The 56,992-nt window shown below is 74.3% G+C and carries 52 protein-coding genes and 1 pseudogene; 12 read left to right on the top strand and 41 right to left on the bottom strand.

Annotated features, from left to right (window positions below; translation table 11 throughout):
- Positions 1–29 precede the first annotated feature (29 nt).
- On the bottom strand, positions 30–1,904 hold the full coding sequence (locus ABT023_RS13355) for an ABC transporter ATP-binding protein (RefSeq protein WP_350884987.1): 1,875 nt from the start codon (positions 1,902–1,904) through the stop codon (positions 30–32).
- 151 nt (positions 1,905–2,055) lie between these two features.
- On the opposite strand from ABT023_RS13355, the gene ABT023_RS13350 reads away from it, so the two are divergent.
- The 3 genes from ABT023_RS13350 to ABT023_RS13340 all read left to right on the top strand — a co-directional run bounded on the left by ABT023_RS13350 (position 2,056) and on the right by ABT023_RS13340 (position 5,709).
- A complete protein-coding gene (locus ABT023_RS13350) occupies positions 2,056–2,685 on the top strand; it encodes a TIGR03085 family metal-binding protein (protein ID WP_350884984.1) in 630 nt (209 codons plus the stop codon).
- Positions 2,686–2,814: 129 nt separating this feature from the next.
- Positions 2,815–3,753, top strand: a complete 939-nt coding sequence (locus tag ABT023_RS13345) for a terpene synthase family protein (protein WP_350884982.1) — start codon at positions 2,815–2,817, stop codon at positions 3,751–3,753.
- Positions 3,754–3,882: 129 nt separating this feature from the next.
- Positions 3,883–5,709, top strand: a complete 1,827-nt coding sequence (locus tag ABT023_RS13340) for an AMP-dependent synthetase/ligase (protein WP_350884979.1) — start codon at positions 3,883–3,885, stop codon at positions 5,707–5,709.
- Between the two features lie 55 nt (positions 5,710–5,764).
- Here the strand turns inward: ABT023_RS13340 and ABT023_RS13335 are convergent, their stop codons facing one another.
- Both ABT023_RS13335 and yczR read right to left on the bottom strand, forming a co-directional pair.
- Positions 5,765–7,066 carry a low temperature requirement protein A gene (locus tag ABT023_RS13335; protein WP_350884976.1) on the bottom strand — a complete coding sequence of 434 codons (1,302 nt, stop codon included), beginning with the start codon at positions 7,064–7,066 and terminating at the stop codon, positions 5,765–5,767.
- A gap of 102 nt (positions 7,067–7,168) precedes the next feature.
- Complete coding sequence (gene yczR, locus ABT023_RS13330; protein ID WP_350884973.1) at positions 7,169–8,626, bottom strand: MocR-like transcription factor YczR; 1,458 nt, start codon at positions 8,624–8,626, stop codon at positions 7,169–7,171.
- Between the two features lie 59 nt (positions 8,627–8,685).
- Between yczR and yczE the strand changes: the two genes are divergently transcribed.
- On the top strand, positions 8,686–9,405 hold the full coding sequence (gene yczE, locus ABT023_RS13325) for a membrane protein YczE (RefSeq protein ID WP_350884970.1): 720 nt from the start codon (positions 8,686–8,688) through the stop codon (positions 9,403–9,405).
- A gap of 68 nt (positions 9,406–9,473) precedes the next feature.
- Positions 9,474–9,935 carry a hypothetical protein gene (locus tag ABT023_RS13320; protein WP_350884967.1) on the top strand — a complete coding sequence of 154 codons (462 nt, stop codon included), beginning with the start codon at positions 9,474–9,476 and terminating at the stop codon, positions 9,933–9,935.
- A gap of 45 nt (positions 9,936–9,980) precedes the next feature.
- Here ABT023_RS13320 and hisF read toward each other — a convergent pair whose 3' ends face one another.
- The 12 genes from hisF to hisD form a co-directional block, all read right to left on the bottom strand.
- Positions 9,981–10,748, bottom strand: a complete 768-nt coding sequence (gene hisF / locus ABT023_RS13315) for an imidazole glycerol phosphate synthase subunit HisF (RefSeq protein WP_350884964.1) — start codon at positions 10,746–10,748, stop codon at positions 9,981–9,983.
- A 91-nt stretch (positions 10,749–10,839) separates the two neighbouring features.
- Positions 10,840–11,838: an NADP-dependent oxidoreductase gene (locus ABT023_RS13310; RefSeq protein ID WP_350884961.1), complete on the bottom strand. Its 999-nt coding sequence runs from the start codon at positions 11,836–11,838 to the stop codon at positions 10,840–10,842.
- 45 nt (positions 11,839–11,883) lie between these two features.
- Positions 11,884–12,315: an organic hydroperoxide resistance protein gene (locus ABT023_RS13305; RefSeq protein WP_350884958.1), complete on the bottom strand. Its 432-nt coding sequence runs from the start codon at positions 12,313–12,315 to the stop codon at positions 11,884–11,886.
- A gap of 1 nt (position 12,316) precedes the next feature.
- Positions 12,317–12,760, bottom strand: coding sequence for a MarR family winged helix-turn-helix transcriptional regulator (locus ABT023_RS13300; protein WP_350884955.1), 444 nt, complete (start codon positions 12,758–12,760; stop codon positions 12,317–12,319).
- Positions 12,761–12,874: 114 nt separating this feature from the next.
- Positions 12,875–13,264: a RidA family protein gene (locus ABT023_RS13295; RefSeq protein WP_350884953.1), complete on the bottom strand. Its 390-nt coding sequence runs from the start codon at positions 13,262–13,264 to the stop codon at positions 12,875–12,877.
- Positions 13,261–13,986, bottom strand: a complete 726-nt coding sequence (priA, locus tag ABT023_RS13290; protein ID WP_350884951.1) for a bifunctional 1-(5-phosphoribosyl)-5-((5-phosphoribosylamino)methylideneamino)imidazole-4-carboxamide isomerase/phosphoribosylanthranilate isomerase PriA — start codon at positions 13,984–13,986, stop codon at positions 13,261–13,263. The genes ABT023_RS13295 and priA overlap by 4 nt, the downstream gene beginning before the upstream one ends.
- A gap of 32 nt (positions 13,987–14,018) precedes the next feature.
- On the bottom strand, positions 14,019–14,342 hold the full coding sequence (locus tag ABT023_RS13285) for a hypothetical protein (protein WP_350884949.1): 324 nt from the start codon (positions 14,340–14,342) through the stop codon (positions 14,019–14,021).
- A 75-nt stretch (positions 14,343–14,417) separates the two neighbouring features.
- Entirely contained in the window at positions 14,418–15,062 is a 645-nt protein-coding gene (gene hisH / locus ABT023_RS13280) for an imidazole glycerol phosphate synthase subunit HisH (RefSeq protein ID WP_350884947.1), read from the bottom strand.
- Positions 15,062–15,232, bottom strand: coding sequence for a CG2302 family histidine operon protein (locus ABT023_RS13275; RefSeq protein ID WP_350884945.1), 171 nt, complete (start codon positions 15,230–15,232; stop codon positions 15,062–15,064). Before ABT023_RS13275 ends, hisH begins: the two co-directional genes overlap by 1 nt.
- A gap of 28 nt (positions 15,233–15,260) precedes the next feature.
- Entirely contained in the window at positions 15,261–15,872 is a 612-nt protein-coding gene (hisB, locus tag ABT023_RS13270) for an imidazoleglycerol-phosphate dehydratase HisB (protein ID WP_350884943.1), read from the bottom strand.
- Positions 15,869–16,942, bottom strand: a complete 1,074-nt coding sequence (locus tag ABT023_RS13265) for a histidinol-phosphate transaminase (protein WP_350885141.1) — start codon at positions 16,940–16,942, stop codon at positions 15,869–15,871. The genes hisB and ABT023_RS13265 overlap by 4 nt, the downstream gene beginning before the upstream one ends.
- 23 nt (positions 16,943–16,965) lie before the next feature.
- Positions 16,966–18,288 carry a histidinol dehydrogenase gene (hisD, locus tag ABT023_RS13260; RefSeq protein WP_350884941.1) on the bottom strand — a complete coding sequence of 441 codons (1,323 nt, stop codon included), beginning with the start codon at positions 18,286–18,288 and terminating at the stop codon, positions 16,966–16,968.
- Positions 18,289–18,394: 106 nt separating this feature from the next.
- Here hisD and ABT023_RS13255 point away from each other — a divergent pair, with 106 nt between their 5' ends.
- Positions 18,395–19,096: an LON peptidase substrate-binding domain-containing protein gene (locus ABT023_RS13255; protein ID WP_350884939.1), complete on the top strand. Its 702-nt coding sequence runs from the start codon at positions 18,395–18,397 to the stop codon at positions 19,094–19,096.
- Here ABT023_RS13255 and ABT023_RS13250 read toward each other — a convergent pair.
- From ABT023_RS13250 to mraZ, 25 genes and pseudogenes are all read right to left on the bottom strand, one after another.
- Positions 19,011–19,961, bottom strand: coding sequence for a DUF2567 domain-containing protein (locus ABT023_RS13250; protein WP_350884937.1), 951 nt, complete (start codon positions 19,959–19,961; stop codon positions 19,011–19,013). The two genes, ABT023_RS13255 and ABT023_RS13250, sit on opposite strands and share 86 nt — an antisense overlap.
- Positions 19,962–20,017: 56 nt before the next feature.
- The gene (locus tag ABT023_RS13245; protein ID WP_502890664.1) at positions 20,018–21,691 is read right to left on the bottom strand and encodes a MinD/ParA family ATP-binding protein; all 1,674 of its coding nucleotides are present in this window, start codon (positions 21,689–21,691) and stop codon (positions 20,018–20,020) included.
- A gap of 97 nt (positions 21,692–21,788) precedes the next feature.
- Positions 21,789–22,757, bottom strand: coding sequence for a hypothetical protein (locus ABT023_RS13240; RefSeq protein ID WP_350884933.1), 969 nt, complete (start codon positions 22,755–22,757; stop codon positions 21,789–21,791).
- A gap of 43 nt (positions 22,758–22,800) precedes the next feature.
- On the bottom strand, positions 22,801–23,745 hold the full coding sequence (locus ABT023_RS13235; protein ID WP_350884930.1) for an RluA family pseudouridine synthase: 945 nt from the start codon (positions 23,743–23,745) through the stop codon (positions 22,801–22,803).
- A complete protein-coding gene (gene lspA / locus ABT023_RS13230) occupies positions 23,742–24,356 on the bottom strand; it encodes a signal peptidase II (RefSeq protein ID WP_350884928.1) in 615 nt (204 codons plus the stop codon). Before lspA ends, ABT023_RS13235 begins: the two co-directional genes overlap by 4 nt.
- 62 nt (positions 24,357–24,418) lie before the next feature.
- The gene (locus tag ABT023_RS13225; RefSeq protein ID WP_088972347.1) at positions 24,419–24,838 is read right to left on the bottom strand and encodes a TraR/DksA family transcriptional regulator; all 420 of its coding nucleotides are present in this window, start codon (positions 24,836–24,838) and stop codon (positions 24,419–24,421) included.
- A gap of 224 nt (positions 24,839–25,062) precedes the next feature.
- Entirely contained in the window at positions 25,063–26,568 is a 1,506-nt protein-coding gene (locus tag ABT023_RS13220) for a potassium/proton antiporter (protein ID WP_350884926.1), read from the bottom strand.
- A gap of 22 nt (positions 26,569–26,590) precedes the next feature.
- The gene (locus ABT023_RS13215; protein ID WP_350884924.1) at positions 26,591–26,890 is read right to left on the bottom strand and encodes a DUF167 domain-containing protein; all 300 of its coding nucleotides are present in this window, start codon (positions 26,888–26,890) and stop codon (positions 26,591–26,593) included.
- A gap of 6 nt (positions 26,891–26,896) precedes the next feature.
- Positions 26,897–27,604 (bottom strand): hypothetical protein, encoded by a 708-nt coding sequence (locus tag ABT023_RS13210; RefSeq protein WP_350884922.1) that lies wholly within the window; start codon positions 27,602–27,604, stop codon positions 26,897–26,899.
- 73 nt (positions 27,605–27,677) lie between these two features.
- On the bottom strand, positions 27,678–28,478 hold the full coding sequence (locus ABT023_RS13205) for a DivIVA domain-containing protein (RefSeq protein ID WP_350884920.1): 801 nt from the start codon (positions 28,476–28,478) through the stop codon (positions 27,678–27,680).
- A 52-nt stretch (positions 28,479–28,530) separates the two neighbouring features.
- The gene (locus ABT023_RS13200) at positions 28,531–28,830 is read right to left on the bottom strand and encodes a YggT family protein (protein ID WP_117668870.1); all 300 of its coding nucleotides are present in this window, start codon (positions 28,828–28,830) and stop codon (positions 28,531–28,533) included.
- A gap of 29 nt (positions 28,831–28,859) precedes the next feature.
- Complete coding sequence (locus tag ABT023_RS13195) at positions 28,860–29,570, bottom strand: cell division protein SepF (RefSeq protein WP_350884917.1); 711 nt, start codon at positions 29,568–29,570, stop codon at positions 28,860–28,862.
- 188 nt (positions 29,571–29,758) lie between these two features.
- Positions 29,759–30,505: a YggS family pyridoxal phosphate-dependent enzyme gene (locus ABT023_RS13190; RefSeq protein ID WP_350884914.1), complete on the bottom strand. Its 747-nt coding sequence runs from the start codon at positions 30,503–30,505 to the stop codon at positions 29,759–29,761.
- A 9-nt stretch (positions 30,506–30,514) separates the two neighbouring features.
- Positions 30,515–31,630 carry a cell division protein FtsZ gene (gene ftsZ / locus ABT023_RS13185; RefSeq protein WP_350884911.1) on the bottom strand — a complete coding sequence of 372 codons (1,116 nt, stop codon included), beginning with the start codon at positions 31,628–31,630 and terminating at the stop codon, positions 30,515–30,517.
- Positions 31,631–31,897: 267 nt separating this feature from the next.
- Entirely contained in the window at positions 31,898–32,680 is a 783-nt protein-coding gene (locus tag ABT023_RS13180; protein WP_350885139.1) for a cell division protein FtsQ/DivIB, read from the bottom strand.
- A 32-nt stretch (positions 32,681–32,712) separates the two neighbouring features.
- Positions 32,713–34,182: a UDP-N-acetylmuramate--L-alanine ligase gene (gene murC, locus ABT023_RS13175; protein WP_350884908.1), complete on the bottom strand. Its 1,470-nt coding sequence runs from the start codon at positions 34,180–34,182 to the stop codon at positions 32,713–32,715.
- 70 nt (positions 34,183–34,252) lie between these two features.
- Positions 34,253–35,359 (bottom strand): undecaprenyldiphospho-muramoylpentapeptide beta-N-acetylglucosaminyltransferase, encoded by a 1,107-nt coding sequence (murG, locus tag ABT023_RS13170; RefSeq protein ID WP_350884905.1) that lies wholly within the window; start codon positions 35,357–35,359, stop codon positions 34,253–34,255.
- Positions 35,359–36,765, bottom strand: coding sequence for an FtsW/RodA/SpoVE family cell cycle protein (locus ABT023_RS13165; protein ID WP_350885137.1), 1,407 nt, complete (start codon positions 36,763–36,765; stop codon positions 35,359–35,361). The genes murG and ABT023_RS13165 overlap by 1 nt, the downstream gene beginning before the upstream one ends.
- Positions 36,766–37,020: 255 nt before the next feature.
- On the bottom strand, positions 37,021–38,157 hold the full coding sequence (gene mraY, locus ABT023_RS13160; protein ID WP_350884902.1) for a phospho-N-acetylmuramoyl-pentapeptide-transferase: 1,137 nt from the start codon (positions 38,155–38,157) through the stop codon (positions 37,021–37,023).
- Entirely contained in the window at positions 38,154–39,554 is a 1,401-nt protein-coding gene (locus ABT023_RS13155) for a UDP-N-acetylmuramoyl-tripeptide--D-alanyl-D-alanine ligase (protein WP_350884899.1), read from the bottom strand. Before ABT023_RS13155 ends, mraY begins: the two co-directional genes overlap by 4 nt.
- Positions 39,551–41,113, bottom strand: coding sequence for a UDP-N-acetylmuramoyl-L-alanyl-D-glutamate--2,6-diaminopimelate ligase (locus ABT023_RS13150; RefSeq protein WP_350884896.1), 1,563 nt, complete (start codon positions 41,111–41,113; stop codon positions 39,551–39,553). Before ABT023_RS13150 ends, ABT023_RS13155 begins: the two co-directional genes overlap by 4 nt.
- A 52-nt stretch (positions 41,114–41,165) precedes the next feature.
- The gene (locus tag ABT023_RS13145; protein WP_350884893.1) at positions 41,166–43,391 is read right to left on the bottom strand and encodes a peptidoglycan D,D-transpeptidase FtsI family protein; all 2,226 of its coding nucleotides are present in this window, start codon (positions 43,389–43,391) and stop codon (positions 41,166–41,168) included.
- Between the two features lie 3 nt (positions 43,392–43,394).
- A complete protein-coding gene (gene ftsL / locus ABT023_RS13140) occupies positions 43,395–43,997 on the bottom strand; it encodes a cell division protein FtsL (RefSeq protein WP_350884890.1) in 603 nt (200 codons plus the stop codon).
- Positions 43,994–45,093, bottom strand: a pseudogene (gene rsmH / locus ABT023_RS13135) (16S rRNA (cytosine(1402)-N(4))-methyltransferase RsmH). The gene ftsL and the pseudogene rsmH overlap by 4 nt, the downstream one beginning before the upstream one ends.
- 205 nt (positions 45,094–45,298) lie before the next feature.
- Complete coding sequence (gene mraZ, locus ABT023_RS13130; RefSeq protein ID WP_350884887.1) at positions 45,299–45,730, bottom strand: division/cell wall cluster transcriptional repressor MraZ; 432 nt, start codon at positions 45,728–45,730, stop codon at positions 45,299–45,301.
- Positions 45,731–46,085: 355 nt separating this feature from the next.
- Here mraZ and ABT023_RS13125 point away from each other — a divergent pair, with 355 nt between their 5' ends.
- Genes ABT023_RS13125 through ABT023_RS13115 form a run of 3 tightly spaced genes read left to right on the top strand, consistent with a single transcriptional unit; the run spans position 46,086 to position 48,725 of the window.
- The gene (locus tag ABT023_RS13125; protein ID WP_350885135.1) at positions 46,086–47,333 is read left to right on the top strand and encodes a MurT ligase domain-containing protein; all 1,248 of its coding nucleotides are present in this window, start codon (positions 46,086–46,088) and stop codon (positions 47,331–47,333) included.
- Entirely contained in the window at positions 47,323–48,042 is a 720-nt protein-coding gene (locus ABT023_RS13120) for a type 1 glutamine amidotransferase (protein ID WP_350884884.1), read from the top strand. The genes ABT023_RS13125 and ABT023_RS13120 overlap by 11 nt, the downstream gene beginning before the upstream one ends.
- The gene (locus ABT023_RS13115; RefSeq protein WP_350884881.1) at positions 48,039–48,725 is read left to right on the top strand and encodes a TVP38/TMEM64 family protein; all 687 of its coding nucleotides are present in this window, start codon (positions 48,039–48,041) and stop codon (positions 48,723–48,725) included. The genes ABT023_RS13120 and ABT023_RS13115 overlap by 4 nt, the downstream gene beginning before the upstream one ends.
- Positions 48,726–48,934: 209 nt before the next feature.
- On the opposite strand, the gene leuS is transcribed toward ABT023_RS13115, so the two are convergent.
- Entirely contained in the window at positions 48,935–51,772 is a 2,838-nt protein-coding gene (gene leuS / locus ABT023_RS13110; RefSeq protein WP_350884878.1) for a leucine--tRNA ligase, read from the bottom strand.
- Between the two features lie 561 nt (positions 51,773–52,333).
- Between leuS and ABT023_RS13105 the strand changes: the two genes are divergently transcribed.
- The 3 genes from ABT023_RS13105 to ABT023_RS13095 all read left to right on the top strand — a co-directional run.
- On the top strand, positions 52,334–53,389 hold the full coding sequence (locus ABT023_RS13105) for an AAA family ATPase (protein WP_350884875.1): 1,056 nt from the start codon (positions 52,334–52,336) through the stop codon (positions 53,387–53,389).
- A 2-nt stretch (positions 53,390–53,391) separates the two neighbouring features.
- Positions 53,392–54,690, top strand: coding sequence for a DUF58 domain-containing protein (locus ABT023_RS13100; protein ID WP_350884872.1), 1,299 nt, complete (start codon positions 53,392–53,394; stop codon positions 54,688–54,690).
- A 118-nt stretch (positions 54,691–54,808) separates the two neighbouring features.
- A partial coding sequence (locus tag ABT023_RS13095) for a transglutaminase TgpA family protein (RefSeq protein WP_350884869.1) occupies positions 54,809–56,992 on the top strand: 2,184 nt, incomplete at its 3' end.

The following is a 56,992-nucleotide window of genomic DNA, read 5'->3' as shown; positions in this document are numbered from 1 at the left end:
TGCGGGGCTCGCAGGCTCACTCCTCGCGCTCACCGGTCCACCTCGATCTCCAGGCCCGAGGCCAACGGCTTGACCTCGTCGGGCGTGCGCTGCTGCTGGGGGTCGGTCTCGGCCTGCTCGTAGGCGGTGACCAGGTCGGCGTAGCCGGCAACGGTGGCGAGCAGCTCGGTGTGGGTGCCCCGGGCGAGCACCCGGCCGTGCTCCAGGTAGATCACCTCGTCGGCGAGCGCGATGGTGGCCCGCCGGTACGCCACCACCATGATCGAGGCGGCCGGCCCCCCGGCGGTCGGGGCGCGCAGCCCGGCCAGGATGGCCGCCTCCACCCGGGGGTCCACCGCGCTGGTGGCGTCGTCGAGGACCAGCAGTCGGGGTCGCCCGGCCAGCGCTCGGGCCAGGGTGAGCCGCTGCCGCTGCCCGCCGGAGAGCGAGGTGCCCCGCTCGCCGACCATCGTGTCCAGCCCGTCGGGCAGCGCGGCGACGAAGCCGTCCGCCTCGGCCAGCCGCAGCGCCGACCAGACGTCCTCGTCGGCGATGTCGGGCCGGTCCAGGGTGATGTTGGCCCGGACCGTGTCGTCGAAGACGAACGGCACCTGGGCCACCAGCGCGGCGGCGCCCGCCAGCGACCCGGCGGTGAGCCGGCGGACGTCCACCCCGTCGAGGAGGACCGCGCCCGTGTGCGGGTCGACCAGCCGCACCGCCAGCGCGGCGATCGTCGACTTCCCGGAGCCGGTCGGCCCGACCAGGGCCACGGTCCTCCCGGCCGGCACGGTGAAGGAGACCCCACCGAGCACCTCGACGCCGGGCAGGTGCGCCTCGGCCGGCTCGTACGCGAAGCCGACGTCGGCGAAGGTCAGGGTGGCCGGGGTGGGGTCGGCCGGGTCGAGCGCGACGTCCCCGTACGGCATCTCGCCGGTGGCGTCGAGCACCCGGCGCACCCGGTCCCAGCCGGCGACGCTGCGCGGCAGCTCGGCCAGGACCCAGCCGATGGCCCGCACCGGGAACGCCAGGACGGTGAACAGGAACGCCACGCTGACCAGCTCGGTGACCGTGATGGCGCCCTGCCGGAGCCGGAACGCGCCGACCACCAGCACGGCGAGGGTGCCGAGACTGGGCAGGGTCTCCAGCAGCGGGTCGAACACGCCGCGCAGCCGGCCGACGGCGATCAGCGCGTCGCGCAGCTCACCGGCCCGGGCGGAGAACCGGGCGGTCTCCTGGGCCTCGCGGCCCATCGTCTTGACCACCAGTGCGCCGTCGAAGCTCTCGTGGGCGATCCCGCTGACCTCCGCGCGCAGCCGCTGGGCGCGGGCCTGGCGGGGGGCCATCCAGCGGGAGTAGACCACGTTGAGGGCGAACAGCGCCGGGAACACGGCCAGCCCGACCAGGGCCAGCGCCCAGTCGGTGACGAAGAGCGAGGCGACCGCGCCGACCAGCATCACCAGCGTGCCGACCGCGAACGGCAGCGGGGCGATCGGGTACCAGGCCGCCTCGACGTCGGAGTTGGCGTTGGACAACAGGGTGCCGGTGGCGTTGCGCTGGTGCCAGGACAGCGGCAGGTCCAGGTAGCGGCGGGTGACCCGGCGACGGTACGCGGCCTGGAGCCGGAACTGCATGTAGCCGGCACCGAGCCGGCGGCCGAAGATGCCGACCACCCGCAGCACGCTGATGCCGAACAGGGCCCCGGCGGCGAGGGCGATGGCCGCCACGCCCACCGACCCGCGCTCGACCGCCGGCACCACCACGTCACCGACCACCGCGCCGACGATGTACGCGCTGGCGATGACCAGCCCGCCGAACAGCACGCTGCCGGCCACCGCGACCGCGAAGATCCGGGGCTGTTCCCGGATCGCCCGGCCGAGCACGGACAGCCCTCTGCCGAGCACATCCCGACTTGTCTTGCTGGTCACGATCTCCCCCGCCGTAAGCCGCAATTGTCCCCCCTTATCCTTACCGGGTTCGGTCCACCTCGCCGTCCCGCACCGGGTATGTCGGTGATCACGTCCCGGCCTCCGACGCCGCCGCCGCGCCGACCGCGCCGGCCCGGCCTACGATCGGGCGATGACGCGGTACGCCCGGTCGGAGCGCGACGCGCTCGCCGACCTCATGCTGAGCCTGGGTCCGGACGCGCCGACGATCAACGAGGGCTGGTCGGTCCGCGACCTCGCCGCCCACCTGATCGTCCGGGAACGCCGGCCGGACGCCGCCGGCGGGATCATGCTGCCGCCCCTGCGCAGGTACGCCGAGGGGGTGCAGGCCCGGATCGCGGCCCGGCCGTTCGCCGAGCTGGTCGGCCAGGTCCGCCGCCCACCGGTGTGGAGTCCGGTGAGCAACCCGCTCACCGACGAACTGGTCAACACCATGGAGTTCTACATCCACCACGAGGACGTCCGCCGGGCCCGGCCCGGGTGGCGGCCGAGGGACCTGCCGGCCGGGCTGCACGCCGTGCTGTGGCGTCGGGCCGCGGTGCTGGGCCGACTGGCGCTGCGCCGCTTCCCGGCCGACCTGCTGGTGCAGGCGCCCGGGCACGGCGAGCTGTCGGCGGGGCGGGGCGGGCAGCGGGCCCGGCTGGTCGGCCCGCCGGCCGAACTGGTGCTGTTCCTGACCGGCCGGCAGCGGGTGGCCCGGGTGCAGGTGGACGGGCCCGCGGAGCTGGCCGAGCGGCTGAGGTCCGCCAAGCTGGGCATCTGACGAACCGCGATTCTCCGATCACACACGGGTGTAAACCATTCGTGACCGAATTATGAATGTCGATCGGTGCTGACGTACCCTCGTCCGGCCGTCGCCCCACCCCGGGGCGGCCACATCCGGAAGTGCGACATGCGAAGTTTCGCGGTCTCGGCCCTGAACGAACCGCCGTTTCCCCCGCGCCGGCACGCCGAGACCGACCTGGCCGCCGAGGCGAGCCTGGTCTGGGCACAGGAACTCGGCCTGATCACCAACGGGCACCGGCTGGCCCGGCTGCGCGGGGCGGCCGCCGCCGAGCTGGCCGGGCGCACCTGTCCGGACGCGGCCGGCGAACGCCTACGCCTGCTCACCGACCTGGTCACCTGGCTGTTCGTGGTCGACGACGCGTGCGACGAGGACGGCCTCGGCGCGGCCCCCGCCCGGCTGGCCCCGGCCGTCGCCGACCTGCTCGACGTGCTCGACCGGCACGGCGCACCGGGACACGCGGGCGACGACCCGCTCGGCAGCGCCCTGGACGACCTGTGCCGACGGACCAGGGCCCAGGGCTCCCCCGGGCTGCTGCTGCGCTTCATCGGCCAGGTGCGCGACTACCTGCTGGCCCTGCTCTGGGAGGCGGCGAACCGGGAGCACCGGCGCACCCCCGGGGTGGCGGAGTACGTCCAGCTACGCCGGCACACCGGCGCCGTGCATCCCGCGTTCACCCTGACCGACCTGGCGTACGACGCCCCGCCCGCGGCGGCACGCCGGGTCGAGCCGGCGCTGGTCGACGTCGAGACCCTCGCCGCGGACCTGGTCTGCTGGTGCAACGACCTCTTCTCGTACGGCAAGGAGAACGAGTCGGGTCCGGACGCGCACAACCTGGTCAGCGCCATCGCGGCCGAGACCGGCCGGGGCGAGCCCGCGGCACTGCGCGCCGCCGCCGACCGGTTCAACCGCACCCTCGCGGTGTACGCCGAGCGGGAGGCGGCCCTGCTCGCCGACGACCCGACGGTGCGCCCGTTCCTGGCCGCCCGGAGCAACTGGGTGCGGGCCACCTACGACTGGTCCACCCGCGCCGCCCGGTACGCCTGAGGCCGCGCCCCGGCGGCGCCGCCGGGGGACGGCCGGGGCTAGCCGATGCGCGGTACAGGCAATACCCTTCGGTAACCGCAGAATGACGTGACCCCCGTCACGCCTCCAGCCCTGAAGGCGGCTACAGCGATGGCTCTCGATGTACCGTACCGTTCCATCCCCGACATGTTCCTCAAGCGCGTCGCGGCGTCCCCCGACCGCCACGCCTTCGCCCACCCCGCGCCCGACGACTCCGGGCCGGTCTGGCTGACCTGGCAGCAGGTCAGCCAGCGGGCCAAGGCGGTCGCGGCCGGGCTGCACGGGCTCGGTGTCGGCCAGGAGAACCCGGTGGCGATCCTGGCGAGCACCCGGCTCGACTGGGTCATCGCCGACTTCGGCATCATGTGCGCCGGCGGCGCCACCACCACCGTCTACCCGACCACCGAGCCCGAGGAGGCGGCGTACATCGTCGCCGACTCCGGCTCCCGGGTGCTGTTCGCCGAGAACCCGGCCCAGGCCGCGAAGCTCGCCGGCGCGGAACTGCCGGCGCTGACCCACGTGGTGCTCTTCGACGGCACGCCCGATCCCGCCGCGGCCGTGCCCCAGCTGACCCTGGCCGAACTGGAGGAGCAGGGCGCCCGGGTGCTCGCCGCCGAGCCGGGGCTGATCGAGCGGCTGGTGGCCGGGATCGGGCCGGAGCACCTGGCCACCCTGATCTACACCTCGGGCACCACGGGCCGGCCCAAGGGCGTCGAGCTGCTGCACGGCGGCTGGTGCTGGGAGGGGGTGGCACAGGACGACGTCGGGCTGCTGCGCGACGACGACCTGCAGTACCTGTGGCTCCCGCTGTCCCACTCGTTCGGCAAGACCCTGCTCTGCGGGTCCACCCACGTCGGCCTGCCGACCTACGTCGACGGCCGGGTGGAGAAGCTGGTCGACCTGCTCGGGGTCATCCGGCCGACGCTGATGTGCGGGGCGCCCCGGGTGTTCGAGAAGATCTACAACAAGGTGGTCACCACCGCCCGGGACGCCGGCGGCGCCAAGGCGAAGATCTTCGCCTGGGGGGTCGGGGTCGGCCAGGCGAAGGTGGCCCTGGAGCAGGACGGCCGTCCGGTGCCGACCGGGCTGAGGCTGAAGTACGCGCTGGCCGAGAAGCTGGTGTTCAGCAAGCTCCAGGCCCGGCTCGGCGGGCGGATCCGGGTGCTGGTCTCCGGCGCCGCGCCGCTGAGCAAGGAGATCGCCGGCTTCTTCGCCGCCGCCAACCTGCCCATCTCGGAGGGGTACGGCCTCACCGAGACCAGCGCCGGCAACTTCGTCAACCCGCCGGACGGGCTGCGGATCGGCACCGTGGGCCGGGCGATGGGCGACCTCGAGTGCCGGATCGACACCGACGGGGAGATCCTGGTCCGGGGCCGCCCGGTGATGCGCGGCTACCACAACCTGCCCGAGGACACCGCCGCCGCGTTCACCGACGACGGGTTCTTCCGCACCGGGGACATCGGCAGCCTCGACGAGGACGGCTACCTGCGCATCACCGACCGGAAGAAGGACCTGGTCAAGACTTCCGGCGGGAAGTACATCGCGCCGTCGCACATCGAGGGGATGTTCAAGGCGCTCTGCCCGTACACCTCGCAGGCGATCGTGATCGGCCAGGCCCGCAACTACTGCACCATGCTGGTCAGCCTCGACCCGGACGCGATCGCCGGCTGGGCGGCCGGCGGCCCGCTGGAGGGCCGCGGGTACGCCGAGATCGTCGCCTCCGACGAGGCCCGGCTCATGGTCGAGGAGTACGTCGCCCAGCTCAACGCCAAGCTGAACCGCTGGGAGACGATCAAGAAGGTCGCCGTCCTCCCCCGGGACCTGACCATCGAGCACGGCGAGATGACCCCGTCCCTGAAGATCAAGCGTCGGGGCGTGGAGAGCAACTTCGCGGCCGAGATCGAGAAGATGTACGCCGGCACGCTCGCCGAGCTCTGACCGCGGTGCCGCCGGCGGCCGTGTCCCCCCGTCCCGGGACACGGCCGCCGCCGTCTCACAGGTGCTCGCCCCGCCACCGGCTCTCCTCGATCTCGGCCGCCCGCTGCTCCTCCAGCGCGAGCTGCCGGACCCGGCGCCGGCGGCGCCGCCCGCCCAGCGTCTCCGCGGCGGTGAGGGTGACGCAGACCAGGGCCAGCAGCACCAGCGCCTGCAGTTCCGGCAACCGGGCGGCCACCGGGGCGAGCAGGGCCAGCAGCGCCACCTCGACCAGCAGCGGCCAACGGAGCACCCGCAGCGCCAGCATCCCGCAACCGGCGAGGCTGAGCAGGTAGAGGGCCACCCCGCCGTAGAGGACCAGGATCCAGGACAGCCCCAGGGGATCCCCCCAGGCCGGGGTCTCGGGGTTCGCCGCCTCGACGAGCACGTCCTTGATCCCGAGGGCGAAGAAGATCACCCCCGCGATGATCGGCAGATGCAGGTAGGTGTACGCGTCGCGGGCCAGCCGGGCCCGGGCACCCGGGTCGCGGGTTCGGTGCAGCGCCTGCTCGACGGCGAGGGCCAGGGTGTCGAAGTACGCCCACCACAGCGCCGACGCCACCGCGATGCCGGTCACGGCGGCGACCACCACCGGCCAGGTCAGCGGCAGCCCGTTGACGAACCCCGGGCCGATCCCCAGCGCGATGACCGACTCGCCGAGCGCGATCAGGACCATGAGGGCGTGCCGCTCGGCCCAGTGCCCGGCGGACACCACCACCCAGTACGTGCCGCCGAGCGCCACCCCCGCGCCGTACTCGACGAGGAGCGCGACGGTCCACAGCACCAGCTGCACGGTCGTACCCGCGCCGTCCCCGGTGGTCCGCCGCACGAAGGCGGCGGCGACGAGCAGGGCGGTCGCGACCACCGGCAGCAGGACGAGCAGCAGCCACCGCCGCAGCCGCGCCCGGTCCCCCCGGGCCAGCCAGCCGAAGACGGCGAGCTGCGACGCGCGGACGAGGAGATAACTGACGGCGAAGACCAGCGGGCCGTTCAGCCCACCCGGCTGATCCACGAACGCACCCGGCATGCTCAGCACGAGCAGGAAGGTGGCGGCGACGGTGACGAACCCGACCAGCGGCAGGACGCCCTGGTCGGCGCGGGTGTAGTTGGCCAGCCCGGCGAACCCGCTCCAGCACCACCAGAGCAGCCCCAGCACCAGCAGGCAGCGGTACAGGTTGGTGGCGGAGGGGTGGCTCGTGGTCAGCGCGGTCACGTTAAGGAAGGCGAGGACGAAGACGAGGTCGTAGAAGAGTTCCAGCCGGGTGGTCCGGGAGCCGGGCGCACCGGGGCGGACCCACTGCGACCAGCCCTTGTTGCCCACTCCGGCAGTCTGTCAAGCCACGGCTCCGCCCCACCCCGCGATCGCCGCATCGGGTGCCGGCCGCGCCCCGGCCGGGACGTCGTCCGGGCGGCGGCGCGCCGCTCAGGCGATGACGGCCGGCTCCCGCCACCGCGGCCGACCGCCGCGGTCCAGGTCGTACCGGACCGCGGCGAGCCGCCCCACGGCGTCGACCAGGTCCGCGGCCGGCAGGGTGAACGGCAGCCGCAGGAACCGCTCCAGCGTCCCGTCCAGGCCGAACCGGGGGCCGGGGGCCAGCCGTACGCCGACCTCCTCGGCGGCCCGGGCGAGCGCGCTGGAGATCGGCCCGTCCAGCTCGGCCCAGAGCGTCACCCCGCCGCGCGGGACGGTGACCCGCCAGTCGGGCAGCCGCTGCGCGAGCGCGCCGGTCAGCGCGTCGCGCTGGGCGGCGAGCTGCACCCGCCGGGCGGCCACGATGGTCGACGCGTCGGCCAACAGGTGGACCGCTACCAGCTGGTCCAGCACCGGGCCGGCCATGTCCACCCCGACCCGGGCGGCGGCCAGCCGCTGCACCTGGGGCGCGGAGGCGCGCACCCAGCCGATGCGCAGGCCGCCCCAGTACGGCTTGCTCATCCCGCCGATGGAGATCACCCGGGAGTGCCGGTCGAAGGTGGCGACCGGCGGCGGCAGCGGGGTGCCGTCCAGTGGCAGGTCCACGAACGACTCGTCGATGACCAGGTCGGTGCCGGCGGCGTGGGCCGCGCCGACCACCCGCTCGCGCAGCTCGGTGGGCATCAGGTGCCCGGTCGGGTTCTGGAACTCCGGGATCAGGTACGCCAGCTTCGGCCGCCCCTGGCGCAGGCTGCCCAGCAGCAGGTCGGCGTCCCACCCGGCGCCGTCGATGGCCAGCCCGTGGGTGGTGATCCGGGCCCGCCGGGCGGCCAGCGCGGCGAGGGCGTTCGGGTAGGTCGGCGACTCGACCAGCACGCTGCCGCCGGGGGCCAGGGCCAGCCGCAGCACCAGGTCCAGCGCGTGCTGGGTGCCGCTGGTGACCATGATCTGGTCGGGCGAGGTGGGCAGGCCCCGGTCGGTGTACCCGGCGGCCACGGCCTCGCGCAGCTCGATGATGCCGGTCGGGTGGTAGCCGGCGCCGCCCAGGTAGCGGGGCAGGTCCTCGGCGGCGGCGCGGGCGGCGGGCATCAGCTCCGCCGGGGCGGCCAGCGCGGCCATCCCGAGGTCGATCATGTCCCGGTCGTCCTGCGGGGTCCACAGCCCGGTGCTGGCGACCTGGTGGGTGCCCGGGAGCATGGTCCAGCTCCCCGCGCCCCGCCGGCTGGCCAGGTGGCCGGTCTCCCGCAGCAGCCGGTACGCGGCGGTGACCGTGGTCCGGCTGATCCGCAGCGCCTCGGCCAGCTCCCGCTCGGCGGGCAGGCGCACCCCCAGGGGCAGGCGGCCGTCGGCGAGCAGCCCTCGGACGGCGGCGGCGAGCGCCGCGTAGTCCGGGCTGCGGCGGCGGCCCGGCAGGGCATGCCACTGCCCGAGCAGTCGGGCCAATTGGCTGCCACGCACCTGGCTTGTCATGGCCACCCTCCCGATATTGGCTCCTTAAGCCGCACCGATTGGACCCTAGGGTGGCACGCATGGCACCGATTGGCAATCTCCGGCAGCGGCCGGTCCGGCGGCTGACCCAGCTCTACGCGGGCCTGCTCCTCTACGGCCTCAGCATGGCGCTGATGATCCGCTCCGGGCTCGGCCTCGATCCCTGGGACGTGTTCCACCAGGGGCTGTCCCGGCTCACCGGGCTGTCGTTCGGCACCGTCACCATCGCGGTCGGCGCGCTGGTGCTGCTGCTGTGGATCCCGCTGCGGCAGCGTCCCGGCCTGGGCACGGTGAGCAACGTGCTGGTGATCGGGCTGGTGGTGGACGCCACCCTGGCCCTGCTGCCCGGCGGCGGCCCGCTCGCGGCACGGGCGGCGCTGCTGGTCGCCGGGATCGTCGCCAACGGCGCCGCCACCGCCCTCTACCTCGGCGCGCGGCTCGGCCCGGGCCCCCGAGACGGCCTGATGACCGGGTACGTGGCCCGCCGGCCCGGACGGTCCGTCCGGCTGGTGCGCACCGTCATCGAGATCACCGTGCTGGCCCTGGGCTGGCTGCTCGGCGGCACCGTCGGTGTCGGCACGGTCGCCTACGCGCTCACCATCGGGCCGCTGGCCCAGTTCTTCCTGCCCCTCTTCATGGTGGACCTGCCGCCCCGGGAGCCCGCCGGACAGGAGTCGGGGGGCCGGATCGCGGCCGGCCCGGAGCCGGACGGCCATAATGTGGTCGAAGCACCGGCGGCGGACTGCGGCCGACCGCGCTGAGCTGCGGAAATGCCGGGCCGGGAAAAGTGGGTGTTTCCTTGCTCGGCGGCGCACGGCATCATTCCTGCATGGGGGAGAACGGATGGCTTTGGGCCGACGCCTGGATCTTTGTTTCACTGGTGATCGCGAACGGCGCGGGGCGGCACCGCCGATCGGCGTCCACCCGACGGCCGGAGGGCGTCCGGCTCACTGACGTGCTCTCCACAGCCGACCACCTCAACCACGCCATCCCCGAACGGCACGAGGTGGAGACGGCGGTCCGACGGCTCGTCGGCGCCGGCCTGGTCAGTGTCTCGGACGGCTGGTTCCGGCTCACCGCCGACGGGGAGCGGCTGTGGCGCACCCGACCGAGCGCCGGCCTGTCCACCGCCGTGGACACCGTGCAGGGCGTGCTGTGCCGGCGGCACACCCCCGGCAGCGCCGACTGGACGCTGGAGAAGGAGGAGCACGCCGCCGCCGTGCAGGAGTACGTGGTCCGGTCGATCCCGGCCCCGCGCCGCTCCCCCGAGGGCCACTCCGGCCGGGGCTGAGCCCGGCCCCGCTTCGGCACCGGCCCGCAGGCGGGGCGGCCGGCGTCAGCGGACGGGGTGACCCGAGCCGCGCAGCACGCCCTTGACCTCGCCGACGGTCAGCTCGCCGAAGTGGAAGACGCTGGCCGCGAGCACCGCGTCCGCCCCGGCGGCGATCGCCGGCGGGAAGTGGGCGATCTCGCCCGCGCCGCCGCTGGCCACCACGGGCACGTCGACGACCCGGCGGACCTCGCCGATCAGCTCCAGGTCGAAGCCGGCCTTCGTGCCGTCGGCGTCCATCGAGTTGAGCAGGATCTCCCCCGCGCCCAGCTCGGCGCCGCGCCGCGCCCATCGGACGGCGTCGATCCCGGTGCCCCGGCGACCACCGTGGGTGGTCACCTCGAAGCCGCTCGGGGTGACCCCGGCCGGCGCCCTGCGCACGTCGAGGGAGAGCACCAGCACCTGCCGGCCGAACCGGTCGGCGATCTCCGCGATCAGCTCCGGGCGGGCGATGGCGGCGGTGTTCACCCCCACCTTGTCGGCGCCGGCACGCAGCAGGATGTCGACGTCGGCGACCTGCCGGACGCCGCCGCCCACGGTGAGCGGGATGAAGATCGACTCGGCGGTGCGCCGCACTACGTCGAGCATGGTGCCCCGCTCGCCGGAGGAGGCGGTCACGTCCAGGAAGGTCAGCTCGTCCGCGCCCGCCCGGTCGTACGCCGCCGCCAGTTCCACCGGATCACCGGCGTCGCGCAGGTCGAGGAAGTTGACCCCCTTGACCACCCGCCCGGCGTCCACGTCCAGACACGGGATGACCCGTACCGCCACCGTCATGCCGCGAAGCCTATCCTCTCCCCGCCCGCCCCTCCGGGACCGCCCGCGCCCGCCTCCCGCACCGCAACGGCGGGGCGGGAGGGGCGGGGGTCTACAGCCGGACGAGCATCTTGCCGAGGTTCTCGCCGCGGAGCAGACCGAGGAAGGCCTCCGGGGCGCGGGTGATGCCGTCGACGACCGTCTCGTCGTACGAGAGCTTTCCCTCGCGCAGCCAGCCGGCGACCTCCTGGACGAACCGGCCGCGCAGGTGGCCGTGGTCGCCGACCAGGAAGCCGCGCAGGGTGAGCCGCTTGCCGATGACCAGCGCCAGGTTGCGCGGGGCCGCCGGCGGTTCACTGTCGTTGTACTGGGCGATCATCCCGCAGATCGCGGCCCGGCCGTGCAGCCGCATCGCACCGATGGCCGCCTCCAGGTGGTCCCCGCCGACGTTGTCGAAGTAGACGTCGATCCCGTCCGGCGCGGCGGCCCTGAGCGAGTCGCGCACCGGGCCGTCGTGGTAGTCGAACGCGGCGTCGAAGCCCAGTTCCTCCAGCCGCTCGACCTTGGCCGCCGAGCCGGCGCTGCCGACCACCCGGCCGGCGCCCCTGAGCTTGGCGATCTGGCCGACCATGCTGCCCACCGCTCCGGCCGCGCCCGAGACGAAGACGGTCTCGCCCGGCTTCATCGCGGCCACGTCGAGCAGCCCCGCGTACGCGGTCAGCCCGGTCATGCCGAGCACGCCCAGGTACGCGCTCACCGGGGCCAGGTCCGGGTCGACCTTGCGGGCGCCACGGGCGTCGACCAGGGCGTACTCCCGCCAGCCGAGGCCGTGCAGGACCGTGTCGCCCGGGGCGATCCCGTCGGCCTCGCCGGCCACCACCTCGCCGAGCGCGCCGCCGTCGAGCGGGGCGTCGAGGGCGAACGGCGGCACGTACGACTTGACGTCGTCCATCCGCCCCCGCATGTACGGGTCGACGGACATGAACTGGTTGCGCACCACGAGTTGGCCGGGCCCGGGGGTGGGCACCTCGGTCTCCACGAGGCGGAAGTTCTCGGCGGTCGGCCAGCCCTGCGGGCGGGAGGCCAGGTGAATCTCACGGTTGACGGTCACGGTGTCGTCCCTTCGGTCGCTGGTCGGGCTGCGCCGCGCGAGGTGTCAGGCGGCCAGGGCCTCGCGGACGGTGAGCGCGACCTCGACGTTGCCACGGGTCGCGTTCGAGTAGGGGCAGACCTGGTGGGCCTGGGCGACGAGTTGCTCGGCGGCCTCCCGGGGCACGGCCGGCAGGTCCACCACGAGGGCCACGGTCAGCCCGTACCCGCCGTTGCCGTTCGGGCCGATGCCCACCTCGGCGTCGACCACGGAGCCGGTGACGTCGGCCTTCGCCCCGCGGGCGACCAGGCGCAGCGCCGAGTGGAAGCAGGCGGCGTACCCGGCGGCGAAGAGCTGCTCCGGGTTCGCGGCGCCGCCGGCCCCGCCCATCTCCTTCGGCACCGCGAGGTCCAGCTCGAACGTGCCGTCGGAGGTGCGGACGCGGCCGTCGCGGCCGTCGCCGGTGGCGCGGGCGTCGGCGGTGTAGAGGACCTTCATGTCACTGCTCCTTCTGTCGGTGGATCGTCTCGGTGACCCGGGTGAGGGTGTCGCGCAGCGCGACCAGCTCGCCCTCGCTGAGGCCGGTGGCGAGGGCCACCCGCAGCGGGACGTCGCACATACGCTCGCGCAGCGCCCCGCCGTCGCCGGTCAGGCGCACCTCCACCCGGCGCTCGTCGCGCGCCGAGCGGGACCGGACCAGCAGGCCCGCCGCCTCCAGCCGCTTGAGCAGCGGGGAGAGGGTGCCGGAGTCCAGCCGCAGCGCGGCGCCCAGCTCGGAGACCGTGGGGGCGTCGTCGCGCTCCCAGAGCACCAGCAGCACCAGGTACTGCGGGTAGGTCAGCCCGAACGCGTCGAGGATCGGCCGGTAGACGTCGGTCAGGGCGCGCGACGCCGCGTACAGCGCGAAGCACACCTGCCGGCGCAACACCAGATCATCGGTCACCCCAGAAAGGTAGCGGGCAATTAAGTTGTGCACAACCGATCTGGCCGGACGGTGGCCCGCCTCACCCCGCCCTCGCCGAGGCGGGGCGGGGCAGGCCGGGGCTAGGCGGGGCGGTCAGCGGTCGCCGAGGTACGCCTCCAGCTCCACCTCGACCAGGTGGTCCGGGTCCAGCAGGGCGGCCACCACGACCAGGGTCGCCACCGGACGGACCGCGCCGAACACCGCGTTGTGGGCCCGGCCCACCTCGTCGGCGTACGCGCGGTCGGTCACGTACATCCGGGTGCGCACCACGTCCCCGGGCCCCGCGCCGACCTCGGCCAGGGCCGCCAGGCCGATCCGCAACGCCTGGGCGGTCTGCGCCGCGGCATCCCCCACGTGCACGACGTGCCCGTCGACCGTGGCGGTGCAGCCGGCCGTCACGGCCCGGTCGCCGGCCCGGACCACCCGGGAGTAGCCGTAGAGCTGCTCCCAGGGGCCGCCCGAGCCGAGTCGGGTGACGGTCACGCGGCGGCCAGCACGTCGAGGGCCTGTCGCACGGTGAACGCGCCCGCGTACAGCGCCTTGCCGGCGATCACACCCTCCACGCCCACCGGCTCCAGGGTCGCCAGGGCCCGCAGGTCGTCCAGCGCCGAGACGCCGCCGGAGGCGATCACCGGGGCGGCGGTGCGGGAGCACACCTCGCGCAGCAGGTCCAGGTTCGGCCCTCGCATGGTGCCGTCCTTGGTGATGTCGGTCACCACGTACCGGGCGGCGCCGGCCTTGTCGAGCCGTTCCAGCACCTCGAACAGGTCGCCGCCGTCGCGGGTCCAGCCGCGCGCCGACAGGGTACGACCCCGCACGTCCAGCCCGATGGCGACCCGATCGCCGTACTCGCCGCAGACCCGGTCGCACCACTGCGGGTCCTCCAGCGCGGCCGTGCCGATGTTGACCCGGGCCGCGCCGGTGCCCAGGGCGGCCCGCAGCGACTCGTCGTCCCGGATGCCGCCCGACAGTTCCACCTTGACGTCGAGCCGGCGGACCACCTCGGCCAGCAGGGCCGCGTTGGAGCCACGGCCGAACGCGGCGTCCAGGTCCACCAGGTGGATCCACTCCGCGCCGTCGTGCTGCCAGGCCAACGCCGCCTCCAACGGGTCGCCGTAGGTGGTCTCGCTGCCGGCGGCGCCCTGCACGAGCCGGACGGCCTGGCCGTCGGCGACGTCCACGGCGGGCAACAGGGTGAGGCTCAACGCTTTTCTCCTCGGATCGGGAACACGGTGGATCAGGACCGGCGGCCCAGGGCAATCACCACGGCCGCCGGCAGGACCAGCAGCAACAACACGACCAGCACCAGCCGCAGCGCCAGGTCGTCGACGAAACTCCAGATGCCGAGCACCGCCACCCCGGTCAACCCCACGATCGCGGCCCGCTCGCCCCGGGTGTGCCGGGCCAGCCGGCCCGAACGACGGCGCGACCAGCGGGGCAGCAGCCGGCGTACCACCGCGCGGCGGCGCTCCCGGCGGGCCACCCGGCGGCGGCGGACGGACCGCTCCCGCTCCAACTGGGCCTCGCGGGCCTCCCGACGGCGGGCGCGCTCCTTGCTCATCGGACGCCCCGGCCCGGCGTCGCCGGGCCGACGGGCGGCCGGACCGCGGCGGCACGGCCCGGCCCGGTGACCCGCTCAGCCACCGACGGTCACGGTGGCCAGCCAGTTGCGCAGCAGCGCAGCGCCGGTGTCGGCCGACTTCTCCGGATGGAACTGGGCTGCCGACAGCGCGCCGCGCTCGACCGCGGCCACGAAGTCCGTCTCGTGGTGCGCGGTGGTCACCGTCGCCCCCGCCGCGGCCAGCGCCGCCGGGTCGGTCACCCCGTAGGAGTGGACGAAGTAGAAACGGCTGTCCGCCGGCAGGCCGGCGAAGAGCGTCGACGACGCCGGGGCGTGCACGGTGTTCCAGCCCATGTGCGGCAGCCGGGCGGCGGCAAGCCGCGTCACCGCGCCGGGCAGCAGCCCGAGCCCCTTGGTGACCACCCCGTGCTCGTCCCCGTGCTCGAAGAGCACCTGCATGCCGACGCAGATGCCCAGCACCGGACGGCCGGCCGCGACCCGTTCGGCGATCACCGGGCCCGCGCCGATCGCCTCGATCCCGGCCATGCAGGCGGCGAACGCGCCGACGCCCGGGACGACCAGGCCCTCGGCCTCGGCGGCGGCGGTCAGGTCGTCGGTCACCGTGACGTGCGCGCCGGCCCGTTCCAGGGCCCGCTCGGCCGAGCGCAGGTTGCCCGAGCCGTAGTCGAGCACCACGATCCGCTCACTACGCTCGCTCATCAGCCCTCCCCGGGCAGCAGCCAGAGCACCCCGCCGATGGTGGCCAGCACCGCGAGCAGTGCGGTGATCACCACCGCGCTACGCGGCGCGCCCTGGCGGTGCAGCGACCACGCCCCGCCGACCAGCACCCCGGCGAGGATCAACAGCAGCGACGGCAACACGGACCCCATCAGGATCGTCCCTTCCGCGCGCCCGGCCTCACAGCGCGCCCTTCGTGCTGGGGATCGCGCCGGCCGAGCGCGGATCGATGGCGGTGGCCTCGCGCAGGGCACGGGAGACCGCCTTGAACTGGGCCTCCACCACGTGGTGGGCGTCCGGGTGGCCGCCGGGGCGGGCCGCCCGCAGCACGTCCACGTGCAGGGTGATCCGGGCAGCCTGGCCGAAGGACTCCCAGATGTGCCGGGTCATGCTGGTCGGGTAGACCGGCCCGATGTACGGCGCGAGCGGCGGCTCGTCGTGCACCACGTACGGGCGGCCGGACAGGTCGACGGCGGCCCGGACCAGGACCTCGTCCATCGGGACGGTGGCCGAGCCGTACCGCCGGATGCCGGCCTTGTCCCCCAGCGCCTCGTCGAACGCGGCGCCCAGGGCGAGCGCCGTGTCCTCCATCGTGTGATGGGCGTCGATCTCCAGGTCGCCGACGGTGCGCACGGTCAGGTCGAAGCCGCCGTGCCGGGCGATCTGGTGCAGCATGTGGTCGTAGAAGCCGACCCCGGTGCCGATCTCGGCCGCTCCGGTGCCGTCGAGGTCGATCTCGACGAGCACCTTGGTCTCCTTGGTGATCCGCTCCACCCGGGCGGTACGGCTCATTGAAGTCTCTCCATCGCGGTGAGGAAGGCGTCGGTCTCGGCGGGGGTGCCGGCGGTGACCCGCAGCCAGCCGGGCAGCCCGACGTCGCGGACCAGCACGCCGGCGTCGAGCAGGGTGTGCCAGGCCACCGCCTGGTCGCCGCCCACGGCGAAGAGCACGAAGTTGGCGTCGCTGTCGGCCACCCGGTGACCCCGGGCGCGCAGCTCGGCGACGATCCGGTCCCGCTGCCCCATGATCGCCTCGACCGTGCCGAGCAGGGCGTCGCGGTGCGCCAGCGCCGCCCGGGCGGCGGCCTGGGTGAGCGCGGAGAGGTGGTACGGCAGCCGGACGAGTTGCACCGCGGCCACCACGGCCGGGTCGGCGGCCAGGTAGCCGAGCCGGCCGCCGGCGAAGCCGAACGCCTTGCTCATCGTCCGGGTCACCACCAGCCTCGGGTGGCCGGGCAGCACCGCGAGGGCGCTGACCGTGCCGGGACGGGCGAACTCGGCGTACGCCTCGTCGACCACCACCATGCCGGGGGCCTCCGCCAGCACCGCGGCGACCACCGCCGGGTCCAGCGCGGTGCCGGTGGGGTTGTTCGGCGAGCAGAGGAAGACCACGTCGGGGCGGTGCTCGCGGACCTGGGCCACCGCCTCGTCGGCGGTCAGCCCGAAGTCCGCCCCACGCCGGGCCGGCACCCAGCGGGTGCCGGTGCCCAGGGCCAGCAGCGGATGCATCGAGTACGCCGGGGCGAAGCCGAGCGCGCTGCGCCCCGGACCGCCGAACGCCTGGAGCAGCTGCTGCTGGATCTCGTTGGAGCCGTTGGCCGCCCACACCTGCTCGACGGTGAGCCCGTGGCCCAGGTACGCCGCCAGGTCGGCGCGCAGCGCCACGGCGTCCCGGTCCGGGTACCGGTTGAGGTCCCGCAGCTCCGCCGCGAGGGCCTTGCCGATCGCGTCGACCACCGGCTCGGGCACCGGGTAGGAGTTCTCGTTGGTGTTCAGCCGCACCGGCACGTCGAGCTGCGGCGCCCCGTACGGGGACAGCCCGCGCAGATCGTCGCGGATCGGCAGGTCGTCGATGGCGCTCACGCCCGGCACCCCGCCCCGCTCGCTCACGGGGCCTCCCCCGGGAAACGCACGCTGACCGCCTGGCCGTGGGCCGGCAGGTTCTCCACCCCGGCCAGGGTGACCACGTGGGGGGCCACCTCGCGCAGCGCCTGCTCGGTGTACTCCACGAGGTGGACGCCGCGCAGGAAGGACTGCACCGACAGGCCCGAGGAGTGCCGGGCGCAGCCGCCGGTGGGCAGCACATGGTTGGAGCCGGCGCAGTAGTCGCCCAGCGACACCGGCGACCAGGCGCCGACGAAGATCGCCCCGGCGTTGCGCACCCGCAGCGCCCACTCGCGGGCGTTCTCGGTCTGGATCTCCAGGTGCTCGGCGGCGTACGCGTCGACCACCCGCAGGCCGGCCTCCAGGTCGTCGACGAGGACCACGCCGCTCTGCTCACCGGTGAGCGCGGTGGTGACCCGCTCGGCGTGCTTGGTCGCGGGCACCTGTCGGGCCAGCTCCCGCTCGACCGCCTCGACCAGCGCGGGCGACGGGGTGACCAGCACGCTGGCCGCGAGGGGGTCGTGCTCGGCCTGGCTGACCAGGTCGGCGGCGACGTGCGCCGGGTCGGCCGTGTCGTCGGCGAGGATGGCGATCTCGGTCGGGCCGGCCTCGGCGTCGATGCCCACCACCCCGCGCAGCAGCCGCTTCGCGGCGGTCACCCAGATGTTGCCCGGGCCGGTGATCATGTCGACCGGGTCGCAGCGCTCCGCGCCGGCCGGGTCGACCGCCGAGCCGTACGCGAGCATGGCCACCGCCTGGGCGCCGCCGACGGCGTACACCTCGTCGACGCCGAGCAGCGCGCAGGCCGCGAGGACCCGGGCGTCGGGCAGACCACCGTTGTCCTGCTGCGGAGGGCTGGCCACCACCAGGGAACGGACTCCGGCCGCCTGGGCGGGGACCACGTTCATCACCACGGTCGACGGGTACATCGCCAGGCCGCCGGGAACGTACAGGCCGACCCGGTCCACCGGCACCCAGCGCTCGGTTACCGTGCCGCCCGGCACCACCTGCGTGGTGTGGTCGGTGCGCCGCTGGTCGGCGTGCACCTTCCGGGCGCGGCTGATCGACTCCGACAGCGCGGCGCGGACCTGCGGGTCGAGCGTCCCCTCGGCCTCGGCGATCGCCTCGGCGGGGACCCGCAGCCGCTCCGGCGAGACGCCGTCGAACCGCTCGCTCGCCTCCCGGATCGCCGGGTACCCATGCTCCCGGACCGCCTCCACGAGCGGACGGATCCGCTCGACGGCCACGGAGACGTCGAGCTGGGCACGGGGCAGCAGGCGGCGGGGGTCCCGGACGCCGCCGCGCAGGTCGATCCGATTCAACACCCCTGCGAGTCTAGGCGGACCGCCCGGCGCAGGCCCGCGCCGCCCGCAGGCCGGGACGGTGAGCCGAGCCACGCCGTCGCGGCGCGGGCGGGCTAGGCTCGACCACGTGACTGCACGGTTGCCGATCTTCCCCCTCGGGACGGTGCTCTTCCCCGGTCTGGTGCTGCCCCTGCACATCTTCGAGGAGCGCTACCGGGCCCTGGTGCGCCATCTGGTGGGCCTGCCCGACGGCACGCCCCGCGAGTTCGGGGTGGTGGCGATCCGGGCCGGCTGGGAGGTGGCCCCCGGGCCCACGCAGCGACCCGTCCCCGGCGTCGGGGACGTCACGCTGCACGAGGTGGGCTGCACCGCCGAGGTGCGTCAGGTGACCGAGCTGGCCGACGGCGGGTTCGACATCGTCACGGTGGGACGACGGCGGTTCCGCCTCACCGAGGTCGACGAGCGTGCCGAGCCGTACCTGACCGCCGAGGTGGAGTGGCTGCCGGAGCCGGGCGGCCCGGACGAGGGCAGCGACCTGCTGGCGGCCCGGGTGATCTCGGTGTTCCGGCAGTACCTCGGGCTGATCCGCCCCGACCCGGAGGAGATCTCCGAACAGCTCCCGGAGGACCCCACCGTCCTGTCCCATCTGGTCGCCGCGACGGCCATGCTGACCGTGGACGACCGGCAGCGGCTGCTCGCCATCGACGACACGACCGCCCGGCTCCGCGCCGAGCTGCGGCTGCTCAACCGCGAGGCGGCTCTGCTGCGCCAGGTGCGGGCGGTTCCGGTGCCGCTGTCGGAGCTGGCGAGCCCTCCGGCCCCGAACTGACCCCCGGCGGGACGGCAGGGAAGCCGTCGGGCGGGGCAGCCGGGACCCAGGCCAGGTCGGGCGTCGGCTCCCGGCGCAGCGACGGCCAGCGGGACCAGCCGGCCAGCAGGGTGTACGTCACGGCCGCGCCGAACGCCGGCAGCAGCAGGTTGCCGTACGGCACCGGGAACACGTCGAGGAACCAGTGCACGCCCCCGGCGCGCAGGTCGGCGGGCTTGGTGAACGCCTGCCCCGCCGGGGCGTCGGCCAGCAGACGGTCGTACGTCGACAGGCCGATCCGGCGGCCGACCTGCCAGGCCACCGGCGCCGCCGCGAGCCCGCCGAGCACGCCGGCGAGCAGCCCGGCGGGGCCGCGGCTGCGGCGCAGCAGCACCCACAGGGCCAGCGCGGCGAGCACGCCGAACCCGAGCCCCAGCATGCTGAACCAGCCGTCCGCGGCGATCGGTTGCTCCGGCTGCGGCTGGGCGTAGACGGCACCCGCAGCGGTCTTGACCACCGGGGTGTCGGGCGCGACGGCCGCCCAGAGAAGCCCCAGCGGAACGCCCAGCGCGGCCAGCGCCGCCGCCGCGCCGAGCGCCACCGCGACCGACCGGCCCGGACGACGCGCTGGCCGGTCGACGGCGGGGTACGGGACGTAGCCGGCGTCGGGAGCCGCCGGTCCGGACGCCCCGGGGTCGGGGGCCGGCCAGGCGAGCGGGTCCGCGCCGGGCGCGGCGGCGGGGGTGCCCGCCGGCACCGGCAGGCCGGCGGACCAGCCAGGGGCCTCCGGGCCCGCCACCGGCCGGGGCTGCGCCCCGGGCTCGGGCCCGCCCGACGCGGCGGGCGGGGGCAGGGGGCGGTCGGAATCGGAGGTGTCCGGGCTCACCGGTTGATCCTTCCAGACCGGACCCACCCCCGGGGCGTCGGTGCCGCCGGACGGTCTCAGCCGGCGAAGGGTTCGAGCATGGTCGACGCGGCGCGCAGCCAGGCCTGGCGGGTCTCCGGCTGGAGCTGGTGGTACTCGATCGAGGACCCGGTCTCCAGCGCCGGGTCGTACGGCACCACGGCCACGGCCCTCGTCCGGGTGGCGAAGTGCCGCTCCAGGTCGTCCTGCAGCGGCGAGCGGCCGGGCGTCGGGCAGGAGATCAGGGTGACCGCGTTCTCGGCCAGCTCGCCCATGCCCACCTCGTGCAGCAGGTCGAGCATCCAGTCCGCGCTGAACGCGGCGTCCTCCCGGGGCACGGTGGTGACCACCAACTGGTCGGCGGCCTGCATCACCGTGCGCCAGTTCGGGCTCTCCACGTTGTTGCCGGTGTCCACGCAGACCACGTCGTGGGTTCGGCGCAGCAGCTCCAGCACCCGCTTGACGGTGAACTGGTCCAGCCGCTGGGCGAACCGGGGGCTCTCCTCGCCGGCCAGCACGTCGTACGAGCCGTCGGAGGCGTGCCGCAGGTAGTCGTCCAGACTCCCCAGCAGTTCGGCACCCTCGCGGATCTCGATCTGGGCGAGGTCGCCGATCAGGTGCCGGATGGTCCGGGCGTGCCGGGCGCTGCCGGCGCGCAGCCCGAGGGTGCCACGCAGCTCGTTGTCGTCCCACGCGAGCACGCCCCGGCCCCGCACGCTGCCGACGGTGGCGGCGGCCAGCACCGTGGCGGTGGTCTTGTGCACCCCGCCCTTGGGGTTGGCGAACGCGAGCACCCGGGAGGTGCCCAGCTCGCGGCGGAGCACCCCGGCAGACCGCTCCAGCTCGCTCTCCGGGCTCTGCGGTCGCCACTCGATCCGGGCCGGGTAGCCCCGGTCCACCACGGCCGGCGGGCCGGGCTGGTAGGCCGGCTCGACCGGAGGCTGGTACACCGGCTCGACCGGGTAGGTCGGCTCGACCGGGGGCTGGTACACCGGCTCGACCGGGTAGACCGGCTCGACCGGAGGCTGGTACACCGGCTCGACCGGGTAGACCGGCTCAATCTGCGGCTGGTAGGTCGGCTCGACCGGAGGCTGGTACGTCGGCTCGGGCCGGTACCCGCCGTTGTCCAGCAGCGCGTACCGCGACTCGACCGGTGACGGCTCGGACCGGTAGCCGTTGTCCAGCATCGCGTACCGGGACTGGGCGGGCGGGGCGAGGTCGGCGCGGTGCACCGGCTCCGGCTCCGGGTGGACCGGCTCGTGGCGGGCCGGCTCGGCCCGCCACGCCGGCTCGACCGGGTACACCGGCTCGACCGGATAGCCGGGCTCGGACTGGTACGCCGGCCCGGGCTGGTAGGACGGCTCCGCCTGGTACGTCGACTCGGGCAGGTAGGACGGGTCGATCCGGTAGGCCGGGTCCACCCGGTAGCTCGCCCCGGCCCGGTAGCTCCCGTGGGGCGGCTCGGCCGGGTGGCCGGGCTCCGCGCCGTACGACGGCTCGGCGGAGCGGCCGATCGCCGCCCGCCCGGCGTAGCCGTTGCCCGACGCGCGCCGGGGCAACGACTCGGGGGCCACCCGGGACGCCTCCTCGGCACGATGGTCGGCCTCGGCCTGCTCCGCGGTACGACCGCCGTGGCGGGCCCGGTCGAGCAGCGCCCGCCACCGCGGTGCTGGCTCGGCCGGTCGACCCCAGCCGGTCTCCGTGCCGTCCAAGGCTCGCCCTCCCAGCGCCATCGATCTCCGCCTGACAGGCTACGAACGAAACCCTATTCGGACCACACCGGTCTGCGCACATTCTGGTCCGTCTTTGTCACCGGGGCACCGCCTCCGGGCCGCCGTCGGCCGCGTACGGCGAGGTCGCGGCCTTCGGCGCGACCTCCCCGGCCGACGCCGGGCCCACAGGCGGTGACGACACCACGACCTTCGGTGCCGCTTCCGACGTTTCGCCCACCCCCGGCACCGGCCCGGTATCGGCCGGCGGGCGGGCCACGTCGCGCTGTTCGGGCAGCGGCGGGGTGACCACCGTACGGTCCAACCGGCGCAGCTCCGGGGCCGGCTCGACGGACCGGACCCGCGGCCGACCGGCCAGCGCGCGCAGCGCCTCCGGCACGCCCCGCACCACCGCCGCGTACACGCAGGCGCACCCCGCCCGGTACGCCGCCGCCTCGTCCGCCGCGACCTGCGCCCCGGTCTCGTACCTCCGGCGCAGCTCGGGGTCGGCGGCACCGGCGGCCCGGGCCCGCTGGTCGGCGGCCTCGCGGTCCTTGCGGGCGGCCACCCCGGCCATCCCGGCGGTCACGTCCTGCGGCAGCGACCCGACCGGCAGCCGGACGATCTCGCTCTGCCGGCCGGGCAGCGGCGCCCGGGCCACCACCTCCGCGACGGACACGCCGTCGAGCGGCGCCGCCAGCCCGCCCGGGGCGACGTACGCCGAGAACGACACCAGCGCGTACGTTCCGGCCGGCGACCCGGCGGCCGGCAGGGCCGCCAGCTCGGCCGCGGCGGCGCGCAGGTACCCGGGGATCGGGTCGCCGGAGGCGATTCCGACCCGGGTCACCTCGCCCACCGTGCGGTCGCCCGCCGGCCGGTCCTGGCGGCTCGCCCACCCGGCGGTGAGCAGCACCGCCGCCACCGCCAGCAGCGCGGCCGAGGTGAGCAGGCGGGGCCTGCGGGCCACTCCGGCCGGGGCGCGACCGGCGGCGGGGCCGGTCGCGGCGGACGGCCCGTCGTCCGGGCCCGACGGTGGCTGGCCGGACCGCGGTTGTTCGGTAGCGCGCACCGCGCGGGCCCCCTCGGCGGAAGAGTCTCGGTGGGACGTCGGGTCAGTCGCGGAGGATCTCCAGCGCCCGTTCCAGGTCGGCCGGGTAGTCGCTGACGAAGGTCACCTGGTCGCCCGTGCGCGGGTGCAGGAAACTCAGCGACCGGGCGTGCAGCCACTGCCGACCCAGGCCCAGCCGGGCGGACAGCGTCGGGTCCGCGCCGTAGGTGAGGTCGCCCACGCAGGGGTGGCGCAGGGCGGAGAAGTGCACCCGAATCTGGTGGGTCCGGCCGGTCTCCAGCCGGACGTCCAGCAGGCTCGCCGCCGGGAACGCCTCCAGCGTGTCGTAATGGGTGATGCTGGGCTTGCCGTCGGAGACCACGGCCCACCGGTAGTCGTGGTTCGGGTGCCGGTCGATCGGAGCGTCGATGGTGCCGCGCAGCGGGTCCGGGTGGCCCTGCACCACGGCGTGGTAACGCTTCTCCACCTCGCGGTACTTGAAGGCCCGCTTCAGCGCGGTGTACGCCTGCTCGCTCTTGGCCACCGCCATGATCCCGGTGGTTCCGACATCGAGGCGGTGCACCACGCCCTGCCGCTCGGCGGCGCCGCTGGTGGAGATCCGGTGCCCGACGCCGGCCAGCCCGCCGATCACGGTCGGGCCGGTCCAGCCGGGGCTGGGGTGGGCCGCCACGCCCACCGGCTTGTCCACGACCACGATGTCGTCGTCGGCGTACACCACCCGCAGGCCGGGAACCGTCTGCGGCACCACAGTCGGCGGGGCGGCCGGGGCCGGCAGCGTCACCTCCAGCCACGAGCCGGCCTTGACCTTGTGCGAGTTGGACCGGGCAACGCCGTCGACCAGCGCGTCACCGGCGTCGATCAGGGCCGCGGCGGCAGTGCGGGAGAGCCCGAAGAGCCGGGACACGGCCTGGTCGAGCCGCATGCCGTCGAGGCCGTCCGGCACCGGCAGGGAACGCTGGTCGCCGCCCGCGGCGAACGCCGCGGTCACGCCCGCTCCCGCTGTCCGGCCGGGACCGCGTCGGCGGACTTGTCCCTGCCGAGCCGGGAGCCGTCGCGCTGACGCCCGGTGAGTTCCAGCACCACGGCCAGCACCACCCCGCAGAGCAGCGAGCTGTCGGCCAGGTTGAACACCGGCCACACCTGGCCGTACGGGTCGAAGAGGCTGATCATGTCGACCACGTGGCCGACGAAGTGGCCGGGGGCCCGGAAGATCCGGTCGCCCAGGTTACCCAGCGCCCCGCCGAGCACCAGACCGAGCGAAACCGCCCAGGGCAGCGAACGCAGCCGCAGGGCCATCCACCCGATCCAGCCGACCACGCCGATGGTGATCAGCGGGAAGACCCAGGTGTGGTCACCGCCGATGCCCCACGCCGCGCCGCTGTTGCGGGTGAGGCTGAGGTAGACCGCGCCGCCGAGCAGCTTCACCGGTTCCCTGTCGCTGAGCGCGAGCAGGGCGAAGTGCTTGGTGAGCAGGTCGGCCAGGAACGCCACCAGGGCGACCGCGGTGAGGATCACGATCGCCCGGCGCCGGGCCGGGGGCGGGGCCCCGCCCGGCTCGGCGGTGCCGGTCTCGGACCCGGCGGGCGGTGTAGCCGTCATCTGCTCCCCATCGACGCTCTCGGCGGTGATCGCTCACCGTCCTGATCGGCCGGGGAGCGGGTTCAGCGCCGCTCCTCCAGCTGCTTGCACTTCACGCAGAGCGTCGCCGACGGGAAGGCGGCGAGCCGCTCCACCGGGATCGGGTCGCCGCACCGCTCGCACCAGCCGTAGCCGCCCTCGTCGAGCCGCTCCAGCGCCCGCTCGACCTGCGTGATCCGTTCCCGGATGCTGTTGGCGAGTGAGATCTCCTGCTCCCGCTCGAACGTCTTGGTGCCGGTGTCGGCCTGGTCGTCCCCGGCCGAGTCCGTCAGCCGATCGCGCTGCAGCTCGGTGATCTCGCTCAACGTCTGATCGTACTCGGCGCGCAACTCGTCCCGCCGTGCCGCCAGGGCCGCCCGGATCTTCTCGGTCTCCGCGGCGCTGCGGGTGGCCTTGGCCACCGGCTTACGGCCGGCGGTCCTGGTGTCGGCTGGCTTCGCCATCGTCGCTCCCTAGCGCCGCGGCGCCGCGGCGCTGCCGCGGCCCCTGGACAGGGGTCGCCGGCCTGGCGCCCCCAGGTAACAAAACGGGCGCACGGCAACAGTCGCCGCGCACTCCGGAGGTTGGCAAGAATACGGAACGTACAGGCGTCCGACAACGTGCCGCCCCGCCGCCCCGCCATTCCGCCTCGAAAAGCCCTCAAATGGGCAAAAGGAACGCTAGCAGATCAACCATCGCGATCCTCGCCGTACTCGCCAAACCACCGGGCCAGGCGTCCCCGGCGGCTGACCGCGCGCAGCCGCCGCTCGGCGGCGTCCCGCACCCCCGACGTCGCCACGATCAGCAGGCTGTCGCCGGTCTTCAGCCGGGTGTCCGGGCCGGGCACGAAGCCCGCCCCGTCACGCAGCACCAGGGTCACCGCGGCTCCCACCGGCAGCCGCAGCTCGTCCAGGTGGACCCCGGCCAGCCGCGACTGCGGGGGCACCTCCACCTGGAGCAGGTCCGCCCGCATCCGCTCCAGCGGGGCGGTCTCCACCCTGATCTCCGCCGGCTCGGCCGGAGCGGTCACGCCCAGCCGGCGGGCGGCCGGGGCGAGGGTGCCCGCCTGGAGCAGGGTGAAGATGACCACCAGCACGAAGACCGCGTCGAAGAGCCGCTCCGCGCCCGGCACCCGCTCCGACAGCGGAATGGTCGCCAACACGATCGGCACCGCCCCGCGCAGCCCGGCCCAGGACAGGAACGCCTGGTCGCGCAGGCCGAACCGGAACGGCCAGGCGGACACCGCCACCGACAGCGGCCGGGCGGCCAGCACCAGCGCCAGCCCGGCGACGATCGCCGGCAGCAGCGCCGCGTCCAGCCGGCCCGGCGAGGCCAGCAGCCCGAGCAGGACGAACAAGCCGATCTGGGCCAGCCAGGCCAGCCCGTCGGCGAAGCCGAGGATGGCCTGCCGATGCGGCAACCGGGCATTGCCCAGCAGCACCCCCGCGACGTACACGGCCAGGAAGCCGGAGGCGTGCAGCACCGCGCCCGCCGCGTACGCGAGCACGGTGAAGCCGACCGCCGCGATCGGGTAGAGCCCGGCCGAGGGCAGCGCCGCCTTGCGCAACGCCACCCGGCCGGCGAGCCCGACGCCCAGCCCGACCGCGACGCCCACGCTGAGCTCGTAGCCGAGCAGCAGGCCCTCGTACCACCACGGGTGGGCGGCCTCGGCGGCCGCACGGGACAGCAGCACCACCAGCAGCACCACCGGGGCGTCGTTCATCCCCGACTCGGCCTCCAGGGTGGCGACCAGCCGGGGCGGCAGGCGCAGCCGGCGCAGGGTGGCGAAGACGGCGGCGGCATCGGTCGAGGAGAGCACCGCCCCGTAGAGCATGGCCAGCCGCCAGTCCAGCCCGAGCAGCAGATGCACGGCCAGGCCGACCACCAGAATGCTCACCACCACCCCGACGGTGGACAGCACCGCGGCCAGCCCGAGCACCGGTCGCAGGGTGCTCCACCGGGCGGTCAGCCCGCCCTCGGCGATGATCACGACCAGGGCGCAGAAACCGAGGGTGCGGGTCAGCTCGACGTCGTCGAACCGGATGCCCAACCCGGACTCGCCGATCGCCACGCCGAGCGCGAGGTAGACCAGGAGGCTCGGCACGCCCAGCCGGGTGGAGAAGCGGACCGCGCCGACGGCCACCAGCAGCACCGCGGCGCCGAGCAACAGCGTGAGGTCGAATCCGGGGGTCATGCCGGCCCTGGACGGGCAGCCGTCACCGGTCGGCCCCGTCGCGCAGCCGGCGCAGCGCCTGCGCCAGCTCCGGCGACGGGCGCTCGACGAGGAAGAGCTTGTCCCGGCTGGCCGAGCCGGCCCGCAACGACACGGCCGCCGGCCGGACCCCGAGCGCCTCGGCCAGCGCCCGACGAGCCGCCTCGGTGGCCCGGCCGTCGACCGGCGGGGCGTTCACGGCGATCACCAGGGCCGGCCCGTGCGGGCCGTCGTGCCGGCCGCCGACCCGGGCCCGGGCTGCTCCCGGCTTCACCCGCACGGCAACGGTGAGCGTGTCCTCCATGGGGCGTCAGAGCGGCCGGGCGTCAGCGAGCAGGAAGGTGTCCGGCGCGCAGCCGGCGCACGGGGTGAAACCCAGCCCGACGGCCTCGGCCACCGGCAGCGGCTCGGCGACACGGCCGAGCAGGTGCGGGCAGTCGGCCAGGTGATAGCGGGGCCGCCCGTCGACGACCTGGACCTCGTCGTCGAGCTGAGCGACCAGCGCGGCGTCCGACGGGGACACCCGCAGCGCGGGCGGCTCGTCCGGCGGCACCGCGGCCTGGTCCGGGTCGGCCGGACCGGCGTACGGGTCCTCGCCGGCGTACGGCTGCCCGTCGGCGTGCGGGTCGTGCGGGTCCTCGGCCGCGTACGGCTGCCCGTCGGCGTGCGGGTCCTCCCCGACGACGGCCGACGACCCGGGTGGTTGCCGCCACCCGGTGTCGTCGGCATCGATCGTCGAGGGAACATGTTGGGCCGGGATGTCCGGCCCGGCCTCGAAGTGGGCCTCGGCCTCCGGGTCGTCGCCGGCCGGTCGCCGGCGGAACCAGGTGGGGTCCGGGTCGGAACGCCCGGCTGCCGCCCGGGTGGCGGCCGCCTGGCGGGCACCGACCACCAACGCGACGGCGGCCAGCAGGCTGGCCGCGATGGAGGCGGCCAGCGGCAGGCTGGAGCCACCGGTGAGGCCGACCACCAGAAGCACGACGGCGACGAGGATGAGCAACAGGCTTACGACTATCACGGCTCACCCCCGCCGCGTCGGATTCAGGTGGGCGTGGCCGGCGGTCGTCCCCACGACGACCGCCGTACCGAAATCAGCGACCCGACTCCAGGGCGCCGGAGCGACCGCCGCTGTACGAGCCGGCGAGGCCGGCTGCCGCGAGGCCGTTGCTGCCGCCCACGGCCCGGCTGCCCTCGCGGGTCATCTCGGCCTCCAGGCCCTGACCGCGGCCGTCGAGGTCGCGCAGCTGGCTCTCCAGGTACGCCTTGAGCCGGGTGCGGTACTCCCGCTCGAACTGCTTGAGCTCCTCGATGTGCTTCTGCAGCGCGGTGCGCTTGGCGTCCAGGCCGCCCATGGCCTCCTGGTGCCGCTGGCGGGCGTCGCGCTCCAGGGCGTCAGCCTTGGAGCGCGCCTCACGGGTGACCTCCTCGGCGTTCGAACGGGCCTCGGAGAGCAGCTGGTCGGCCTCCCGACGGGCGTCGGAGACGTGGTCGTCGGCGGTGCGCTGGGCCATCATCAGCACCCGCAGCGCCTGCTGCTCGCCGTCGCCGGCCACGGCAGGACCGCCCTGGGTGCGGACCTGCTCCAGCTCGGCCTGCATCGCGCGGGCGGCCTGCTCGGCCGCCGCCTTGTCGCGCTGCACCCGGTCGAGCTGGGCCTTGACGTCGTTCAGCTCGGCGGCGAGCCGGGCGTCACCGCCGGGGCCGGCGGGAGCGCCGCCACGGCCGCCACGCTCCACCTGGGCGCGCAGCTCGTTGTTCTCCTCGATCAGACGGGCAAGCTCACGCTCGACCTCGTCCAGGAAGGCGTCGACCTCCTCCTCGTCGTACCCCCGCTTGCCGATCGGCGGCTTTTTGAAGGCGACGTTGTGTACGTCGGCCGGGGTCAGCGGCATCGAAACTCCTCGGGTCAGTTGCGGCCGCGTAGCGGGCTGGGCCTGCGGGTCTTCACCCGAGGATCAGCCGCTTCAACACGAACTCCATCAGCACGAACAGGATAACCAGGAGCACAAGGGAGGCCAGGTCGATGCTCACGGTACCAATTCGCAGCGGAGGGATCACACGCCTCAACGCCTTGAGAGGCGGATCAGTGACGCTCCACACGGATTCCAGTCCCGCCGTCGCCCCCCGCCCAGGCTGCCAGCGGCGGCCGTAGGCGAGCACCGCGCTGAGGACAAACCGGGCCAGAAGAATGATCAGGAAGACATACAGAATCAGGTACAGGACTTGCAGCAGGATCGACAACACAGCAGGCGACGTCCCTCGGTCGGCCGGGGCTAACTCAGGCTGAAGAACCCACCCTCGGCAATCTTGGCCTTGTCCTCTGCGGTGACCTGGACGTTGGCCGGTGAGAGCAGGAACACCCGGTTGGTCACGCGCTCGATCGTACCGCGCAGGCCGAACGCCAACCCGGCGGCGAAGTCGACCAGTCGCCGGGCATCCGCCTCGTCCATCTCGGTGAGATTGATGATCACCGGGACGCCGTCGCGGAAGTGCTCCCCGATCGTGCGGGCCTCACGGTACGTGGTCGGGTGCAGCGTGGTGATCTGGTACCGCTGCTCCTCCTCGACCGGCGCCACCCGCTCCCGGGCCTGCCCCTGCGGGGCCAGGGCCAGGTTCTCCCGGGTGTGGTAGCTCAACGTGCCCGAGCCGTCGCCGGCGGAGTTGCGGGTGATCGACCGGACGCTGGACCGGTCGGCACGCTCGCGCTCGACCCGCTCCGGGCGGTCGGACTCGGCCCGGTCGGTGTCCAGCGCGCGGCTCGCGGAGCGTTCGGTCAGCCGGCCCCGCTCCCCGGCCCGGGGCCGGGGGGCCGGCGGCTCGTCGGCCTCGTCGTCATCGTCGTCGGCGAACTCCTCCGCGTACCGGCCCTGCCGGTAACGCGACTCGCGGTAGCCACCCTTTTCGTAGCCACCGTCGTCGTAGGCCCGCTCGTCGTCCTCCTCGACCAGACCGAGCCAGACCCCCGCCTTGCGCAGTGCACCCATCCCGCGCCCTTCCGTCCGCCATGCGGCACGCGCCCCCGTGCCGTGTCGCTTCTCGCGGGTGGACAAGTGCCCACCGGACCGGAGCGGCAATCCCCGGCCCGCGATTCGCGGTCACGGGCCCGGCCCCCTGACAACGGGACGCCGCTCCTGAAACAACACTGATGTAATTTGCTTCTCTCGCGGTCAGGCTACCGCAGCGTGGAACGCATTCCGAGCAACGCGCTGCCGACGCGGACATGTGTCGCGCCGTACCCGATCGCGGTTTCCAGGTCGCCGCTCATCCCGGCGGAAAGCATGACCGCCTCCGGATGGGCGGCCCGGAACTCCCGCGCCACCTCGGCCAGCCGGGCGAACGCCCGCTGCGGCTCCCAACCCAGCGGTGCCACCGCCATCAGCCCGGCCAGCCGCAGCCCGTCCGTGCCGGCCACCGCCTCGGCCACCGGGTGCAGGCCGGCGTCCGGGTCGGCGGAGCCCGGCAACGCGCCGCCACGGGCCGGGGCGCCGTCGATGCTGACCTGGATCAGCACGTCCAGGGGCCGATCCCGGCCGGCCACCGCCGCGGTGCCCAGCGCCCGGGCCAGCCGGGCGCTGTCGACCGACTGGACGACGTCGGCATACCGGACCACCGAGCGGCACTTGTTGCGCTGCAACTGCCCGATGAAGTGCCACCGCGGCCTCGCCCCGGCGGCGGCCACCTCGGCGGCCTTGCCGGCCGCCTCCTGGTCCCGGTTCTCCCCCACCTCGGTCACCCCGAGCCCGGCCAGGGCCAGCACGTCGGAGGCCGGGTACGTCTTGGTGACCGCGACCATGGTGACCTCGGACCGGGCCCGCCCGGCGACCGCGCAGGCGTCGGCGATCCGGGCCTGGACCTCAGCCAACCCGGCCGCCAGTTCGGCCTGGCGGTCCGGGAGCACGGTCGGCTTCGCGTCGGTCATGGCCGCCGGTCAGGATCCGTTCTTGAGGAAGTCCGGCACGTCCACGTCGTCGAAGAGCACGCGACGCGGCGACTGGGTGGGCGCCGGCATGGTGGTCTGCGGCGTGGCCGGCGGGGTGGGCTGGGTCGGCTGGTTCTGGTTGGACTTGCGGCTCGGCTCGACCGCCTTGTACGCCGGGGTGCCGCCGTCGAAGCCGGCGGCGATCACGGTGACCCGCACCTCGTCGCCGAGCGCGTCGTCGATGACCGCGCCGAAGATGATGTTGGCGTCCGGGTGGGCCGCGTCGGTGACCAGCTGGGCCGCGTCGTTGATCTCGAACAGGCCCAGGTCGGAGCCGCCGGCGATGGAGAGCAGCACGCCACGAGCGCCGTCCATGCTCTGCTCGAGCAGCGGGCTGGAGATGGCTGCCTCGGCCGCCTCGACCGCGCGGTTCTCCCCCCGCGCGCTGCCGATGCCCATCAGGGCGCTGCCCGCGCCGCTCATCACGCTCTTGACGTCGGCGAAGTCCAGGTTGATCAGACCCGGAGTGGTGATCAGGTCGGTGATGCCCTGGACACCGGAGAGGAGCACCTGGTCGGCGGTGCGGAACGCGTCCATCATGCTGATGTTGCGGTCGCCGAGCGCCAGCAGCCGGTCGTTCGGGATGACGATCAGCGTGTCGCACTGGTTGCGCAGCTCGTCTATTCCCGCCTCGGCCTGCACCTGGCGGCGCTTGCCCTCGAACGAGAAGGGCCGGGTGACCACGCCGATGGTCAGCGCGCCGAGCTTGCGGGCGATGTTCGCCACCACCGGCGCTCCGCCGGTGCCGGTGCCGCCGCCCTCGCCGCAGGTCACGAAGACCATGTCGGCGCCCTTGAGGACCTCCTCGATCTCGTCGCGGTGGTCCTCGGCGGCGTTCTTGCCCACGTCCGGGTTGGCGCCCGCGCCGAGCCCGCGGGTCAGCTCGCGGCCGACGTCCAGCTTCACGTCTGCGTCGCTCATCAGCAGCGCCTGCGCGTCGGTGTTGATCGCGATGAACTCGACGCCCTTGAGCCCAACCTCGATCATCCGGTTGACGGCGTTGACGCCGCCACCCCCGATGCCGACGACCTTGATGACCGCCAGGTAGTTGTGCGGAGGTGTCATCTCCGGTCCTTTCCCTTCGAGATTGGCATGGGCCGACCCCACACGGCTTGGCCAGACCAGCGTCGACATCAGCTTGTCCCTGCGAGGCCGAGCTGAACCCTTACCCTCTACTAGAGGCTTACAGTTATGTCAACTACTGATCCTCTTCGGGGCAACGTAAGCGGCCCCACGCCCGGAGCCAAGGACCCGCCCGGCGTGTCGCCGCCCGGAGAGGGCCACGCCTCACTTCCGCCGCCCACCGGCGACCCCGGACCGCTGACCGGCCGGTCACTTGAAGGTGACCACGTCCGGAGCGCTGACGTCGATGGTGTCGGCCTCACGACCGAGCAGGGCCGTGGCCACCCGGGCCTTGTCCGCGCCCCGGGTGGCGTCCCCCCAGACCACGGTCCGGTCGCCGCGCAGCCGCAGGCTGATCCGGGCCAGCCCCTCCACGGACACCTCCACCAGTTGCCCGCGAAGCTGGGGAGTGAGCACGGCCAGCACCTCCAACCCGGCCCGGGTGCCGGGGTCCTCCGGTCCCGGCCGGCCGACCCGCACCACCGGCAGGCCGTCCGGCTGCCGGGGCAGGGACCGGAAGACCACCCCGGAGCGGTCGACCACCGCGAACGCGTCGCCCTGCGGCACCGCCGCCACGGGCGTCCGCTCCACCACCCGTACCACCAGCGTGCCCGGCCAGTCCCGGGTGACCGTCGCCCGCTCCACCGGGGCCAACGTGCCGATCCGCCGGCTGGTGCCGGCCAGGTCCACCCGGGCCAGCGGGAAGTCGTCCGGCACCGCGGCGGCCTCGCGGACCTGCACGGCGCTGACCAGTTCGGCCCCCTCCACCCGGACCTCGCGCACCCCGAGCAGGCCGGTGCCGAAGACCGTCCAGCCCACCAGCGCGGCCAGGGCGAACACCCCGGCGGCCACCGCCCACGGCAGCGCCGCGCGCATCCGGCGCTGCCGGGCCCGGGCCATGAACCGCCGGGTGGACGGCGGCACCGCGTCGGTGCCGGCCCGGACCAGCTGCCAGCGGCGCACCGGCCCTCGCCGACCGCCGCCCGGGTCCACGCCCGCGGTACGGCCGCGCGCCGGACCGGGGCTCATCCGGCGGTGGCCGCCGAGCCGTCCGGATCGACGGCGGCGGTTTCACCGGAGCGGGCCGACAGGGCGTCCAGGAGCTGGTCGCCCATCAGCGAGATCGGCGGCGCACCCATGGTCACCACCACGTCGCCGGGGCGGGCCCGGCGGACCACCTCCACCGGCGCGTCGTCCCAGGAGTCCACGAAGACCTTCCGGTCGGCCGGCAGCGGCACCGCCTCGACCAGCGCGGCCGAGCCCTCGCCCGGCCGACGCAGCTCGCCCGGCCCGAAGACCTCCAGCAGCACCAGCTCGTCGGCGATGCCCAGCGACGCGGCGATCTCCGCCTGGAGGTCCCGGGTCCGGTAGAGCCGGTACGGCTGGAACACCACGATCACCCGCCCGTCGCCGGCCACCTCACGCAGCGTCTGCAACGCCAGGGTCATCGACGTCGGGTGGTAGGCGTACTCGTCGTAGACCAGCACGCCGTCGGCCACACCCTTGCGCTCGAAGCGCCGCCGCACCCCCGGGAACACGCCGAGCGCGGTCTCCGCCGCCTCGACCGGCAACCCCAGCAGGTACGCGGTCAGCACCGCCGAGGCGCTGTTGAGCCCCATGTGCCGCCCCGGGACAGGCAGCCGGATCTCGCCCAGCGAACGGCCGTCCACCTCGGCCAGGTAGCGCACCCCCTGGGCGGACGAGACGATCTCGCTCAGCCGCAGGTCGGCGTCGGGCGCCTCGCCGTACGTGTGCACCCGGCGGCCCTCGGCCCGCAGCGTCTCGGCCAGCCGCCGCCCGCCCGGGTCGTCGGCGCAGGTGACGATGAACCCGTCCGGGTCGGTGAGCCGGGCGAACTCGGCGAACGCCGCCTCCAGGGTGGCCAGGTCGCCGTAGGTGTTGAGGTGGTCCGCCTCGATGTTCGTGATGACCGAGACGTACGGGCGGTAGATCAGGAACGAGCGGTCGCTCTCGTCCGCCTCGACCACGAAGTGTTCGCCGGTGCCGTGGTGCGCCCCGGAGCCGACCTCGGAGATCTCCCCGCCGATGACGAAGGACGGATCGACGCCGGCCTGCTGGAGCACCATCGTCACCATCGAGGTGGTGGTGGTCTTGCCGTGGGTGCCGGCCACCGCCACGGTCCGCCGGCCGGTCATCGCCGCGGCCAGGGCCTCGGAGCGGTGCAGCACCCGCAGCCCGCGCCGACGCGCCTCCACCATCTCCAGGTGGTCCTGCGGGATCGCCGAGGAGTAGACCACGGTGTCGACGCCGTCGAGGTTGGACGCCTCGTGGCGGGAGTGGATGGTCCCGCCGAGGGCGCGCAGCCCGGCCAGCGAAGGCCAGTCCCGCAGCTCGCTGCCGGAGACCGGCAGGCCCCGGGTGAGGAAGAGCCGGGCCAGCCCGCTCATCCCGACCCCGCCGACCCCGATCAGGTGGATCCGGCCCAGGTCCTCGGCGGTCAGTGTGCCGGCCGGGGTGAACTGCGCGGTGTTCATGACGGGTACCTTCCGGTCTCTACGGTCGGCCCGCTCACGGTGCCACCTCTGTTCGCGACGGTCGGCCCGGTCAACGGGCCACCGCCTCGTAGACGAAGTTCAGCAGCGCCTCGTCGCCGTCGCGCCGCCCGTAGGCCGACGCGGCGGCGCCCATCGCGGCGAGCCGGTGCGGGTCGCGGATCAGCGGGATGACGGTGCGCTCCACCCAGGCCGGGGTCAGCTCGGCGTCGTCGACGAGCAGCCCGCCGCCGGCCTCCACCACGGGCAGCGCGTTGCGCTTCTGCTCCTGGTTGCTGTGCGGGTACGGCACGTAGACGGTGGGCAGGCCGATCGCCGCGACCTCGGCGCAGGTCATCGCCCCGCCCCGGCCGAGCATCAGGTCGGCGGCCGCGTAGCCGATCTCCATCTGGGACAGGTACGGCAGGGTCACGTACGGCACCGGCAGGTCGGTGGGGATCGGCACCGGCTCGTTGCGGGCGCCCATCACGTGCAGCACCTGCACCCCGTGCCGGGCCAGCTCCTTGGCCGCCCCGGCCACCGCGAGGTTGATCGAGCGGGCGCCCTGCGAGCCACCGGCGACGAAGAGCACCGGCAGGTCGGGGCGGAGTCCGAAGTGGGCGCGGGCGGCGGCGGCGTTGGCGGCCCGGTCCAGCCCCGCGATGCCCCGGCGCAGCGGCACGCCGACGACCCGGGCGTCGCGCAGCGCCTCGGCCTGCGCCGGCTGGTGCGGGAAGCCCACGGCCACGTTGTCGGTGAACTTCATGCCGAGCCGGTTGGCCACCCCCGGCGGCACGTTGACCTCGTGGATGACGATCGGCAGCTCGCGCCGCCAGGCGGCGAGGTAGCCGGGCACCGAGACGTACCCGCCGAAGCCCACGACCACGTCGGCCCGAACCTCGTCGATCACCCTGCCCGCCTCGCGGGCCGCCTTCCACATCCGGTCCGGGGTGCGGACCAGGCTCATGTTCACCGACCGGGGAAGCTGGTACGCCGGGATCTGCCGCAGGTCGTAGCCGGCCGGCGGGATCAGCTCGTTCTCCAGGCCCTTCGGTGTGCCGAGGCAGGTGATCCGGACGCCCGGGTCGTGTCGGCGCAGGCAGTCGGCGAAGGCGAGCAGCGGGTAGATGTGACCACCCGTGCCCCCTCCGCAGAGCACCACCGAACGCAGCGGACCCATCAGCGTCTCCTCTCGCTCGCCGTCCCGCCCCGGGCCCGAGCGGGCCGGGCGCCACGGGATGCGGCCTGGTCGTCCTCGCGCCGCGCCCGGGACCGGGGTACGGACCCACGGTCCGGCGGTGGCGGCGCCGGACGGCGGCGCCGGCCGGGAAGCGGCGGCAACGGGGCCCAGAGTAGTCGGACCCATCGGGCGGGCGGACGGGCATGCAGGGCTCGGGCCGCGTCGGGTTCCGCGCGGGCGAACGAGGCCAGCATCCCGATCGCCGCCAGGGTCACCACGAGGGCGCTTCCGCCGTCGGAGATGAACGGCAGCGGCACGCCGGTCATCGGCATCAGGCCGATGACCCCGCCGATGTTGATGATCGCCTGGCCGATCAGCCAGGTGGTCGCCCCGGCCGCGGCGAGCCGGCGGAACGGGTCCTCCACCCGCCGGGCGATCCGCAGGCCGGTGTAGCCGAGCACCGCGAACAGGGTGATCAGCACCACGCAGCCGACCACGCCCAACTCCTCCGCGAGCACGGCGAAGATGAAGTCGTTGTGCGCCTCGGGCAGCCAGCCGAACTTGAGGCTGCTCTTGCCGAGCCCGACGCCGAACCAGCCGCCGTGCTCGATGGCGTTGCGGGCCTGGACCGGCTGGTAGCACCAGGTCTCAAAGCACTTCGCCGGGTCGGGCGGGTTGATGAAGACGGTCAGCCGGGCCAACCGGTAGTTCTCCTGTCCCTTGGCCCCGGACCCGGCGCCGAGCGAGGCTGCGGCGACCAGCAGGCCGATGCCGGCCAGCCCGATCACCGACAGCACCGCGAAGACCTTGGCCCGCACCCCGGCCGCCCAGAGCAGCCCGACGACCAGGGCGAGCAGGCAGAGCATGGTGCCGACGTCGTTGTAGCCGACCAGCACGAACAACAGCCCGACCACCGGGAACAGCGGGGTGGCCAGCTCCTTCCACCAGCCGAGCCGGACGCCCTTGCGGGCCAGCACGTCGGCGCCCCACAGCACCAGCGCGAACTTCGCCAGCTCGGAGGGCTGGAGCTGGATGCCGCCGACGTGCAGCCAGAGCAGGTTGGCCTCCAGCGGCCCGACGCGCTGCACCCGGAAGAACGAGTTCAGGGCGAGCAGCAGGTTCAGCAGCAGCAGCAGGGCCACCGCGGCCCCGAGCGCGATCCGGGCGACCGAGCGGTAGGTGCTCGCCGGCAGCCGCTGGCAGACCCAGAACGCCACCACGCCGATCACCGCGAAGATCGCCTGCTGGGTGGCGTCGGCGAAGGCGTTGCCCTCCTCGGCGTAGTTCTTCACGCTGGTGGCCGAGAAGACCATGGTCAGGCCGATCACCAGCAGCAGGCCGGCGCTGGAGATCAGCAGGTAGTACGAGGCCAGCGGCCGGGCCAGCAGGCCGCGCAGCGCCGCCAGCCCGCCCGCGGCGTCCAGGCCGAACCCCGGCGCCGGGGCCGGCGGATCGGCGGTGCGCCCACCCCCCGCCGCCCGCCTCGGAGACGTGTCGGTTGTCGTCGTGCCGGTACCTCGGTCCTCCCCCACCCGCCCATCATGGCGAATGCGACCGGCACGTTCCCGCCGAACGCCGTGGTCGGCGTGTCGGACCGGCGAAAAGGAGGGCCCCCTGCTATCGCAGGGGGCCCTCCGGAGGGCTCAGAGCCGTGGGGCGGCTCAGCCCATCGCCGCCAGGAAGTCGCTGTAGAACAGCCCCAGCGCGATGGCCACGCCGATCCCGGCGATGATCCAGAACCGGACCACGATGTTGACCTCGCTCCAGCCGGCGAGCTCGAAGTGGTGCTGCAGGGGCGACATCCGGAACACCCGCTTGCCGGTGGTGCGGAACGAGATGATCTGGATGACCACCGACATCGTGATGATCACGAACAGCCCGCCGATGATGGGCAGCAGCATGATGGTCCGGGTGGACATCGCCATGCCGGCGATCAGGCCGCCCAGGCCCAGCGCCCCGGTGTCGCCCATGAAGATCCGGGCCGGCGAGGTGTTCCACCACAGGAAGCCGACGCAGGCCCCGGCCGCCGCCCCGGCGATCAGCGCGATCTCCAGCGGATCCCGGACGGTGTAGCAGTAGTTGTTCGGGTTCGCCGTGTACGCCGGGTCGGCGCACCAGTGCCGGTACTGCCAGAACGCGATCAGCGCGTACGCCGCGAGGACCATCACCGACGCGCCGGTGGCCAGCCCGTCGAGGCCGTCGGTGAGGTTCACGCCGTTGGTCGCCGCCATCACCACGAAGATGAAGATGATCACCGCGCCGATCTTGCTGACCTCCAGGACAGGGATGTCCCGGATGAAGCTCAGCGTGCTGGCGCCCACCGTCTCGGTGTTGGTGGCCGCGCCGCTGGCGTCGGTCATGCTGCTCGGGAAGTACAGCGCGACGATTCCGAAGATCGCGCCGACGAGGATCTGCCCGGCGAGCTTGCCCCGCTTGTTGAGCCCGCCGCTGTGTCGCTTGCGGACCTTGAGGAAGTCGTCGATGAAGCCGACCGCGCCGGAGAACACCATGAGGCCCAGCAGGACCAGGGCGGTGATCGTCGGCTCGACCTGGGCGATCTGCGCGTCCGGCAGGGTGGTCAGGGCCAGGTGCCCCGCGACGTACGCGATGACGGTGGCCAGGATGAAGACCACGCCGCCCATCGTCGGCGTGCCCTTCTTGCCCTCGTTGCTGGCGAGCCCGAGGTTCGATCGGATCGGCTGGCCGGCCTTCAGCCGGGCGAACACCTTGATCGCGATCGGGGTGCAGAACAGCGAGACGAGGAACGCCACCCCGATGGCGATGATCACCGCCCTCATGCGGCGGCCCCCTCGCCCGTGGCGTCGACGCGCAGCGCGTCGGCCACCTCCCAGGTGCGGTACCGGGAGCCCTTCACCAGGACGACATCACCCGGTCGCAGTTCGCCCCGCAGCATCTCGACGGCCGCCGCCTGATCGGTGAGCAGCACCGACTCTCCTCCCCAGTCCTCTACCGCTGTCGCGCCCTCATGGATCGGCGCCGCCGGCTCGCCCACCACGAGCAGCCGGTCCACCCCCAGCCCGGCCGTGAGCCGGCCGACCTCCAGATGTCCGTCCCGTTCGTACGGCCCCAGCTCGGCCATGTAGCCGAGCACCGCGAGCGTGCGCCCCCCGCCGCGCATGCCGGCGAGCGCCCGCAGCGCCACCGCCACCGACGCCGGGTTCGCGTTGTACGAATCGTCAATCACCGTCACGCCGTCGGGGCGCTCGAAGACGTCCATCCGACGGGTGGAGACCAGACCCAGCTCGCCCAGCGCGCCGGCCAGCTCGGCCAACGGCATGCCCAGCTCCCGGGCCACCGCGGCGGCGGCCAGCGAGTTGGAGACCTGGTGCCGGCCGGTCAGCCCGAGCCGCACCGGCGCGCTCCCCTCCGGGGTCACCAGGGTGTACGACGCCCGGCCCCGCCCGTCCAGGGTCACGTCCACGGCCCGGACGTCGGCGTGCGCGGCCTCGCCGTAGCGGACCACCCGGGCCCGGGTGCGCCCGGCCATCGCGTCCACGAGCGGGTCGTCGGCGTTGAGCACGGCCAGCCCGTCGGCCGGCAGCGACTCGACCAGCTCCCCCTTGGCCAGCGCGATGTTCTCCACCGAGCCGAACTCGCCGAGGTGCGCCACGCCGACGTTGAGCACCACGGAGATCCGGGGCGGCACCACCTCGCACAGGTAGCGCACGTGCCCCACCCCCCGGGCGCCCTTCTCCAGCACCAGGAACCGGGTGTCCGGATCGGCCCGCAACGCCGTCCACGGGTGCCCCAACTCGTTGTTGAACGACCCGGGCGGGGCCACCGTGGGGCCGAGCCGGACGGTGAGCTGGGCGATCAGGTCCTTCGTGGTGGTCTTGCCGGACGAGCCGGTCAACCCGATCACGGTCAGTTCGGGCAGCCGGTCCACCACGGCCCGGGCCAGCCGGCCCATCGCGTCCAGGGCGTCGGCGACCAGCACCATCGGCACCCCGGGCACCTCCCGGGTGCCGAGCACCGCGACCGCGCCGGCCTCGACGGCCGCGGCGGCGTAGTCGTGGCCGTCGACCTTCTCCCCGGGGAACGCCACGAACAGCGTCCCGGCGGACACCTTGCGCGAGTCGAACTCGACCGGGCCGGTCACCCGGGCGGCCGGGTCGACGGCGAGCAGCCGGCCGTCGACCGCCCCGGCCACCTCGGCCAGCGTCAGCGGTATCACCGCTGACCCGCCAGGTCGCCGAAGCGGGCGCGCAGCGCGTCGGCCAGCTCGGTCCGGTCGTCGAACGGCAGCACCTCGCCGCCGACCTCCTGCCCGCGCTCGTGGCCCTTGCCGAGCACGGCCACCACGTCGCCCGGGGCGGCCAGCCGGACCGCCTCGTCGATCGCCGCCCGGCGGCCGGCCGCCTCGACGATCCGGGCCGGGGCCCCGGCCCCGTACGCCCCGGCCAGCACCTCCGCCCGGATCGCGGCCGGGTCCTCGGTGCGCGGGTTGTCGTCGGTCACCAGCACCACGTCGGCCCCCTGCGCGGCGGCGGCGCCCATCGCCGGCCGCTTGCCCCGGTCCCGGTCGCCGCCGGCGCCGATGACGCAGATCAGCCGCCCGGCGCTCAGCTCGCGCAGCGCGGCCAGGGCGGCCACGATCGCGTCGGTCTTGTGCGCGTAGTCGACCACCCCGCGCACCGGGCCGGTCGTGGAGACCAGCTCCAACCGGCCGGGGACCCCGCCGCAGGCGGCCACCCCGGCGGCGGCGGTCTCCGCGTCCACCCCGGCGGCGACCAGCGCGGCGATGGCCAGCAGGGCGTTGGCCACGTTGTGCCGCCCGGGCAGCGCCACCCCGGCCGGCACGGTCAGCCCGTCGGGGCCGTGGGCGGTGAACCGCTGGGCGTAGCCCTCGCCGTCGACGTCGCCGGCGTACCAGGTGGCGGTCGGGTCGCCGGCGGCCGAGTAGCTGACCGTGGCGGGCTTGAACAGCGGGCGCAGCGCCGGGTCGTCGTGGTTGAGCACCTCGACCGCGCAGCGTCCGTCGAACAGCTGGGCCTTCGCGGCGAAGTAGTCGGCCGAGTCGGCGTGGAAGTCCAGGTGGTCGGAGCCGAAGTTCGTGTAACCACCCACGGTGAACCGCACCCCGCCGACCCGCCCCATCGCCAGGGCGTGGCTGGAGACCTCCATGACCAGCGCGGTCACGCCCCGCTCCCGGGCGGCGGCGAGCATGGCGTGCAGGTCGGTGGCCTCCGGCGTGGTCCGCACGCTGTCGATCACCAGGTCGCCCAGCCGGGTCTCCACCGTGCCGATCAGCCCGGTCACGTGGCCGGCGGCGCGCAGCCCTGACTCGACGAGGTAGGCGGTGGAGGTCTTGCCGGCCGTGCCGGTGATCCCGATGACGGTCAGCCCGGCGGTGGGGTCGCCGTAGACGGCGGAGGCGAGGGCGCCGAGCACCGCGCGGGGGTCGGGCACGATCAGCGCGGGCAGGCCCGCCGCGGCCACCGCCGGGGCGCCGGCCGGGTCGGTCAGGGCGGCCACCGCGCCCGCCGCCGCCGCGCCGGCGGAGAACTCCGCGCCGTGCCGGCGGGCACCGGGCAGCGCGGCGTACAGGTCGCCGGGGCGGACCTCCTGGCTGGCGTGGGTCACCCCGGTCACCGCGACGTCGGCGGCGCCTGACGGCGGCTCGACGGCGAGCCGGTCGGCGAGATCGCCGAGCCGGAGTCCGGTCACGGTACGGGGGCGTGGATTGCCGGGCACGGCGTCAGACCCTACCCGGTCGTCCGGTCCCGACCGCACAGCCGCCCCGGTGGTTCGTCCCCACTCACCGATGATGTCCCCCCTCGCCTGGTCAGCGCGGAAAGACCTCGAACTTGGGCGGCTTGGCCGCCGACGGGGGAACCCGGTACCGGCTGAGGGTGAAGCCCATGATCTCGCGGAAGGCCGGCGCGGCGACCGCCCCGCCGCCGCCCTCCGGACTCCACACGAAGACCGCCACCACGAACCGCGGGTTGTCCGCCGGGGCCATCCCGATGAACGAGCCGACCTCGCCGGGCTGCTGCTTGCCGTCGACGTAGCGCAGGCCGGTGCCGGTCTTGCCGGCCACCTGGTAGCCGGGCACCGCGGCGGCGAGCCCGGTGGCGTTGTCGACCGTGGTGACCGCCTGGAGCATGGTGCGCAGCGCCGCCGCGTTCTGCGGGCTGAGCACCGAGCGGGTGACCGGGGCCTTGCCCGGGGTCCGGCTGCCGTCCTTCCCGTTGATCACCGCTTTGATCAGGTGCGGCTGGACGTAGGTGCCGTTGTTGGCGATCGCCCCGTACGCGGCGGCCATCTGCAGCGGCGTGGCGTCGACGCTGTGCCCGATCGGCACCGACCCGTCCGACGACCCGCTCCACTGCTCGGCGGGGAGCAGCCGGCCACCGGCCTCGCCCGGCATGCCCTCGCCGGTGGGCTGGCCGAGCCCGAAGCGCTTCTGGTAGTCGATCAGCCGGTCCCGGCCGAGCTTGTCGGCGATCTCGATGGTGCCGACGTTCGACGAGTACGCCAGCATCCCGGCGAGGCTCATCTTCTGCCCGTCGGCCGGGTGGGTGTCGCGGAAGACCGTGTCGCCCTTGCGGATGGTGTTGGCGACCGGCAGCGCGGTGTCGGGCGTGACGACGCCCTCCTGGAGCGCCGCGCCGAAGGTGATCGCCTTGTGGATCGAGCCGGGGTCGACCACGAAGCTGGTGGCGGCGTCCTCCCGGTCGGTGGGCGCGCTCTCCTCGTGCTTCGCGACGTTGTACGTGGGGTGGCTGGCCTGGGCCAGCACCTCGCCGGTGGGCGCGTCGAGCACGACGACCGCGCCGACGCTGCCCTGGGCCTTGTCCATCTGGTCCTTCAGCACCTGCTGCGCCTTGAACTGGAGGTCCCGGAGGATGGTCAGCTCCAGCGAGCTGCCCGGCTTGGGCGGGGTGGTGCGGCTGTAGCCGCCCGGGATCGGGGCGCCCAGGTCGCCCTGCCCGGCCTCGTACACCCGGCGGCCGTACTCGCCGCGCAGCAGGTCGTCGTAGCGGGCCTCCAGGCCCTCCAGGCCGACCATGTCCTGGCTGGTGAAGCCGAGCAGGTTGGCGGCCAGGTCGCCACCGGGTACCTCGCGCCGCTCGTCGCGGTGCACGCCGATGCCGGCCAAATCCAGCGCCATGATCTTCTTGGCGGTGGGGATGTCGACGCCGCGCGCCAGGTACTCGAACTGGGACTCGCGGCCGTTGTCCCGGGTGCGCTGCTTCATCCGCCCGGCCAGTTCGGAGGCGGGCAGGCCGAGCAGGGGCGAGAGCGCCCGCGCGGCCGCCGCGCGGTCCTCGACCCGGGTGGGGTCGGCGAAGACGTACCGGGCCTCGACGCTGTTCGCCAGCGGGGCCCCGGTGCGGTCGTAGATCGCACCCCGGGGGGCGGGCAGGTCGACCTCGGTCAGCCGGTCGGCCAGCCCGCCGCCGGCGTACGCCGGGGTGTCGACGGCCTGGAGGAAGACCAGCCGGATGCCGATGGTGGCGAACAGCACGAGGACGAGCAGGGTGCCCAGGCGCAGCCGGCGCCGGGGGTCGGCCAGTCGGGGCGGCTTGCGCGGCTTGCGCGGCGAACGCCGGGCGGTGGGCCGCTCCGGGCGGCGCGGGGCGCGTGGGCCGGGCCGGCGGCGCGGCGGGGGCGGCGCGTCATCGTCGTCGGCCGGGGTGCGGGCCGGCCGGGCCTGGACGGTCCGGATCACCCCGGAGCGCCCGGCCGGAGCGCCCTCCCGCCGGCCCGCGCGGGTCGAGCCGACCCGGCCACCGTCGAGCACCTGCAACGCCGGTCGGAACGGATCGCCGCCGGCCCCGGTTCTGCGGGGGGTACGCCGCTGCTCGGCGCCCCCGGCGCTCGGCCGGCCGAGCGCGCCGTGCTCCTCGCGGATGGTCCGTCCCCGGGGGGTGTACGCCCGCGCGTCGGAGATTCCCCCCACGCCGGGCTCGCCGGCGCGCGGCTCGCCCCGACCGCCGGTGGAGCGCGACGAACCGCGCCGGGACCCCGTGGGGTCCCGGCGCGGCTCCTCCGATCTCGGCGGCACCGGTCAGCCTCCCGCGCCCTGCTGGCTGGTGACCGAGGGCTGGCCGTTGGCCGGCTGCGGCACGCCGATGATCCGGCCGTCCGGCAGTCGGATGTACGCCGGCTCCTCGGCCTCGACCATGCCCAGCCGCTTGGCGGTGGCGGTGAGGTTGCCGGGGGCCTTCGCGTCGGCGATCTTCTTCTCCAGCTGCTGCTGGTCCACGTCGAGCTTGGCCTGCTGCTGCTGGAGCCGCTCCAGCCGGAAGGAATTCTCGTTGATCTTGGTGTTGACCAGCAGGATGCCGAGCACCCCGCCGACGACCAGCACCAGGATCAGCGCGACGAAGGGTGCCCGCGGCACCGACACCGGCGGCGGCGGAGCGACCCTCAGCCGCGGCGACGGGGTCGCCGCCGGGCTGGTCCGCTCGGCCGGGCGCAGCGCGGCGCTGCCGTTGGTCGGGAACTCGCGCGCCCCCCGGGCGCGAGTCTCCCCCTGCCGGTCGAACCGGCCGGCCCCCGCCGCCGGAACCCCGGTCCGTGTGGTCCGCTGCGCCGCGGTCCGGCCCCCCGACCGCGGTGCGCGCTGCCCAACGCCGGTGTCCCGGCCGTCGCGCTTGTCAACGTTCATCTTCCCTCCCCCTCTTCGTCCGTCCCTGCCCCTCGCCCGGCGCCGGCTGCGGATCCGCCGATCCCGCCGATCCCGGTTGGTGCATCGCCCTGACCCGCCGGCGGTACCGTTCGCGGTCGGCCCGCCCCTGCTGCTCCGCCTCCGGGTCGATCCGTTCCGCGGCCCGCAGGCGCACCGAGGCGGCGCGCGGGTTCGCGGCGACCTCCTCCTCCCCGGGCAGCTCCGCGCCCCGGCTGAGCAGCCGGAACGTCGGGGCCGAACCGGGAAGTTCGACCGGGAGGTCGACCGGGCCCTTGCTGCGGACCCGGTCGGCGAGGGCCGCCTTGGTGAGCCTGTCCTCCAGCGAGTGGTAGGACAGGACCACCATGCGACCACCCACGGTGAGCGTGTCGAGAGCAGTTGGCAGCGCCGTCTCCAGCGCTGCCAACTCCTTGTTTACCTCGATCCGTAAAGCCTGAAACGTTCTCTTGGCCGGGTGTCCGCCCGTCCGTCGGGCTGCTGCCGGGATGCTCTCCCTGACCAGTTCCGCCAGCCGCGCCGACGAGGTGATCCGGGCCCGCTCGCGCTCCCGGAGGATCGCCGAGGCGACCCGCACGGCGAACTTCTCCTCGCCGTACACCCGCAGCACCCGGGCCAGGTCCGGGTGGGGATAGCTGTTGACCACCTCCTCGGCGGTCACCCCCCGGGTCTGGTCCATCCGCATGTCCAGCGGGGCGTCCTGCGCGTAGGCGAACCCGCGGTCGGGCGCGTCCAGCTGGAGCGAGGAGACGCCCAGGTCGAACAGGATGCCGTCGATCGCCGGGTAGCCGAGCCGGCCCAGCACCTCGGGCAGCTCGTCGTAGACGGCGTGCTCCAGGTGGACCCGGTCGGCGAACCTGGCCAGCCGGACCCGCGCGTGGGCGAGGGCCTCGGTGTCCCGGTCCAGCCCGATCAGCACCGTGCGCGGATGCCGTTCCAGCACCGCCTCGGCGTGACCGCCCAGACCCAGCGTGGCGTCGACGTGGATCGTGCGGTCGCCCCTGTCCAGCGCGGGGGCCAGCAACTCGAGACACCGCTCGAGCAGCACAGGCACGTGCGTGCCGCGAAGCTCCCCCATGTCGACCCCCACTTTGGTTGAACCGTCCGTTCTCTCCGCGCCTGCCGTCGCCACGACGCCTCCGTCGTACCGCCAGATCCCCATCCGCTCCCGCCCGCCGGAGGCCGCGGCCCTCCGATGAGATCGTGCGCCTGGCACCGGGGAAGGGGTGCCAGGAACTCGAAAGCGGCTGGAGATCTCGCAGTACGTCGGGCGCCGTCACGCCCTACAGACCGCCCGGCAGCACCCCCTCCTCGATGTCGGCGAAGTCGTCCTCGCTCTCGGAGAGGTAGGCCTCCCAGGCCGCCTTGTCCCAGACCTCCACCCGCGTGCTCGCCCCGATCACCACCAGGTCCCGGTCGAGCCCGGCGTACCCCCGCAGGTGGGGCGGGATGGTTACCCGCCCCTGCTTGTCCGGGACCTCGTCGTGCGCGCCGGCGAAGAAGACCCGGCTGTACGCCCGGGCCGCCTTGTGCGTCATGGGTTGCGCGCGCAACTGGTCGGCGATGCGCTGGAACTCGGGCATCGGGAAGACGTAGAGACAGCGATCCTGCCCTTTGGTGATCACGACACCCCCCGCCAGCTCATCCCGGAACTTCGCCGGAAGGATCAACCGGCCCTTGTCGTCCAGGCGCGGAGTGTGGGTGCCGAGAAACACCGGCCCGACCCCCTCGCCCATTCAGCGGCGTTCGCGGCGCCGCTTTCCCCCCGGGCCGGTGGGCCCTACCGACCTCACCATTGGCCCCACTCTACTCCACTTCCCTCCACCTGCAACCAGAATCGCCCGCACGGCGCGGCGTTTCTGACCGCGAAACCGCACGTCAGAGGGGGTGGAGCGGAGTGGAGGGCCGAAGCGCCCCTGCCCGGGCGTCCACTACCCGACATAGATCGACTCCATCCGGTCGAGCGCGCGCTGACCGTCCGCCGGACGCCCCCGGCCGAACGGTTCGCCGTCGGCGGCGATCTGGCGGGGCCGGCGGTCCGGTAACCTCGCTCGCGTGACGGACGCGAAGATGCCCCTGCGGGCGAAGGTGGCCAGCTCGGTGTCGCGGACCGCCGCGGCGCTGTCGAGAGCCGCGGGTCGTGGTGACGGTTCGGTGATCGGCGGGTGGATCGGCCTGAAGATCGACCCGGACCTGCTCGCCCACCTGTCTGCCGGACGTGCCATCGCGCTCGTCTCCGGCACCAACGGCAAGACGACCACCACCCGGCTGGCCGCCGCGGCGGTCGGCGTCCTGGGCCGGGTGGCCACCAACTCCTTCGGCGCCAACATGCCCACCGGCCACACCTCGGCGCTGGCCAAGGCCGGCAGCACCCCGTACGCGGTGCTGGAGGTCGACGAGCACTACCTGGCCCAGGTCCTGGAGGCCACCGAGCCGCACGTGGTGGCGCTGCTCAACCTCTCCCGGGACCAGCTCGACCGGGCCAAGGAGGTCGCCATGATGGCGCAGCTCTGGCGGGCGGCGCTGATCAACCACCCGGACGTGCGGGTGGTGGCGAACGCCGACGATCCGATGGTGGTGTGGGCCGCCACCCCGCCCGGCGACCCGGCCCGCGGCATCCGGCCGCCGCACGTCACCTGGTTCAGCGCCGGCCAGCGCTGGCACGACGACTCGTGGGTCTGCCCCGAATGCGGCCACACCATCCAGCGCTCCGGCGAGCAGTGGTGGTGCAGCGGCTGCCCGCTGCGTCGCCCCGGCCCGCAGTGGACGGTGGAGGACGACGGCGTGCTCGACCCCACCGGGGCCTGGCACAAGGTGACCCTCCAGCTCCCCGGCAAGGTCAACGTGGGCAACGCGGCGACCGCCCTGGCCGTCGCCGCCGAGTTCGGCGTGCGCCCGGTCGACGCGGTCTCCCGGCTGGGCTCCGTCACCTCGGTCGCCGGCCGCTACGCCCAGGTCGACCGGGACGGGCGCAACATCCGGTTGCTGCTGGCGAAGAACCCGGCGAGCTGGCTGGAGGCGTTCGAGATGGCCGACGTGGCCCCGACGCTGCTGTCCATCAACGCCCGGGACCCCGACGGGATGGACACCTCCTGGCTGTTCGACGTCGACTTCGCCCCGCTGCGCGGCCGGCAGGTGCTGATCACCGGCGACCGGGCGTACGACCTGGCGGTCCGCCTCGACGTCAACGGGGTGCCGTTCCAGCACGTCCGGGCGTTCGCCGAGGCGGTCCGGGCCGTGCCACCCGGCCGCCTGGAGGTCATCGCCAACTACACCGCCTTCCAGGACATCCGAGCGGAGCTGGACCGTGTCAACTGAGAGCCTGCGTATCGTCTGGATCTACCCCGACCTGCTGTCCACCTACGGCGACCGGGGCAACATGCTGATCCTGGCCCGCCGGGCGCAGCAGCGCGGGATGCCGGTGGAGGTGCTGGAGGTCCGCTCCGACCAGCGGCTGCCCGCCACCGCCGACATCTACCTCATCGGCGGCGGCGAGGACGGCCCGCAGGCGCTCGGCGCGCAGCGGCTGCGGGCCGACGGCGGCCTGCACCGGGCCGCCGCCCAGGGGTCGGTGGTGTTCGGCGTCTGCGCCGGCTACCAGCTCCTCGGCACCTCGTTCTTCGCCAAGGGCGTCCAGTGCACCGGGCTGGAGCTGCTCGACCTCTCCTCCGACCGGGGCCCGAGCCGCGCCGTCGGCGAGCTGGCCGGCGACATCGACCCCCGGCTCGGCGTGCCGGCGCTCACCGGCTTCGAGAACCACGGCGGCCGGACCCACCTCGGCCCGGGGGTGTCCCCGCTGGCCCGGGTGACCGCCGGGGTCGGCAACGACGGCGCCACCGAGGGCGCGTGGCGGGGCAAGTTGCTCGGCACGTACTCGCACGGCCCCGCCCTGGCCCGCAACCCCGCCCTGGCCGACCTGCTGCTGCGCTGGGCGACCGGCGCGCACCAGCTCCCGCCGCTGGACGACACCTGGGCCGACCGGCTCCGCGCCGAGCGCCGCGCCGCCGTGGCCGCCGCCCGGGCATGATCCAGGCGGCCCGGCGGCTGCTCCGGCAGCCGTCGGCCGTCCGGTTCGCGCTGCTGCTGCTCCTGCTCGCCACCTTCGGGGCGGCCCTGCTCGTCGTCCCCCTGCCCGAGGCGGAGGAGTTCCCCCGGCTCGCCGACCGGCTGGGCGCCCTCGCCCCCGTGGCGGCGATCCTCGGCGGGGCGCTGCTGCTGGTCGCGCTGGTCCCCCGGACCTTCATCACGCTCGCCTCGGGGGCGATCTTCGGCGCGCTGGAGGGCGCCGCGTACGCGCTGGGCGCCGCGCTGCTCGCGGCGGCGCTGGGCTTCACGGTCGGCCGCCTCCTCGGGCGGGAGTTCGTCGCCGACCAGGTACGCGGCCGGCTGGCCCGCCTCGACGGCTGGTTCGCCCGGCAGAGCGTCCTCGGTGTGATCACCGTACGGCTGTTGCCGATCGCCGGGTTCGGGCTGGTCAGCTACGGCTACGGCACCACCGGCGCCCGGATGCTGCCGTTCCTGACCGGCAGTGTCCTCGCCTCCGCCCCCACCGCGTTCGGCTACGCGGCGCTCGGCGCGACGGCCACCTCACCGGGCGACGTCAACTGGTACGCCGCCGCCCCCGCCGGCCTCGGCCTGATCGCCGGCGCGGTGCTGATCCACCGCTGGTGGCGCGCCGAACGCGGGCGGCGGGTGAAGACCGCAGAATGACCACAGCGACCGTCGGCGCATGCCCCGGCGGTCTACTCGCTCGCACAAGCGCCGGCAGCCCCACACCCCCGTCCCCGCCGATCTTGCGGTTGCGGCCCCGACATACCGGCCAGAACGGACGGAACAAGGGCCGCAACCGCAAGATCGCGGAGACACGGGGCGGGGCGGGAGACGCGGGGTGGGGCGGGAGACGCGGGGTGGGGGCGGGGTCAGGCGACGACGGAGACCATGCGGCCCTTGATGACGATGACCTTGCGGGGGGGCTTGCCGGCCAGCGCGGACGCCACCGCCTCCAGGGCCGCCGACCGCACGTCGTCCTCGGACGCGTCGGCGGTGACCTCGATCCGGCCGCGGACCTTGCCGTTGATCTGCACCGGGTACGTCACCGTCTCGGCGACCAGCAGCGCCGGGTCGGCGACCGGGAAGTCCGCGTACGCCAGCGAGGCGTCGTGGCCCAGCCGGCGCCACAGCTCCTCGGCGACGTGCGGGGCGAACGGGGCGAGCATCAGCACCAGCGGCTCGGCCGCCTCGCGGGGGGTCGCCGGCAGCCGGGTCAGCGCGTTGGTCAGCTCGATCAGCTTGGCGATCGCGGTGTTGAACCGGATCCCCTCCATGTCGCCGCGTACCCCGTCGACCACCTTGTGCAGCAGCCGCCGGGTGGCCTCGTCGGCCGGGGCGTCGGTGATCCGCAGCTCGCCGGTCTGCTCGTCGACGACCGCCCGCCAGACCCGCTGCAGGAACCGGTACGACCCGACGACCGCCCGGGTCTCCCAGGGGCGGGACACCTCCAGCGGGCCCATCGACATCTCGTACACCCGGAAGGTGTCCGCGCCGTACGCGGCGCACATGTCGTCGGGGGTGACCACGTTCTTCAGCGACTTGCCCATCTTGCCGTACTCGCGGCGCACCTCCTCCTCGCCCAGGAACCAGGCGCCGTCGCGCTCGACGACCTCCTCGGCCTGCACGTAGGAGCCCCGGGGATCGACGTACGCGTACGCCTGGATCATGCCCTGGTTGAACAGCTTGCGGTACGGCTCGAACGACGAGACGTGGCCCAGGTCGTACAGCACCTTGTGCCAGAAGCGCGCGTACAGCAGGTGCAGCACGGCGTGCTCGGCGCCGCCGACGTACAGGTCGGTGCCCCCGCAGTCGCCCTCGGCGCGCGGGCCCATCCAGTACCGCTCGTTCTCGGCGTCGACGAACCGGTCGGCGTTGTGCGGGTCCAGGTAGCGCAGCTCGTACCAGCAGGAGCCGGCCCACTGCGGCATCACGTTGGTCTCCCGGGTGTACCGCTTCGGCCCGTCGCCCAGGTCCAGCTCCACCTCGACCCAGTCGCGCCGGCGCGACAGCGGGGTCTCCGGGTTGCTGGCGGCGTCGTCGGGGGCGAACGTCTTCGGGGAGAAGTCGTCCACCTCGGGCAGCTCGACCGGCAGCATCTCCTCCGGCAGCGCGATGGCCGCCCCGGTCTCGTCGTACACGATGGGGAACGGCTCGCCCCAGTAGCGCTGCCGGGAGAACAGCCAGTCGCGCAGCCGGTAGGTGACCGCGCCGACGCCGTGCCCGTTCGCCTCCAGCCAGGCGATGATCGCCGCCTTGGCGTCGGCGACCCCCAGGCCGTTCAGGTCCAGGCCACGCTCGGGAGCGGCGCTGTTGACCGCGGGGCCGTCCCCGGTGTACGCCTTGCCGTCGAAGCCGTCGGCCGGCTGCACGGTGCGCACGATCGGCAGGTCGAAGACCTCGGCGAACGCCCAGTCCCGCTCGTCCTGCGCGGGCACCGCCATGATCGCGCCGGTGCCGTAGCCGGCCAGCACGTAGTCGGCGATGAAGATCGGGACCTGCCCGCCGGTGACCGGGTTGGTGGCGTACGCGCCGACGAAGACGCCGGTCTTCTCCTTCGTGTCGGACTGCCGCTCCACGTCCGTCTTGGCCGCCGCCGCCTTCCGGTACGCCTCGACGGCCGCCCGGGGGCCGGTGTGCCCGCCGGTCCAGGCGTCCTTCGTGCCCGCCGGCCAGGCCGCCGGCACCAGCGCGTCGACCAGTTCGTGCTCGGGGGCCAGCACCATGTAGGTGGCCCCGAAGACGGTGTCGGGTCGGGTCGTGAACACCCGGACCGGGCTCTGGCCGGTCGGGAAGTCGATGTGCGCCCCTTGCGACCGGCCGATCCAGTTGCGCTGCATCATTTTGATCGGCTCGGGCCAGTCCAGCGTGTCCAGGTCGTCCAGCAGCCGGTCGCCGTACGCGGTGATCCGCATCTTCCACTGCTTCAGGTTCCGCTTGAACACCGGGAAGTTGCCCCGGTCCGAGCGGCCGTCGGCGGTGACCTCCTCGTTGGCCAGCACGGTGCCCAGCCCCGGGCACCAGTTCACCGGCGCCTCCGAGACGTACGCCAGCCGGCGGTCGTCGACGATCCTCCGCCGCTCGGCGACGGTCAGCTCCGCCCAGGGGCGGCCGTCCGGGGTGGGCCGGGTGCCGCCGGCGAACTCGGCGATCAGCTCGGCGACCGGGCGGGCCTTCCCCGCGTCCTGGTCGTACCAGGAGTTGAAGACCTGCAGGAAGATCCACTGGGTCCAGCGGTAGAAGTCGGTGTCGATGGTGGCCACCGAGCGGCGGTCGTCGTGGGCCATCCCCAGCCGACGCAACTGCTCCTTGTACCGGGCGATGTTCGCCACGGTGGTGGTGCGCGGGTGGGTGCCGGTCTGCACCGCGTACTGCTCGGCGGGCAGCCCGAACGCGTCGAAGCCCATCGCGTGCAGCACGTTGCGCCCGGCCATCCGCTGATAGCGGGCGAAACAGTCGGTGCCGATGTACCCCAGCGGGTGCCCGACGTGCAGGCCCGCCCCCGACGGGTACGGGAACATGTCCAGCACGTACAGCTTCTCCGCGCCGGCCCGCGGGTGGTCGGGGTCGGCCAGCGGGCCGGTCGGGTTCGGGGCGTGGAACGTGCCCTCCCGCTCCCAGGTGTCCTGCCAGCGCCGCTCGATCTCGTCGGCCAGGGCCGCGGTGTACCGGTACGGGGGGATGTCGCCCGCCGGTGCTGCCTCACTCATGGTGTCTCCTCGCTTCGCTCGTCGCCGCCGGCCACGCCTCGGCCGGGCTGGGTGCTGACCTCGCTCGGCGCGGTCATGTCGTCATGGGGAGTGCTCCGCCCGCCCGCCGCGCGGCGGCGGGGACCCGTGCCGCCCGTCGCCGGAGCGGGCCCGACCGGCGGAGGGCACAAAAAAGCCCCTCGCGCAGGAGGGGCCGCCGTGCTGTCGCGCGTCAGCGCATCAGCACGGCCCGGTAAGAAGCAGGAAGACTCCGGCCATGTCGGGGAGTGTACCCCGCGGGCCGGGCTCACGCGTCGACCGCCTCAGGGCGGCGGAGCGCCGGCACGGCCCCTCCACCGACGGCACGGACTCCGCTGCCCCGTGCGACTCCCCCGTCCGGCGAATATTCGGGGCGTAACCGGGCGAGTTCCTGCGGGAATCGGCGATGACGACAAACATGGTTAGCCTGAGGGGCCTGTGAGATTTCTGCGGCAGACGAGAAGATTTGTTTCCGCTGCGAACCTGACGGCGGGTCCAGGTGCTCTGTACAGAGCTGCCGTTCCGGCGACGAGGAGGAGGCCCGTGACACAACAGACCTGGGACGAGGTGGGCGGTCTGCTGCCGCACGACGAGTTCCGCACCGCCAGCGAGGCCATCGTGACCAACATCGAGCAGGTCATCGAGGGCAAGACCGCCACGATCCGGCTCGCCCTCGCCGTCCTGCTCGCTGAGGGCCACCTCCTCATCGAGGACGTCCCAGGCGTCGGCAAGACCAAGCTGGCGAAGGCCCTCGCCCGGTCGATCGACTGCTCCGTGCGCCGCATCCAGTTCACGCCGGACCTGCTGCCCAGCGACGTCACCGGGGTGAGCGTCTACAACCAGGAGACCCACGACTTCGAGTTCCGGCCCGGGGCGGTCTTCGCCAACCTGGTCGTCGGCGACGAGATCAACCGCGCGTCGCCGAAGACCCAGTCCGCGCTGCTGGAGTGCATGGAGGAGCGGCAGGTCACCGTCGACGGGGTCACCTACCAGTTGCAGACCCCGTTCATGGTGATCGCCACCCAGAACCCGATCGAGATGGAGGGGACGTACCCGCTGCCCGAGGCGCAGCGGGACCGGTTCACCGCCCGGATCGCCATGGGATACCCGGACCCCGCGGCCGAGCTGGCCATGTTGGACGGTCACGGCGCGGCCGACCCGCTCCAGGAGCTGGGAGCCGTCTCCGACGCCGACACGGTCCGCCGGCTGATCGCCACGGTCCGCGAGGTGCACGTCGCCGACGCGGTGAAGCAGTACGCGGTCGACCTGGTCACCGCCACCCGGGAGGCTCCCGACCTGCGACTGGGCGCGTCCCCCCGGGCCACTCTCCAGCTCCTGCGCACCGCCCGGGCCGTCGCCGCCCTGGAGGGCCGCGACTATGTCCTGCCCGACGACCTCCAGGCGCTCGCGGTGCCGGTGCTCGCCCACCGGATCATCCCGACCGCCGACGCCCAGCTCGCCCGGCGCACCACCGACGCGATCGTGTCCGAGCTGGTGCACCGGCTCCCGCTGCCGCACGACCGCCAGCGCTCCCCGTACGACAACCGGCCCACCGGCGAGGGCAACGGCCGAGCCCCGTACGAGCCCCGGAGGCGGTGAGCGTGCGCGAAGGGCTCCGGGGCCTGACCACCCGCGGCCGTTCCTTCCTGGCCGCCGCGCTGGCCGCGGGCCTCTCCGCCGCCATCCTCGGCGAGAAGGACCTGCTGCGGGTGGCGGTGCTGCTGGCCGCGCTGCCGCTGCTCGCCGCCGCGTACGTCGGGCGCAGCCGGTACAAGCTGGCCGGCAACCGGTCCCTGGAGCCGCACCGGGTGCCGGTCGGGGCCAGCTCCCGGGTGGTGCTGCGGTTGCAGAACATGTCCCGGCTGCCCACCGGCACCCTGCTGCTGGAGGACCGGCTGCCGTACGCGCTGGGCAGCCGGCCCCGGGTGGTGCTGGAGCGGCTCGGCGCGCACCAGGCCAGCTCGGTGGCGTACACCGTCCGCGCGGACGTGCGCGGCCGGTACGGGCTGGGCCCCCTGGTGGTCCGGTTGACCGACCCGTTCGGGCTGTGCGAGCTGAGCCGGGCCTTTCCCGGCACCGACCACCTCACGGTGATCCCGCAGGTCACCGCCCTGCCCTCGGTCCGGCTCCCCGGCGAGTACGCGGGCAGCGGCGACAGCCGGGCACGCTCGGTGGCGGTGCACGGCGAGGACGACGCGGCGACCCGGGAGTACCGGGTGGGCGACGACCTGCGCCGGGTGCACTGGAAGTCGACCGCCCGCACCGGGGAGCTCATGGTCCGCCGCGAGGAGCAGCCCTGGGAGAGCCGGGCCACCGTCGTCCTGGACACCCGGGGGTACGGCCACCGCGGCGACGGGCCGACGGCGAGCTTCGAGTGGACCGTCTCCGCGGCGGCCAGCATCGCCGTGCACCTGCGCCAGGCCGGGTACAAGCTGCGTCTGGTCACCGGCGGCGGCGCGGACGTCGACGCGACCGAGGGCGCCGGGGACGGGGTGCTCCTCGACCACCTCGCCGAGGTTCGGCTCGACGGGCGCGGCGAGATCACCACGCTGGTGCAGCGGGTCCGGCAGCGCGCCGACGGCGGCCTGATCATCGCGCTGTTCGGCTCGCTGAGCACCGCCGAGGCCGAGCTGCTCGCCGGGCTGCGCGGCAACGGCGCCACCTGTGTCGGCTTCCTGCTGAACAGTTCCACCTGGCTGAACCTGCCGGCCCGGGCCCGGGCCGAGGCCGACCACGCGCACGGCGCCGCCGCGCTCGCCCTGGTGCGGAGCGGATGGCGGGTGATCGGGGTCGACCACGGGGCCCGACTGCCCGCGCTCTGGCCGCAGGCCGGCCGGGGCTCGCAGGGGTTCGCCCTGCGGGCGGCGCTGGCCGAGACGGTCGCGGGCGGCGTGAAGTGACGCCCGAGCCGGGGCGGCGGACCGACGCTCCGGCCCGAGCGTGAGGTGACGCTCCCCGGGTGGGAGCACGCGAGGGGCCCGGCACCCCGGGCATGACACACACCGGAAGGGTGGTCCCGTGACCGCGACCCGCAACCTCGGCTTCGTGGCCGCCGGCGCGACCCTGCTCTCGGCGGCTCCGCTGTCGGCCATCTTCGAACGCTGGACCTGGCTCATCCAGGCCGCCATCGCGGTCGCGGTGGTGGCCGGCGTGGCGGCGTTGACCCGGCTGCTCCGGGCGCCGCTGTGGGGGCAGGTCCTGGGCATGCTCGCCGGGCTGGTGCTCGCCCTGACCTGGCTCTTCCCCAGCGGCGGGGAGCTGGTGGCGTTCCTGCCCACCCCGGCCACCTTCGCCCACTTCGGCGAGTTGGTCGGGGCGTCCGCGCAGGACATGCGCTCGTACGGGGTCAAGGTGCCCGACACCGACCCGCTGCTGTTCATCAGCGTGCTCGGCATCGGCGGGGTGGCGATGGTGGTGGACGTGCTCGCCGTCGGGCTGCGCCGCCCGGCGCTGGCCGGCCTGCCGATGCTCGCCATCTACTCGGTGCCGGTCGCGGTGTACGTCGACAGCGTCCCCGCCGTGCCGTTCGTGGTCGGCGCCGCCGGCTACCTCTGGCTGTTGGTCGCCGACAACGTCGACCGGGTGCGCCGGTTCGGCCGCCGGTTCACCGGCGACGGCCGGGACGTCGACGTGTGGGAGTCGTCCCCGCTGGCCGCCGCCGGCCGCCGGCTGGCCGTGGTGGGGGTCGCCCTGGCGGTGGTGCTGCCGCTGGCCGTGCCGGGGATGACCGGCGGGCTGCTCGACACCCTCGGCTCCGGGACGGGCAACGGCACCGGACGCGCCGGCCAGGGCGGCAGCCCGGGCAAGGTCGACCTGTTCGCCAAGCTGAGCGGCGAGCTCAACCAGTCCGAGGTTGTCGACATGGTGAAGGTGACCACCAACGAGCCGAGCCCGTTCTACCTGCGCTTCGGCGTCGCGGACAAGCTCCGGACGGACGGCTTCCGCGAGAGTGACCCGAACGGCCGGCCGGTGAACCGGGGGCTGCCCTCCCCGGCCCGGACCGGGGAGGGCGTCGAGCAGCAGGAGTACCGGGCCACCGTCGAGGTGACGAAGAACTTCCCCATGCCCCTGCTGCCGGTCTACGGCGAGCCGGTGCGGACCGAGGAACTGGGCGGCAACTGGCTGTACGACCCGGCCCTGCAGCTGATCTACTCCAACCGGGACAACGCCCGCGACAAGCGCTACTCGTTCGACTACGTCCGGTCGACGTACAGCCCGGCGGCGCTGCGTCGCGCCCCCTCGCTGCCGGCCGACCACCCCGTCCGGGTCCAGCAGACCGAGACCCCGCCGGTGCCGCAGGTGGACGCCCTGGTCTCCGACCTCGTCCGGGGTGAGCGCACCGACTACGACAAGGTTCGGGCGATCTACGACTACTTCTCCTCGGACAACGGCTTCACCTACAGCCTGACCACCAAGGGCGGCACCACTGGGCAGGACATCGTCGACTTCCTCAACAACAAGGCCGGCTTCTGCCAGCAGTACGCGGCGGCGATGGCGTGGCTGGTCCGCGCGGCCGGGATCCCGGCCCGGGTGGCGTTCGGCTTCACCAACGGCGCCGGCCGCACCACCGGCGAGGGGTACGTACTGACCAACCGGAACCTGCACGCCTGGACGGAGGTCTACTTCGACGGGATGGGCTGGGTGCCCTTCGACGCCACCCCGGCGTACGGGGTGCAGGGCTCGGCCCGCTCGGCGTGGGCCCCGGACACCGACGCCCCGGAGTCCGTCACCCCCGAATCCGGCGCGCCGAGCGTCCCGGGCGAGGACGGTTCCTCCCCGGAGGCAGCCGGCCCGGACGCCGCCGACCGGGACACCGACGCCGGGCTGGCCGTCGGGGCCGACGATCCCACCCGGCAGGCCCCGGTCTGGCTCTGGTGGACGGCGGGCCTGCTCGCCCTGCTCGCCCTGCTCGCGGTGCCGGCACTGCGCCGGTCGGTGCTGCGCCGACGCCGGGGCACCCGGGTCGCGGTGGCCCCGAAGGCGACCATGGTGGACGCCGGCACCGACCCGGACGGCATCGAGCGCACGATCGTGGTCGGGGTGGACCCCGCGCGGGCCCGGGCGGACGCGCACGCGGCCTGGGACGAGCTGCTCGACACCCTGGTCGACTACCGGGTCCGGGTGGACCGGACGGAGACCCCGCGGGCGACGGCCGAGCGCCTGGCCACCGACGCGCTGACCGAGGACGCCTCCGCCGCCGCG

This window comes from Micromonospora sp. NPDC002296 (assembly GCF_040296145.1).
Taxonomy (GTDB): domain Bacteria; phylum Actinomycetota; class Actinomycetes; order Mycobacteriales; family Micromonosporaceae; genus Micromonospora.
The sequence above is the reverse complement of the archived record's forward strand: the minus strand, read 5'-3'. Positions and strand labels throughout refer to the sequence as shown.

Excerpts from the sequence above, each read along its gene's own strand:
- ABT023_RS13350 (WP_350884984.1), top strand. The coding sequence starts at position 2,056 with ATGACGCGGTACGCCCGGTCGGAGCGCGACGCGCTCGCCGACCTCATG.
- ABT023_RS13345 (WP_350884982.1), top strand. The coding sequence starts at position 2,815 with ATGCGAAGTTTCGCGGTCTCGGCCCTGAACGAACCGCCGTTTCCCCCG.
- ABT023_RS13340 (WP_350884979.1), top strand. The coding sequence starts at position 3,883 with ATGGCTCTCGATGTACCGTACCGTTCCATCCCCGACATGTTCCTCAAG.
- yczR (WP_350884973.1), bottom strand. The coding sequence starts at position 8,626 with ATGACAAGCCAGGTGCGTGGCAGCCAATTGGCCCGACTGCTCGGGCAG.
- yczE (WP_350884970.1), top strand. The coding sequence starts at position 8,686 with ATGGCACCGATTGGCAATCTCCGGCAGCGGCCGGTCCGGCGGCTGACC.
- ABT023_RS13320 (WP_350884967.1), top strand. The coding sequence starts at position 9,474 with ATGGGGGAGAACGGATGGCTTTGGGCCGACGCCTGGATCTTTGTTTCA.
- hisF (WP_350884964.1), bottom strand. The coding sequence starts at position 10,748 with ATGACGGTGGCGGTACGGGTCATCCCGTGTCTGGACGTGGACGCCGGG.
- ABT023_RS13305 (WP_350884958.1), bottom strand. The coding sequence starts at position 12,315 with ATGAAGGTCCTCTACACCGCCGACGCCCGCGCCACCGGCGACGGCCGC.
- ABT023_RS13285 (WP_350884949.1), bottom strand. The coding sequence starts at position 14,342 with ATGAGCAAGGAGCGCGCCCGCCGTCGGGAGGCCCGCGAGGCCCAGTTG.
- hisH (WP_350884947.1), bottom strand. The coding sequence starts at position 15,062 with ATGAGCGAGCGTAGTGAGCGGATCGTGGTGCTCGACTACGGCTCGGGC.
- ABT023_RS13275 (WP_350884945.1), bottom strand. The coding sequence starts at position 15,232 with ATGGGGTCCGTGTTGCCGTCGCTGCTGTTGATCCTCGCCGGGGTGCTG.
- hisB (WP_350884943.1), bottom strand. The coding sequence starts at position 15,872 with ATGAGCCGTACCGCCCGGGTGGAGCGGATCACCAAGGAGACCAAGGTG.
- lspA (WP_350884928.1), bottom strand. The coding sequence starts at position 24,356 with ATGACGGCTACACCGCCCGCCGGGTCCGAGACCGGCACCGCCGAGCCG.
- ABT023_RS13225 (WP_088972347.1), bottom strand. The coding sequence starts at position 24,838 with ATGGCGAAGCCAGCCGACACCAGGACCGCCGGCCGTAAGCCGGTGGCC.
- ABT023_RS13220 (WP_350884926.1), bottom strand. The coding sequence starts at position 26,568 with ATGACCCCCGGATTCGACCTCACGCTGTTGCTCGGCGCCGCGGTGCTG.
- ABT023_RS13215 (WP_350884924.1), bottom strand. The coding sequence starts at position 26,890 with ATGGAGGACACGCTCACCGTTGCCGTGCGGGTGAAGCCGGGAGCAGCC.
- ABT023_RS13205 (WP_350884920.1), bottom strand. The coding sequence starts at position 28,478 with ATGCCGCTGACCCCGGCCGACGTACACAACGTCGCCTTCAAAAAGCCG.
- ABT023_RS13195 (WP_350884917.1), bottom strand. The coding sequence starts at position 29,570 with ATGGGTGCACTGCGCAAGGCGGGGGTCTGGCTCGGTCTGGTCGAGGAG.
- ABT023_RS13190 (WP_350884914.1), bottom strand. The coding sequence starts at position 30,505 with ATGACCGACGCGAAGCCGACCGTGCTCCCGGACCGCCAGGCCGAACTG.
- ftsZ (WP_350884911.1), bottom strand. The coding sequence starts at position 31,630 with ATGACACCTCCGCACAACTACCTGGCGGTCATCAAGGTCGTCGGCATC.
- murC (WP_350884908.1), bottom strand. The coding sequence starts at position 34,182 with ATGAACACCGCGCAGTTCACCCCGGCCGGCACACTGACCGCCGAGGAC.
- murG (WP_350884905.1), bottom strand. The coding sequence starts at position 35,359 with ATGGGTCCGCTGCGTTCGGTGGTGCTCTGCGGAGGGGGCACGGGTGGT.
- mraY (WP_350884902.1), bottom strand. The coding sequence starts at position 38,157 with ATGAGGGCGGTGATCATCGCCATCGGGGTGGCGTTCCTCGTCTCGCTG.
- ftsL (WP_350884890.1), bottom strand. The coding sequence starts at position 43,997 with ATGAACGTTGACAAGCGCGACGGCCGGGACACCGGCGTTGGGCAGCGC.
- ABT023_RS13125 (WP_350885135.1), top strand. The coding sequence starts at position 46,086 with ATGCCCCTGCGGGCGAAGGTGGCCAGCTCGGTGTCGCGGACCGCCGCG.
- ABT023_RS13115 (WP_350884881.1), top strand. The coding sequence starts at position 48,039 with ATGATCCAGGCGGCCCGGCGGCTGCTCCGGCAGCCGTCGGCCGTCCGG.
- leuS (WP_350884878.1), bottom strand. The coding sequence starts at position 51,772 with ATGAGTGAGGCAGCACCGGCGGGCGACATCCCCCCGTACCGGTACACC.